The sequence below is a fragment of the Actinomadura litoris genome, assembly GCF_009733595.1.
In the GTDB taxonomy this organism is placed as follows: Bacteria; Actinomycetota; Actinomycetes; order Streptosporangiales; family Streptosporangiaceae; genus Spirillospora; species Spirillospora litoris.
Window position 1 is genome coordinate 513,353 of the sequence record NZ_WOFH01000006.1, and the last position, 57,671, is coordinate 571,023.

46 protein-coding genes, 2 tRNA genes and 1 pseudogene (2 of these 49 running past the window's edge) are annotated in these 57,671 nt (G+C 71.6%); 21 read left to right on the forward strand and 28 right to left on the reverse strand.

Features of this window, described 5'->3' with window-relative positions; translation table 11 throughout:
- From GNZ18_RS19995 to GNZ18_RS20015, 5 genes are all read left to right on the forward strand, one after another.
- Positions 1-100, forward strand: partial view of a TIGR03619 family F420-dependent LLM class oxidoreductase gene (locus GNZ18_RS19995; RefSeq protein ID WP_156217982.1) — the end only. It extends 791 nt beyond the left edge of the window; only the last 100 of its 891 coding nucleotides appear in the window; its start codon lies off the left edge, out of view; the stop codon is at positions 98-100.
- Between the two features lie 94 nt (positions 101-194).
- Positions 195-1,226, forward strand: coding sequence for a medium chain dehydrogenase/reductase family protein (locus tag GNZ18_RS20000; protein ID WP_156217983.1), 1,032 nt, complete (start codon positions 195-197; stop codon positions 1,224-1,226).
- A 49-nt stretch (positions 1,227-1,275) separates the two neighbouring features.
- Positions 1,276-1,938 carry an SRPBCC family protein gene (locus GNZ18_RS20005; protein ID WP_156217984.1) on the forward strand — a complete coding sequence of 221 codons (663 nt, stop codon included), beginning with the start codon at positions 1,276-1,278 and terminating at the stop codon, positions 1,936-1,938.
- Positions 1,939-2,398: 460 nt separating this feature from the next.
- Positions 2,399-3,052: a DUF4360 domain-containing protein gene (locus GNZ18_RS20010; RefSeq protein WP_156217985.1), complete on the forward strand. Its 654-nt coding sequence runs from the start codon at positions 2,399-2,401 to the stop codon at positions 3,050-3,052.
- Between the two features lie 13 nt (positions 3,053-3,065).
- Positions 3,066-3,722 carry a DUF4360 domain-containing protein gene (locus GNZ18_RS20015; protein WP_156217986.1) on the forward strand — a complete coding sequence of 219 codons (657 nt, stop codon included), beginning with the start codon at positions 3,066-3,068 and terminating at the stop codon, positions 3,720-3,722.
- A gap of 69 nt (positions 3,723-3,791) precedes the next feature.
- On the opposite strand, the gene GNZ18_RS20020 is transcribed toward GNZ18_RS20015, so the two are convergent.
- From GNZ18_RS20020 to GNZ18_RS20045, 6 genes are all read right to left on the reverse strand, one after another.
- The gene (locus GNZ18_RS20020; protein ID WP_156217987.1) at positions 3,792-4,742 is read right to left on the reverse strand and encodes an AraC-like ligand-binding domain-containing protein; all 951 of its coding nucleotides are present in this window, start codon (positions 4,740-4,742) and stop codon (positions 3,792-3,794) included.
- Positions 4,743-4,997: 255 nt separating this feature from the next.
- A complete protein-coding gene (locus tag GNZ18_RS20025; protein WP_156217988.1) occupies positions 4,998-5,483 on the reverse strand; it encodes a cupin domain-containing protein in 486 nt (161 codons plus the stop codon).
- 70 nt (positions 5,484-5,553) lie between these two features.
- The gene (locus tag GNZ18_RS20030) at positions 5,554-6,447 is read right to left on the reverse strand and encodes a helix-turn-helix domain-containing protein (protein WP_216651366.1); all 894 of its coding nucleotides are present in this window, start codon (positions 6,445-6,447) and stop codon (positions 5,554-5,556) included.
- Between the two features lie 19 nt (positions 6,448-6,466).
- Positions 6,467-7,363, reverse strand: a complete 897-nt coding sequence (locus tag GNZ18_RS20035; RefSeq protein ID WP_156217989.1) for a transporter substrate-binding domain-containing protein — start codon at positions 7,361-7,363, stop codon at positions 6,467-6,469.
- 21 nt (positions 7,364-7,384) lie between these two features.
- Positions 7,385-8,152 carry an amino acid ABC transporter ATP-binding protein gene (locus GNZ18_RS20040; protein WP_312874633.1) on the reverse strand — a complete coding sequence of 256 codons (768 nt, stop codon included), beginning with the start codon at positions 8,150-8,152 and terminating at the stop codon, positions 7,385-7,387.
- Positions 8,149-9,060, reverse strand: coding sequence for an amino acid ABC transporter permease (locus tag GNZ18_RS20045; protein WP_312874634.1), 912 nt, complete (start codon positions 9,058-9,060; stop codon positions 8,149-8,151). Before GNZ18_RS20045 ends, GNZ18_RS20040 begins: the two co-directional genes overlap by 4 nt.
- Before the next feature lie 397 nt (positions 9,061-9,457).
- Here GNZ18_RS20045 and GNZ18_RS20050 point away from each other — a divergent pair, with 397 nt between their 5' ends.
- Complete coding sequence (locus GNZ18_RS20050; protein ID WP_216651367.1) at positions 9,458-9,943, forward strand: NUDIX domain-containing protein; 486 nt, start codon at positions 9,458-9,460, stop codon at positions 9,941-9,943.
- Positions 9,944-9,945: 2 nt separating this feature from the next.
- Here the strand turns inward: GNZ18_RS20050 and GNZ18_RS20055 are convergent, their stop codons facing one another.
- Both GNZ18_RS20055 and GNZ18_RS20060 read right to left on the reverse strand, forming a co-directional pair.
- Positions 9,946-10,686 carry a VOC family protein gene (locus GNZ18_RS20055; protein WP_156217990.1) on the reverse strand — a complete coding sequence of 247 codons (741 nt, stop codon included), beginning with the start codon at positions 10,684-10,686 and terminating at the stop codon, positions 9,946-9,948.
- Positions 10,687-10,792: 106 nt separating this feature from the next.
- Positions 10,793-10,960, reverse strand: coding sequence for a hypothetical protein (locus tag GNZ18_RS20060; RefSeq protein ID WP_156217991.1), 168 nt, complete (start codon positions 10,958-10,960; stop codon positions 10,793-10,795).
- A gap of 220 nt (positions 10,961-11,180) precedes the next feature.
- On the opposite strand from GNZ18_RS20060, the gene GNZ18_RS20065 reads away from it, so the two are divergent.
- On the forward strand, positions 11,181-11,924 hold the full coding sequence (locus tag GNZ18_RS20065; RefSeq protein ID WP_156217992.1) for an SDR family NAD(P)-dependent oxidoreductase: 744 nt from the start codon (positions 11,181-11,183) through the stop codon (positions 11,922-11,924).
- A 6-nt stretch (positions 11,925-11,930) separates the two neighbouring features.
- Here GNZ18_RS20065 and GNZ18_RS20070 read toward each other — a convergent pair whose 3' ends face one another.
- The 4 genes from GNZ18_RS20070 to GNZ18_RS20085 all read right to left on the reverse strand — a co-directional run bounded on the left by GNZ18_RS20070 (position 11,931) and on the right by GNZ18_RS20085 (position 16,180).
- Entirely contained in the window at positions 11,931-13,088 is a 1,158-nt protein-coding gene (locus GNZ18_RS20070) for a phosphatidylserine decarboxylase (RefSeq protein WP_156217993.1), read from the reverse strand.
- Positions 13,089-13,372: 284 nt separating this feature from the next.
- Positions 13,373-14,647, reverse strand: coding sequence for a hydroxymethylglutaryl-CoA lyase-like TIM-barrel protein (locus GNZ18_RS20075; RefSeq protein WP_156217994.1), 1,275 nt, complete (start codon positions 14,645-14,647; stop codon positions 13,373-13,375).
- Between the two features lie 229 nt (positions 14,648-14,876).
- Positions 14,877-15,854, reverse strand: coding sequence for an LLM class flavin-dependent oxidoreductase (locus GNZ18_RS20080; protein WP_156217995.1), 978 nt, complete (start codon positions 15,852-15,854; stop codon positions 14,877-14,879).
- Positions 15,855-15,868: 14 nt separating this feature from the next.
- On the reverse strand, positions 15,869-16,180 hold the full coding sequence (locus tag GNZ18_RS20085; protein WP_173390832.1) for a RedY/HapK family protein: 312 nt from the start codon (positions 16,178-16,180) through the stop codon (positions 15,869-15,871).
- Positions 16,181-16,889: 709 nt separating this feature from the next.
- Between GNZ18_RS20085 and GNZ18_RS20090 the strand changes: the two genes are divergently transcribed.
- The 6 genes from GNZ18_RS20090 (at position 16,890) to GNZ18_RS20115 (ending at position 31,299) form a co-directional block, all read left to right on the forward strand.
- Positions 16,890-17,837 carry an NAD(P)-dependent alcohol dehydrogenase gene (locus GNZ18_RS20090; RefSeq protein WP_156217997.1) on the forward strand — a complete coding sequence of 316 codons (948 nt, stop codon included), beginning with the start codon at positions 16,890-16,892 and terminating at the stop codon, positions 17,835-17,837.
- Positions 17,838-17,949: 112 nt separating this feature from the next.
- On the forward strand, positions 17,950-18,165 hold the full coding sequence (locus GNZ18_RS20095) for a hypothetical protein (protein ID WP_156217998.1): 216 nt from the start codon (positions 17,950-17,952) through the stop codon (positions 18,163-18,165).
- A 313-nt stretch (positions 18,166-18,478) separates the two neighbouring features.
- Positions 18,479-19,738, forward strand: a complete 1,260-nt coding sequence (locus GNZ18_RS20100; RefSeq protein WP_156217999.1) for a hemopexin repeat-containing protein — start codon at positions 18,479-18,481, stop codon at positions 19,736-19,738.
- Positions 19,739-19,755: 17 nt separating this feature from the next.
- A complete protein-coding gene (locus GNZ18_RS20105; RefSeq protein ID WP_156218000.1) occupies positions 19,756-22,512 on the forward strand; it encodes a DUF6603 domain-containing protein in 2,757 nt (918 codons plus the stop codon).
- On the forward strand, positions 22,509-25,406 hold the full coding sequence (locus tag GNZ18_RS20110; RefSeq protein ID WP_156218001.1) for a hypothetical protein: 2,898 nt from the start codon (positions 22,509-22,511) through the stop codon (positions 25,404-25,406). The genes GNZ18_RS20105 and GNZ18_RS20110 overlap by 4 nt, the downstream gene beginning before the upstream one ends.
- Positions 25,399-31,299, forward strand: a complete 5,901-nt coding sequence (locus tag GNZ18_RS20115) for a hypothetical protein (RefSeq protein WP_156218002.1) — start codon at positions 25,399-25,401, stop codon at positions 31,297-31,299. Before GNZ18_RS20110 ends, GNZ18_RS20115 begins: the two co-directional genes overlap by 8 nt.
- Positions 31,300-31,315: 16 nt before the next feature.
- Here GNZ18_RS20115 and GNZ18_RS20120 read toward each other — a convergent pair whose 3' ends face one another.
- The 6 genes from GNZ18_RS20120 to GNZ18_RS20150 all read right to left on the reverse strand — a co-directional run bounded on the left by GNZ18_RS20120 (position 31,316) and on the right by GNZ18_RS20150 (position 36,852).
- Complete coding sequence (locus tag GNZ18_RS20120; RefSeq protein WP_156218003.1) at positions 31,316-32,428, reverse strand: hypothetical protein; 1,113 nt, start codon at positions 32,426-32,428, stop codon at positions 31,316-31,318.
- Positions 32,429-32,446: 18 nt separating this feature from the next.
- Positions 32,447-32,926 (reverse strand): peptidoglycan-binding domain-containing protein, encoded by a 480-nt coding sequence (locus GNZ18_RS20125; RefSeq protein WP_156218004.1) that lies wholly within the window; start codon positions 32,924-32,926, stop codon positions 32,447-32,449.
- A 205-nt stretch (positions 32,927-33,131) separates the two neighbouring features.
- Positions 33,132-34,067, reverse strand: coding sequence for a peptidase inhibitor family I36 protein (locus GNZ18_RS20130; RefSeq protein ID WP_156218005.1), 936 nt, complete (start codon positions 34,065-34,067; stop codon positions 33,132-33,134).
- Between the two features lie 33 nt (positions 34,068-34,100).
- Positions 34,101-35,267 carry a peptidase inhibitor family I36 protein gene (locus tag GNZ18_RS20135; RefSeq protein WP_216651368.1) on the reverse strand — a complete coding sequence of 389 codons (1,167 nt, stop codon included), beginning with the start codon at positions 35,265-35,267 and terminating at the stop codon, positions 34,101-34,103.
- Positions 35,268-35,440: 173 nt separating this feature from the next.
- Entirely contained in the window at positions 35,441-35,851 is a 411-nt protein-coding gene (locus GNZ18_RS20145) for a hypothetical protein (RefSeq protein WP_156218006.1), read from the reverse strand.
- Between the two features lie 122 nt (positions 35,852-35,973).
- Positions 35,974-36,852, reverse strand: coding sequence for an NBR1-Ig-like domain-containing protein (locus GNZ18_RS20150; protein ID WP_156218007.1), 879 nt, complete (start codon positions 36,850-36,852; stop codon positions 35,974-35,976).
- A 930-nt stretch (positions 36,853-37,782) separates the two neighbouring features.
- On the opposite strand from GNZ18_RS20150, the gene GNZ18_RS20155 reads away from it, so the two are divergent.
- Positions 37,783-39,258, forward strand: coding sequence for a glycosyltransferase family 39 protein (locus GNZ18_RS20155; protein WP_156218008.1), 1,476 nt, complete (start codon positions 37,783-37,785; stop codon positions 39,256-39,258).
- A 9-nt stretch (positions 39,259-39,267) separates the two neighbouring features.
- On the opposite strand, the gene GNZ18_RS20160 is transcribed toward GNZ18_RS20155, so the two are convergent.
- Both GNZ18_RS20160 and GNZ18_RS20165 read right to left on the reverse strand, forming a co-directional pair.
- Positions 39,268-40,128, reverse strand: a complete 861-nt coding sequence (locus tag GNZ18_RS20160; RefSeq protein WP_156218146.1) for a phosphotransferase family protein — start codon at positions 40,126-40,128, stop codon at positions 39,268-39,270.
- Between the two features lie 449 nt (positions 40,129-40,577).
- Positions 40,578-41,261: a LysR family substrate-binding domain-containing protein gene (locus GNZ18_RS20165; protein WP_312874635.1), complete on the reverse strand. Its 684-nt coding sequence runs from the start codon at positions 41,259-41,261 to the stop codon at positions 40,578-40,580.
- A gap of 55 nt (positions 41,262-41,316) precedes the next feature.
- On the opposite strand from GNZ18_RS20165, the gene GNZ18_RS20170 reads away from it, so the two are divergent.
- The 3 genes from GNZ18_RS20170 (at position 41,317) to GNZ18_RS20180 (ending at position 44,717) form a co-directional block, all read left to right on the forward strand.
- Positions 41,317-41,700: a DUF5997 family protein gene (locus GNZ18_RS20170; protein WP_156218009.1), complete on the forward strand. Its 384-nt coding sequence runs from the start codon at positions 41,317-41,319 to the stop codon at positions 41,698-41,700.
- Positions 41,701-43,359: 1,659 nt separating this feature from the next.
- Entirely contained in the window at positions 43,360-44,364 is a 1,005-nt protein-coding gene (locus GNZ18_RS20175) for a hypothetical protein (RefSeq protein ID WP_156218010.1), read from the forward strand.
- A complete protein-coding gene (locus tag GNZ18_RS20180) occupies positions 44,358-44,717 on the forward strand; it encodes a GntR family transcriptional regulator (protein WP_156218011.1) in 360 nt (119 codons plus the stop codon). Before GNZ18_RS20175 ends, GNZ18_RS20180 begins: the two co-directional genes overlap by 7 nt.
- Before the next feature lie 988 nt (positions 44,718-45,705).
- Here the strand turns inward: GNZ18_RS20180 and GNZ18_RS20185 are convergent.
- Entirely contained in the window at positions 45,706-45,876 is a 171-nt protein-coding gene (locus tag GNZ18_RS20185) for a hydrophobic protein (RefSeq protein WP_156218012.1), read from the reverse strand.
- Between the two features lie 253 nt (positions 45,877-46,129).
- Here GNZ18_RS20185 and GNZ18_RS40865 point away from each other — a divergent pair, with 253 nt between their 5' ends.
- The gene (locus GNZ18_RS40865; RefSeq protein WP_173390803.1) at positions 46,130-46,513 is read left to right on the forward strand and encodes a hypothetical protein; all 384 of its coding nucleotides are present in this window, start codon (positions 46,130-46,132) and stop codon (positions 46,511-46,513) included.
- 105 nt (positions 46,514-46,618) lie between these two features.
- Here the strand turns inward: GNZ18_RS40865 and GNZ18_RS20195 are convergent.
- Positions 46,619-46,771: pseudogene (locus GNZ18_RS20195) on the reverse strand (IS5/IS1182 family transposase); the annotation flags it as partial.
- Between the two features lie 32 nt (positions 46,772-46,803).
- On the opposite strand from GNZ18_RS20195, the gene GNZ18_RS20200 reads away from it, so the two are divergent.
- Positions 46,804-47,148, forward strand: a complete 345-nt coding sequence (locus tag GNZ18_RS20200; RefSeq protein WP_156218014.1) for a hypothetical protein — start codon at positions 46,804-46,806, stop codon at positions 47,146-47,148.
- Positions 47,149-47,567: 419 nt separating this feature from the next.
- Here the strand turns inward: GNZ18_RS20200 and GNZ18_RS42295 are convergent, their stop codons facing one another.
- From GNZ18_RS42295 to GNZ18_RS20220, 4 genes are read right to left on the reverse strand one after another with little or no spacing between them, the layout of a single operon-like run.
- Positions 47,568-49,073, reverse strand: a complete 1,506-nt coding sequence (locus tag GNZ18_RS42295) for a sensor histidine kinase (RefSeq protein ID WP_214620618.1) — start codon at positions 49,071-49,073, stop codon at positions 47,568-47,570.
- Positions 49,070-49,813 (reverse strand): response regulator transcription factor, encoded by a 744-nt coding sequence (locus tag GNZ18_RS20210; RefSeq protein ID WP_156218015.1) that lies wholly within the window; start codon positions 49,811-49,813, stop codon positions 49,070-49,072. The genes GNZ18_RS42295 and GNZ18_RS20210 overlap by 4 nt, the downstream gene beginning before the upstream one ends.
- A 23-nt stretch (positions 49,814-49,836) precedes the next feature.
- Positions 49,837-52,035 (reverse strand): ArnT family glycosyltransferase, encoded by a 2,199-nt coding sequence (locus tag GNZ18_RS20215; RefSeq protein ID WP_156218016.1) that lies wholly within the window; start codon positions 52,033-52,035, stop codon positions 49,837-49,839.
- Positions 52,032-53,345, reverse strand: a complete 1,314-nt coding sequence (locus GNZ18_RS20220) for a glycosyltransferase (protein ID WP_156218017.1) — start codon at positions 53,343-53,345, stop codon at positions 52,032-52,034. Before GNZ18_RS20220 ends, GNZ18_RS20215 begins: the two co-directional genes overlap by 4 nt.
- A 999-nt stretch (positions 53,346-54,344) precedes the next feature.
- On the opposite strand from GNZ18_RS20220, the gene GNZ18_RS44035 reads away from it, so the two are divergent.
- On the forward strand, positions 54,345-54,482 hold the full coding sequence (locus tag GNZ18_RS44035; RefSeq protein WP_376766275.1) for a helix-turn-helix domain-containing protein: 138 nt from the start codon (positions 54,345-54,347) through the stop codon (positions 54,480-54,482).
- Positions 54,483-54,930: 448 nt separating this feature from the next.
- On the opposite strand, the gene GNZ18_RS20225 is transcribed toward GNZ18_RS44035, so the two are convergent.
- Positions 54,931-55,001 (reverse strand) — tRNA-Gly (locus GNZ18_RS20225).
- A 125-nt stretch (positions 55,002-55,126) separates the two neighbouring features.
- Between GNZ18_RS20225 and GNZ18_RS20230 the strand changes: the two genes are divergently transcribed.
- Positions 55,127-55,200 (forward strand) — tRNA-Pro (locus GNZ18_RS20230).
- 41 nt (positions 55,201-55,241) lie between these two features.
- Here GNZ18_RS20230 and alaS read toward each other — a convergent pair.
- On the reverse strand, positions 55,242-57,671 hold the 3' portion of the coding sequence (gene alaS, locus GNZ18_RS20235) for an alanine--tRNA ligase (protein WP_156218018.1). 159 nt of this gene lie beyond the right edge of the window; 2,430 of the gene's 2,589 nt are visible here — the last part of the coding sequence; the start codon falls outside the window, past its right edge; it ends in the stop codon at positions 55,242-55,244.

Here is a 57,671-nt window from a genome sequence, read left to right on the forward strand (position 1 = left end):
CGGAGCCGACGAGATGCACGTCGTGACCACCCTCCTGGACGTCTCGCCCGAGCGCCAGGTCGAACTGCTGGAGGCGCTCGCGGCCCGGACCGGCCTCTAGTTAGAGGTTCTCGCGAACGTGATTGACACTCCCGGCGATGTTGCGTTATAACTTCTAACGAACGCAAGAAGGAGTCATCGCAAGGGAGGCCGGGATGCACACCGGAGAGCACGTCGAGATCGTCCTGCCGGGCAAGGTCGAGCCGGAGGGGCTGGAGATCCGGCACGCGGACGTCCCGACCCCCGGGCCGGGCCAGGCGCTCATCCGCATGGAGGCGACCGGCGTCTCCTACGCCGAGCAGCAGATGCGCCGGGGCCGCTACTTCGACCAGCCGGCGTTCCCGTTCGTGCCCGGCTACGACGTCGTCGGCACGGTGCTGGCCACCGGCGCGGGCGCCGGGCCCGGCCTGGTCGGGACGCGGGTCGCCGCGATGGTCAAGGTCGGCGGCTGGGCGAGCCACGTGCTCGTGGACGCCGCCGACCTCGTGCCGGTCCCCGCCGGGGTCGGCGCGGCGGAGGCGGAGACCCTCGTGCTCAACGGGCTCACCGCCTGGCAGATGCTGCACCGCAAGGCGCGCGTCCGCGCCGGCCAGACCGTCCTCGTGCACGGCGCCAGCGGCGGCGTCGGCTCGGTCCTCGTCCAACTCGCCCGCGTGGCCGGCGTCAACGTCATCGGGACCTCGTCGGCCCGCCACCACGACTCCCTGCGCGCCTTCGGTGTCACGCCCATCGACTACCGCACCGAGGACGTCGCCGCGCGGGTCCGCGAACTCGCCCCCGGCGGGGTGGACGCCGTCTTCGACCACGTCGGCGGGCGCGGCGTCGTCGACTCCTGGCGCCTGCTCGCGCCGGGCGGCACGCTCGTCTCCTACGGCACCGCCTCCACCCGCGACGACCGGGGCTCCAAGCAGTGGCCCGTCTTCAAGCTGCTCGGACGGGTCTGGACGTGGAACGCCCTGCCCAACGGCCGGCACGCCTACTTCTTCAACGCCTGGGCCGGGCGGGCCCTCTCCAAGAGCCGCTTCCGGGCCCGGCTGCACGCCGACCTCACCGAGGTCTTCGCCGCCCTCCAGCGCGGCGACATCACCCCGCGGATCGCCGCCCGGCTGCCCCTCACCCGCGTCGCCGACGCGATGCGGCTGGCCGAGTCCGGAACCGTCAGCGGCAAGGTCGTCCTGACCCCGTAGACCCGTTCGAACCCGTCCCGATCAGCACGCATAGAAGAAGAGGAACACCATGTTCAACGACACGTCGTCCCGCCGGCGGCCCCAGCCCCAGCCCCGCGCGCGGCGCGACCGCGTTCGCGTCACCGCGCTCACGCTCTCGTTCGCCACCGCCGGCGTCCTCGCGGGCACGGTCCCCGCCGCCCAGGCCGCCGAGAAGCCGGGCCACGGGCGGGCGTACCAGTGCCGTAGCGAGGGCCTCGATCCCGGCGCCCGTATCCGCTACCGCACGGACATCATGATCAAGGCGCCGCTGAGCACCGTGTTCAAGCTCCAGACCGACGTGGAGCGCTGGCCGGCCTGGCAGCCGCCCGTCCTGACCGCGAAGCGCCTCGACCACGGGCGCCTGCGGAAGGGTTCGCGGTTCCACTGGACGACCCCGGCGCCGCCCACGGTCCCGGACACCACCATGCACATCACCTCCACCGTCCGGCAGCTCCGGAACAACGCCTGCATCCTGTGGGCCGGACCCGCCGTCGGCAAGGGCGCCCGCATCGACGAGGGCGTTCACCTGTGGACGTTCACCAAGGTCAGGGGCGGCGTCCTCGTCCACACCGAGGAGACCTGGACCGGCCGCCAGGTCGAGGAGGACGTCCCCGGCTCGACCGCCATGCTCGGCCAGGGCCTCGAAGAGTGGCTGCGCAACCTGAAGGCCACCGCCGAGGCCCGCCACTGAGTCCGCTTCGGTTCACCCGCGTTCACCGCCGCCCCCTCGCATGCGAGGGGGCGGCGACGCGGATGGGTCCAATTCCACTGGACGAGACGAAAGCGAACCGTGAGACGAGCGCGGCGCGTCCGGCTCCGGCCATTCCCGGCACCGCGTAACACCTGTTCACCGCCCCGCCGGCGGTGCCGCCAATGCTTGGACAATGCAATGGAACGATCCTTGTCAAAAGGTCGCTATTGACGCTCGACAATCGATGAATCCGTTGAACGAGATGCTCTCTAGTGTCAATTAAACGTGGTTCGAAAAAGTTGAAAATTTCAAGATTGACAGTACTTTGCGAAAAAGTTACTCTCCATTCAGATCCTGGATCAAGATCCATTGAAGGCGCCGATTCATTCCGGATATCACGCCCCCCGCCCTCTTCGGCCGCCGAAAAATAGTACTCCCATCCCCAGCGAAGAGGAATCGCATGCGTAAAGGGACTGCAATTTCTGCCGCCGCCTTGGCGACGCTTGCCGCGACCGTGGCTCCGGCCAACGCGTGGGCGTCACCCAGTGGGCCCACCAAGGTGACCATCTCGGTCGCGAGCGTCAACGGCTCCGGCTGCCCGACCAAGACCGCCTCCGTCGTCGTCTCCCCCGACAACACGGCGTTCACCGTCGCCTACAGCCAGTACACGGCCCAGGCGGGCGGCAACTCCTCGCCCACCGACGGCCGCAAGAACTGCCAGATCAGTCTGATCGTGCACGTTCCGGGAGGCTTCACCTACGCCATCGCCGCGACGGACCACCGCGGCTACGCCTCCCTGCAATCGGGCGCGATCGCCTCCCAGAAGGCCAGCTACTACTTCCAGGGGCTCCCGACCACGACACCCATCGAACACCCCATTCCCGCTGCTCTCAAGGGAAACTGGCAGTTCGGCGACAAGATCCCGGTGCCGCAGCTCATCTACTTGCCGTGCGGCGCGGAACGGGCTTTCAACATCAACACGGAACTACGTGTCGAGGTGGGGGATTCGGACCCGTCGAAGGTCAGCTTCGTCTCCATGGACTCCACCGACGGCGACATTACGACGACGTATCACTTCGCCTGGGAAAAATGCCCGAAGCCCAAGCAAACCTGAAGGAGAAGAATCCATGCGTAAAGGAGTGACCGCCGCGGCGGCATCCCTCTCGGCCGTGGCGCTGGCCGCGGCGATGGCCCCCGCGGCGTCGGCGGCGACGAACGAGCCGCCGCCCGGAAGAATCACCATCGAGGTCCTGACCGTGAACGGCTCCGGCTGCCCCGCCGGAACCGCCGCCGTGACGCCCGCCAGCGACGACAGCGCCTTCACCGTCACCTACAGCGACTACCTCGCCCAGGCCGGCGGGAACTCGAAGCCCACCGACTTCCGCAAGAACTGCCAGCTCGCCCTGGGCATCCACATCCCGCAGGGCTTCACCTACGCGATCGCCAGCGCCGACTACCGCGGTTTCGCGAGCCTGGCCAACGGTGCCTCCGGGCTGGAGCGGGCGAACTACTACTACCAGGGCATGCAGCAGACGACGCCCATCAGCCACAGCATCAAGGGCAAGTACTCCGACACCTGGCAGTTCACCGACCGGACGCCGTGGGCCGAGCTCGTCTGGAAGCCGTGCGGTGAGGACCGCATCCTCAACGTCAACACCGAACTGCGCGTGGACAAGGGCACCTCCGCGCCCGGCGACACCAGCTTCATGTCGTTCGACTCCACCGACGGCAACGTGAAGACCGTGTACCACTTCGAGTGGAAGAAGTGCCCCGGACGACGCTGATCCGGACCGACCAGGCCGTGCCCCCCACCAGGACGGGCGCGGCCCGGTCGCGTTCGCGGGCCGCCCCGGTCACACGTGGCCCGCGCGGTACTCGCGCGGGCTGGTGCCGTAGGCCGCCTTGAACAGCTTGCTGAAGCGCGCGGCGTCGACGAAGCCCCGGCGCGCCGCGATCGCGGTGACCGAGCGTCCCACCTGGAGCGGATCGCGCAGGTCGCGGCGGCAGTGCTCCAGCCTCCGCCCCTTGATCCACATCGCGACCGTCGTGCCCTCCGCGTGGAACAGGTTGTACAGGTGGCGGATCGAGACGTAGTGCGCGGCGGCGATCGCGTCGGGGGTCAGGTCCGGGTCGTCCAGATGGCTCTCGATGTAGGCGCGGACCCGGACGAGCAGTGCCCTGCGGCGCGCCTCGGTGGTGCCGGCGGCCATGTCCATGCGCTCGGCGAGCAGCGTCACCAGCAGGTCGATGATGTTGTCCCCGAGGCGCTGGCCCGCCGGGTCGTCGAACTCGTCCAGGTGCTGGGCCAACTGGACGAGAAGCGCGGACAGCAGCGCGCCCAGCCCCCGGTGACCGGAGAAGCGGGTCGCGGTGACCGCCGCGACCGCGTCCTCGGGAAGGCAGAGCAGGCGGCGGGGGAACATCAGCACGAGCTGCCGGTAGGAGCCGTCGAAGGCGAGCGTGTACGGACGGGTCGTGTCGTAGATCGTCAGGTCGCCGGGGGAGAGCGGGGCCTCGCGCCCGTCCTGGGAGAGGACGCAGCACCCGGTGAGCTGGATTCCGAGCTTGTAGTGCCCCGGGTCGGACCGCGCGATCAGCGCCTCGGTGCGCCGCACGGTGTGGGGGGTCGCGGAGACCTCGGCCACCTTCAGGGAGCCGAGTTCGGAACCGCGCATGTATCCGTCGAAGCCGTCGGCGTCGGCGGGGTCCGTGCGCAGCGGCACGAACATCTCCGACACCGTGCTGGACCAGAAGTCGAATCGCTCGCGGACGGGAAGGTCTGACGTTCGGATCTGCGTCGACATGGACGTTCTCCCGAGGGATGCCCCGATGTTCGTACTGGTCACCGGCACCGGGCCGACCGTCGCCCCGCCGGGGCCGGTGACGCGGGAGCCGTGTTCTGCGTCCGATGCGGGAGGGGGTCGCGACCGGAGGGCCTGTGACCGGTCGCGGCCCCCGCCCTTCGCACGGGGCCGGGAGCGTGCTCCGCTTGATCCGTCCCGACCGCGCGTACGTGCCGTCCCGGAGACCACGTCACAGGCGGTGCGGCGTGCTCCGGGTCACTGCCGTCCGGACCCGGTGGGGGACTGGTAGGTGGGGTTCAGCGACAGCGCGATGAAGGAGAGCGGGCGGTCGACCCGCTGGTAGCCGAGCGGGCAGTGCCGCATGCCCCGGGGAATGTAGATCGCCGCCGAGGTGTCGATGACGTAGGTCTCGCCGTCGAGGTCGATCTCGGCGACCGCGCCGAGGTCGTCCAGATCCTCTGGATTGTTGCCCATGAAAAGGAGGACCTCGTCATAGTCGTGGACGTGCTCCAGCACATAGGGATTGGGGCTGGGCACCTCGTGAATCCAGCTGTAGGCGATGTGGACCTTGCTCAGGTCCACCTGCCATCCGCTCATCATGGCGAACGCGCCGCTGGTGCCCTTCTCCTCCTCGCCGTACCGGAGCACGCCCTCGTTCGGGAGCTCCTCCCGCACCATGTTCCGGACGATGAGGTTCTCGTGCTTCCCCGATTTCCGCTGGGCCGCCGTGGTGGTCGCCATTCCGTGTTTCCTCCGCTAGGGTGAGACGATCTTCTCCCTTACACCTATGGTGTCAAGGAGAGGGCCGGGGTCACAGGGACATTTCTCGGGCGTTCTGGTACTTTTCGCGGATCACCCGCCGGAAGCCCAGCGGGCTGACCCCGGTCTCGCGCTTGAAGAACCGGCCGAAGTAGGACGGGTCGGTGAACCCAAGCGCGCTGGCGACCTGGGCGGCGTTCAGCTCCGTCAGGGCCAGCATGCGCTTGGCCTCAAGGGCCAGCGCGCCGCGGATGACCTGACCCGGCGTCCGCCCGGTGGCCTGCTTCACCACCTCGGTCAGGTGACTCGCGGTGACGCCCAGCTTGTCGGCGTAGGCGCGCACCGACGGCTCGTCCGCGTCGTGCTCGGCGGCGAGCCGCACGAACCGCCGCGCCAGCGCCGACGACCGGTGCTCCGCCGTGGCCGGAGCGAACGCGCGCATGCGGTACGCCGTGACGAGAAGAATGTTCAGATAGGCCCGCGAAACGCACGTGTGACCGGCCTCGCGCCGATGGTACTCCTGCTCGATCGGCACCAGCAGATCGCTGATCGCGCGGTCGCCCGCCGCGTCCAGCCGCAGTTCCGCGTTCTCGCTCAGGACGTCGAAACAGGGCGGCTCGTCGCCCATACCGCGCTCGCTCGCGCGGCCGAGCATGAAATCCTCGGTGAAAACCAGGACCCGCCCCTGAAGGGGCGTCTCGCAATCCCAGAAATGCACCTGCCCCGGCGAAAGGAAATACATCACGGGCGGCTTGATCTGGTAGTGGACGAAATCGACGACATGCGTCCCCGACCCGCCGGTGATGTGCAGGACCTCGTAGAAGTCGTGCCGGTGCGCGAAGCCCGCCGTGGTGTAGCTGCCGATCTCCGGAAAGGACCCGATCGCGAGCGGCGCGGTCCCGCTGGGCGCGGGCACCTCGATGTGGTGCAGGGGGAGCGCGCTCACGAGGCCCCCGACCGCCGGCTCACGCGGCGCCGCCCTTCGCGGTCGCGAGGTTGATGCCCGGCGTGATCGGCTTGGAGCCGTAACCGCCGAGGATCGTGTCGAGCGTCCCGTCCTTCTTCAACGCGGTCAGGGCGCCGAGCAGCGCCTTCGCCAGCTCGGTCTGCTTGAGACCCACATACATCCCGACATAGGCGGGCATGTAGCCGCGCGCGACGATCGCGATCGGGGAGCCCTTGCGGATCGCGTACTCCGCGGTCTCGGCGACGTTGATCTCGAACTTCTCCCGTCCCGACCGCAGCGCGAGATCGGCGTCCTGCGCGGTCGGGTACTGCGTGACCCGCACCGGCGGCCTCCCCTTCGCCGCGCAGTCGGCGGAGATCTTCTTCGCGGTGTCCACGTCCGTGGTGCCGCGGATGGTCGCGATGCCGTTGCCGCACGCCGCGTCCTGCGACTTCGCGCCGCCGTTGGCCTTGGCCGTGACGAGCACACTGGAGCTCTGCGTGTAGTCGATGAAGATGCCGACCTTCTGCCGCTCCGCGGTGTCGGAGATCCCGTCGTCGGCCACCATGTACCGGCCTCCCGCGACGCCGGGCAGCAGCGCCTCCCAGGCCACGTTCCTGATCGAGTACTTGAGGCCGAGCTTGGCCGCCACGGCCCTGCCGACGTCCGGGGTGATGCCGCCGGTGATGGTGTTCGCGGAGTCGGTCAGCAGGTAGGGGACGTTCGGGAGCGTGGTCCCGACGTCGAGCGTCCCCGCCTGGCGGACGGCCTCGGGCAGCATCGCCCGCAGCGCGGGATCGGCCGCCGGGGCCTTGACCGGGGGCCGCGGCCTGTCGGCGGCGACGGGATCGCCGCCGCCGCAGCCCGCGGCGAGCAGTGCGGTGCAGGTCAGCAACGGCGTGAGTGCGCGTCTCATGGTGGGTGCTCCTTCGGGGATCTACAGGACGTGGGCGAGGAACTCCGCGGTGCGCGCGGAGGACGGGGAGCTCAGCACCCTCCTGGCCGGTCCGCTCTCGACGATCACTCCGCCGTCCATGAAGACCGCCGTGTCCGCGACCTCCTGGGCGAATCCGATCTCGTGCGTGACGACGACCATGGTCATTCCCTGGCCCGCGAGGTCGCGCATGACCGCGAGCACCTCGCCGACCAGCTCGGGGTCCAGCGCGCTCGTGGGCTCGTCGAACAGCAGCACAGAGGGGTCCATGGCGAGCGCCCGCGCGATCGCCACCCGCTGCTGCTGGCCGCCGGAGAGCCGGCCGGGCCGCTTGCCGGCGTGGTCCTTCAGCCCGACCCTGGCGAGCAGCGCGCGGGCGTCGCGCTCGGCGTCCGCCGCGTCCCGTCCGAGGACGCGGACCGGCCCGAGCATCACGTTGTCGAGCGCCGACAGATGCGTGAACAGGTTGAAGTGCTGGAAGACCATGCCCATGCGGCGCCGCAACCGGGCGGTGTCCTTCTCCGACGACTCGTGCAGCCGTCCGCCGCGCGGCTCGTACCCGACCAGGATCCCGTCGACGAGCACGAAACCCGCGTCCACCCGCTCAAGGTGGTTGACGCAGCGCAGCAGCGTGCTCTTCCCGCTGCCGGACGGCCCGAGCAGGCACACCACCTCGCCCGGCGCGACCTCCAGGTCGATCCCGCGCAGCACCTCGGTGCCCGCGAACGACTTCCGGATGCCCCGCAGGACGAGGCTGCCCCGGGCGCTCACCGCCGTCCCCCGAACGCGTTGCGGACGACCCGTCTCAGCAGCCCGCCCTCGGCCTGCCCCCGGACGACCCGCTCCAGGAAGTACTGCCCGACGCTGGAGATCGAGACGAGCACCAGGTACCAGATCGACGCCACCATCAGCAGCGCGATGACCTGGTAGTTCATCCCGTAGATCTGCTGGGAGCGGGTGAGCAGGTCACCGCCGCCGATCACCGACACCATCGACGTCCCCTTGAGGATCAGGATGAACTGGTTGCCCAGCGGCGGCAGGATCACCTGCACCGCCTGCGGGACGGCGATCCTCCGTACCGCCCGCCCCCGCGTCATCCCGATCGTCAGCGCCGCGTCGATCTGGCCCTGCGGCACGGCGAGGAACCCGCCGCGGATGATCTCGGCCATGTACGCGGCCTCGTGCAGCGCCAGCCCGCACAGCGCGGCGACGAACGGCGTGATCACATGGTTGGTCTCCGCCGTCCACCCGAGCCCGGTGCCGGGCAGCCCGACACCGAGCCGGGGGAACAGCAGCGCGAGGTTGAACCAGAAGACCAGCTGGACCAGCAGCGGCGTGCCCCTGAAGAACCACACGTACGCCGCGCCGACCGCGATCGCCACCGGGTTGCGCGACTGCCGCATCAGCGCCAGCACACCCCCGATGAGCAGCCCGGACACCATCGTCGCCGCCGTCAGGACGAGCGTCACCCCGACCCCGCGCAGGACCGGCTCGGCGAACAGGTAGTCCCCGACCACGCCCCAGTCCAGGTTCGGGCTCCGGGCCACCGTCACCACCAGCCACGCCGCGAGCCCGGCCAGCACCACCCCCGGCACCCACCGCGCCACGACCGCTCGCCGGGGGACGATCGTCAGCGTGTCCAACCTGTCCAGCAGGCTGTCGTGCCCGTCGGCTCCCACGTCCGGATGAGAAGCCACCACAGGGACACCCCCTCGCGAAGGGCCGCGCGACGTCCGGCGGGAGGCCGGGAAGACGCTCGGCGACCGGCGCCGGGCATCGCCCGGCGATTTCGCGAAACGCTAATCAGCGCCCGAACAGGGGTCTTGTCACCGGTGGCACGCAACTTGGCTCCGCTTGCACAAGTACCATCCGGCGCCGCTCGACCCCCCGGTCAGACGGGTGCCCGATCCCACGAGACGTGTTCTGTACCGCCTTTCACCCCCTCAGGCGCGAGGCGAGGACGGAAGCGGAAAATGATCGGATGGGTGAAACCGCCGGGATGCAGGCCCGACATACCCGTATCGACGGCTCACACCGAGAGTCCCGTATTCAGCACCGACGACGTTGGGAGTCCCCGTGAAATGGCTGCCGCCCGAGGAGTACGTGCGGACCCTCCCCAACGCCACCATGTACGCGGCCCTGTACTTCACCGACACCGGGGGCGACCCTTTCGCCCTCCGGTCGGCGCACGGCGTGGAGACCTGGCAGTTCCCCGGCGGCAACGTCGAGCACGGCGACACGACCCCGTTCGCCACGGCCGTGCGGGAGTGCCGGGAGGAAACGGGCATCGAGTTCGACGGGCCACCGACCCTGCTCCTCACGCACTTCATCCCGCCCCGCCCGGGTTGGCCGTGCGCGAAGATCGGGTTCGTCTTCGACGGAGGAGTGCTCACCTCCGCCGAGCTCGACCGGATCGTCCTGGACGCGTCCGAGCACACCGACTGGCTGGTGCAACCCCTCGGCACCTGGAAGACGATGATGAGCCCGCGCCTGTACACGCGAATCCACGCCCTGCATGAAGCGCGAAAAGGACGGTCCGCGGCGTTCCTCAGCGAACCGTAGGCTCAGGCCCCGCCGCCGAGGACGCAGAAGTCGTTGCCCTCGGGATCGGCCATGACCGTCCATGAGACCTCGCCCTGGCCGAGGTCGACATCGGTGGCGCCGAGCCCCCGCAGCCGGGCCACTTCCGCCGCCTGTTCGTCACGGGAGTACGGCAGCAGGTCGATGTGGACGCGGTTCCAGTAGGCCCTCTCGCCGGACTTGCGGAGGAGCTCCAGATACGGTCCGACACCCTGGGCCGAACGCAGCACCGCGTGCTCGTCGGTCACCTCGACCACGGCCCAGTCCGTCGCCTCGCCCCAGAACCGCGCCATGGCCCGCGGGTCGGCGCAGTCGACCACCACCGCGGCGATCGGCCCGGTGTCCTGGTAGACGGGCCGGGGCTCCAGGACGCAGAACACGTTGCCCTCGGGATCGGCCATGACCGTCCACGGAACGTCCCCCTGGCCCACATCGGCGGGCGTGGCCCCGAGCTCCGTCAGGCGCGCGACCAACTCCGCCTGGTGCGCCTCGGACTTGCTGGCGAGATCGAGGTGAACCCGGTACTTCACGTTCTCGGGATCCGGAACGCCGACGAAATCAACGCACACGGCCGCGGGGTCGGGCCAGTCGAACCCGATGGGCTCGACGTTGGTCACGCCGGGCGCCTCGTGGGACACGCCCCACCCCAGCGCGTCCGCCCAGAACCGGCCGAGCGCCGCGTCGTCCCCAGCCTTGAAGTTCACCTGAACAAGCTGCAATGCCATGGGTGCTGATCATAAGCCCAACCGGACGATGACCTGCGCCGAAGCCTGCCCCCGGGGGAGCGGGGGCGTGTCGCCGGGGGTCGCACGTGGTGAAGCCCCCGAGCACCTAGTACCGCCCCAGCCCAAGCGCGGTGCCGTCGCCCTGGGTGCTGACCGCAGCGTGCCCGGCCGACGCGAGTCCGGCGTGCTCGTGAACGGCGGCGAGGCCGTACTCGATCGCCGTGGCGAACGCCAGCCACCCGCCCAGCACCGCCCCCAGAGCGACGAGACGCACCCGACCACCCACCCGGCGACCGTCAGCCGACGTCCTGGTCGACATCCTCATCGAACCCCTCCCGCCTGAAGTGTGAACCGTCCACACCTGGATAGGCCCGGGGGTTACACCCCAGGCCCCCGCAGGGGACCGATGCCGCCGCAGGTGCGGGTCGGGTTCTTGTGTACCGCTCGGTATAGTACCGTCCCTTCTATATCGTTCGGTACACAACGGAGGTCTCATGCTGCTCGACGGTAGGGTCGCGCTGGTCACGGGGGGTTCGAGGGGGATCGGCGCGGCGACGGCGCGGGCGCTCGCCGAGCAGGGCGCGGACGTCGCGCTCACCTACGCCGCGTCCGCAGACCGGGCGAAGGAGGTCGTCCGCGACGTCGAGCGGGCCGGGCGCAAGGGCGCCGCCTACCGGGCCGACCAGGCGGATCCGGCGCAGATCGCAGATATGGTCGCCGCCGTCGTGGCGGACTTCGGACGCCTGGACGTGCTGGTCAACAACGCCGGTGTGAGCAGCCGGGAGGTCCTCGGGGAGGAGGGCGGTGATCCGGAGGCGCGTGACCGGTTGTACAAGGTGAACCTGAACGGCGTGGTGGCCGCGATCCGCGCCGCCGCCCCGGTGCTGGGGGAGGGCGGGCGGATCATCACCATCGGGTCCACGCTGTCGGGGCTCGCGCGGTGGCCGGGGATGGCCGACTACGCCGCGACCAAGGCCGCGATCATCGGATACAGCAAGGGTGCCGCGCGCGACCTGGGCCGGCGCGGGATCACCGTCAACGTCATCAGGTCGGGCGCGGTGGCCACCGAGATGAACCCTCCCGAGGGCGAGTTCGCCGACTCCCAGCGCGAGACCAACGCGATGGGGCGCTTCGGACGGCCTGAGGAGATCGCGGCCGGCGTGGTCTTCCTCGCCGGGCCGGGGGCCTCCTATGTCACCGGCGCCGTCCTCGACATCGACGGCGGATACCTGGCCTGAGCCCTTTCAGAGGTAGCCTTTGGCGATCGCGGTGCCCATCTTGTAGTGGGTGTGCTCCTTCGCCGTGATGTCGACATCGCTCTTGGCGAAGAGGACGACGATGTCCGAGCCGCCGAACTGGAAGTAGGCGATCTCCGCGCCCTTTTCCACCGTGTCGTTCGGAGCGACCGAGAGGTTCACCGACGAGACCTGCGCCATGCCGATCGGCAGGACCGCGACGAGCCCGATGGCCGTTTCGAGCACGACGAGACCGCGGGCCTGCGCGAACTGGTATCCCGGGCTGTCGGGGGCGTCCATGAAGTGCTCGTCGGGAGCCTCCATGACGCGGATCGCGCTGAGCCGCCTCTGCTGCCCGCCCATCTCCCGATCGAAGGACTTCTGGACGGTGACCTCAAGGTAGACGTCCCCGGGGATCACCTTCGCCTCAAGCACCTTCCCTCCGACGGGGGCGTGCAGGCGGTGGTAGTCGAGCGGGCTGAGGAACGCGTGCATGAATGTTCCGCCCATGAACCTGCTCGCGTGATCGCTGTCCGCCAGGAGTTCCTCCACCGTCCAGTGCAGGCCCTTGAGTGTGATCTTCGAATCGGCGCGGATCTCCCACTGCCCGCCGAACGTGCTGTCGGCGGGGCTGACGACCACGCTCTCGTCGGAGGGCGCGGCGATGGGCCGGGCACCCGGCTTGACGTGCCGTGCGAAGAACCTGTTGAACGTGGTCCACGCCCCGCCCGACTCGTCGTACTCGCTCAGGTTGTAGTTCGGGGAGTTCTTGAAGGACTTGAGCGTGTCCGGGGTCAGCGACTTCTCGGTGTCAAGGAATCTGCCCATTTCCTTGGCGTAGTCGACCATCCAGTCGGACAGCTTGCTCTCCGGCCTGGCGCCGTCCCTCGGCCGGATGGGGCGCTGCAACTCCCGCACCGTCGGCTGGTCGAGCAGGAAGTGGAACTTGCAGAGCCGGTTCATGACTTCGTCGCCCTGGGTGTTCTCCTGCGGAGCCCACTTGAGGAAGTCATCGATGAACGTGTAGTAGTCGTCGATGGAATCGATGTCCCAGTCTTTGATGTCGGCCGCCTTCGCCGAATCAACGGCCTTGTCGAACCTGTCTTTCCAGCCCGGTTCCGTATCGATGTAGTTCTTGAGCTTCTTGACGACGTCCGCGTAATCCAAGGCTCCCCCGAGTGGATGCGGCAGGTGATCATTCGTGATTTTGAACGTAGGTCGGCGGTCGTTCCGCTGTCAACCGGGGTACGCGGGTCGGGGTTCAGGTGTTATGCCCGAGCTTGACTCGGCCGGCGGTATTCCTTGGCCCGGTGTCGCTGTCCTGTTCCAGGGCTCGGGGCCATCGGTGCCCGCCCTGTGGGAATGGCCGCCAATTGCAGGCGGTCCCGCACGCAGATTTTCCAGGATCGGGGCATAGGTAAAATCGCCCGGCCTGCCCGTCCGCGCTTTCGTCAGGCCGTGAGGACCGATCGCGCGATCGCCCGGATCTCCTCGTCGGTGAGCAGCCGCCCCAGCGCGTCGAGTTCCGCGCGGCACCGCGCCATGATGGCCGGGACCAGCGCCGGGTCCGCGTCGATGCCGAGGCGGCGCAGGGTCGCCGCGGTCGTGCGCGGGCCGCTCTGCGGCGTCAGCGGCACCCGGCGCCGGTTGCCGAACAGGGCGGGTTCGACGCAGTTGTGGAGCAGCGGATCCACCTCGCGCTCCACGGTGACCCAGTCGCCGCCGCCCCAGCAGAACGCGTCCCGGCCGGTGATCGGCTGGTTCGGCGCCGGAATGTGGCCGGTCAGCTCCGCGCCCATCCGGGCCAACTCGGTCAGGACGTCGAGCCGGACGCCCGTCCGCACCCCGTACAGCGCCTCGAAGGCGGCGGCGGTCGCGGCGAGGTCGGCGTTCCCCGGTCCCCCGCAGTAGCCGTTCACCGACGACTCCACCACGGTCGCACCGGCCCGCGCCGCGGCCACGGCGCACGCGACCCCGAGCCCGAAGGTGTTGTGCGGGTGGATCCCGACCTCAAGGTCCGGCGCGGCCGACTTCGTCACGTGGACGAGCCGTCCGAACGCCTCCGGGCCGACCGCGCCGGGCCCGTCGAACAGGGTGGTCTCGTCGGCGCCCGCTCCGGCCAGGGCCGACACGGTCTCGGCGAGCCGCTCCTCGTTCAGGTAGGACACCATCGTGAGCGCGGCGGTGACCCGCAGCCCCTGGGCGCGCGCGTGCTTCACCACCGCGACCGCTCGCCTGACGACCTCCTCCCGGGACGCGGGGAGGAGCGGATCGTAGATTCCGGCCGCCGGACCGAACCCGGGCACGGAGATCTGCACGGCGTCGTATCCGACGTCCCGCGCCAGATCCACGCCCTCCAGGGTGGAAACGAACGGGCAGGACACCACGCAGCCCGGCTGCTCCTCCCTGATCACCGCCAGGTCGGACCGGAGCGCGTCGAGGTCGCGGCCCGGCCCCGAGGTCACGATCTCCGGCACCCCCGAGCGGGCCAGCAGCCGCAGGAACGCGGTCTTCGCCTCGCGGGCGACCACCACGCCGGGCATCGACTCGATCGCGCGGACGGAGGTGTCGCGCAGCCGGACGTGTTCGGGCAGCACCCCCGTCACCGCCGTGTCGCGGTTCCCCGGGGCCACCGACCACCGGCCCGGTTCGTACGCGCCGGACGTCCTCGACGCGTCGATGTCCGCGCGGAACCGTTCGATCTGCGCCTCGGTCAGGTCGTCCATCGGCTACCGTCCTCCCCGGCCGGTGAGTTCTGCGGTCACCTCGGCGAACAGGCGGAACCGCAGCGCGTCGCCCGCCGGCACGCGGATACAACTGAAACGCGGCCCCCCGAGGTCGGTCGTGAGAGCCGGCGCCGGCCAGGTGCGTCACCCGCCGTGGTGTGAACGGCGGATGGACGTACCCGAGCGGAGTGGGGGACGGCCCGGCCCACGGGCCGGGCCGTCCCCGCCGTCATGGGCGGCCCGCTCCGTCCAGCGCGGGGACCAGCTCCCCGAACGCCTCAAGCTGGGCCAGCCGGTCGTACATCGGGTAGAGGATCAGCTCGTCCACCCCGGCGTCGAACAGTTCGCCCAGCCGCTCGGCGCAGTGGTCCAGCGGGCCGAAGATGGCGACCCGCTCGGTCATGTCGGCCGCGTTGTAGACCGGGTTCCCCCCGTACGCCCGCTCGAACGACGGGATCAGGTGCCGCCGCGCGGTCTCCACGCTGTCCTCGACCGCGAGGTAGACGCTCTTGGAGACGGTGAAGGTCGCCGGGTCGCGTCCCTCGTCGGCCAGGGCCTGCTGGACGATCTTCAGCTGGTCCAGGAAGTCCTCGGTCGCGACGGGCCCGGCTCCGGTCCACCCGTCGGCGATCCGGACGGCGCGCCGCAGCGCGGGCTCGGCGCGGGCCCCGATCCAGATGGGCGGGCCGGGGCGCTGGACCGGTTCCGGCTGCGACCGGATGCCGGAGAACGAGTACAGCTCCCCGTCGTAGGCGGCCTCGGTCTGGCTCCACAGGGCCCGCATCACGTCGATCCCCTCGACCAGCCGGCGCACCGGCCGATCGGTCGGGATGCCCAGCGCGGCGAGGGTCGGCCGGTGGTAGTCGTTGCCGACGCCGAGCCCGACGGTGAGCCGGCCGCGCGAGAGCTGGTCGATGGTGGCCAGCTCGCGGGCCTGGACGGCCGGGTTCCGCCGTCCGGAGTACAGCACGCCGATGCCCAGCCGCAGCCGCTCGGTGACCGCCGCCAGGTACGACAGCACGTGCAGCCCGTCGAGCGAGAAGTTGCCGCTGTGCACCGTGTCCTGCGTCCAGATCCCGGCGAAGCCGAGACGCTCCGCGCTCTGGGCGAACGGCACCAGCAGGTCCGTGTCGGTCGGAGCCCCGACCGAGAGCCGGGACGCCGGCGGTACGACACCGTCCGCGGCGTTGTCAGGCACGGTTCCCATGTCCCACCACCCCGCTATTCGATCTCGCTGCCGAACACGGTGACCGCCGACTCCCGGTCGGCCATCTTGCGGAAACCGGCCACGACCTCGGCCATCTCCGGCGTGGTCAGGCACTGCTCCCAGGCCTCCCACGACTCGACCTCGATGTCCTCGACGACGTCCCACGGGGACGGGCCGCCGCGCGACCCGGCGAGCTGGAGCACACGGAACCGGTGCACGCAGGGCTGCTGCCGTGTGATCGCCTGGTCGACGGTCTTGGACCACTCGACGTACTCCTCGGCTGTCACCCCGGGCTTCAGCTTGTACAAGCAGTAGACCTTCTGCACGCGCGCTCTCCATTCGCTCGGCTGCCGGATGGCCCGCGGTGGGCTCAACGGCCTTTTCGGAGCGGGTTTGAGTATGTGATCCGTGTGTTGTGATTGTCAACAGTCAGTGAGGGGGCGTCGCCGGGAGGGCGTCGCGACCCGCCACGATGGTCGGCCCTCGGTCGTGTTTGTCGTGGTGGGGACGTTGATCTACTCGGCTCTGTCCGGTCTCCGGGGGATGGCGTCGGCCTTGTGGGCCCGCTCCGCAGCACGAGTGGGACAACCGGGTGCCGCGCGAAGATCGCCGCCCCTGTCCGGCTCGCCCCGCTCGCCGGTCGGGCTCGCCGGGTCGGTGCGCCGGAGGTGCGCGATGTCCCGGTATGCGTTCTGGGCGAAAACGTCGTCCAGCCTGTTGACCTGCATGTTCGGCAGGTCGTCGTGAGCTCCCTCCTGGACGCCGCCGTCCGGTCCGCCGGTCTGCCGATCGGCTCCCGATGACCTGGAGAGATCGTCGCACATCCCCGCCGTCCGCTGTGGCGGCCGACTCAACGACTGTCTCCCCGGCGAGACACTTTCGGAAATCCAGGTGTTGACGTCAACAACAGCCTGTTCGAGGTTTCCGGTGCTCGGCCGGGACCATCTTGGCCAGGGCCGGACGCCGAGGACGAGGCCGGGAGGCCGAACCGCGAAAGGGGCGGTGAACCCGCGTCCGCGAGCATAAAGTCGGGGCATGAAGGCTGCGGTGCATGCCAGGTACGGGCCGCCGGACGTGGTCCGGATCGCCGAGGTGGACGAGCCGGCGGTGGGGGACGGTGACGTCCTGGTCAGGGTGCACGCGACGACCGTCAACCGCACGGACTGCGCCTACAGGGCCGCACGGCCATTCGTCATGAGGCTTGCGAGCGGACTCCGGCGACCGCGGCGCACGGTGCTCGGGACCGAGTTCGCGGGCGTCGTGGAGGCGGTCGGGGAGCGCGTCGAGCGGTTCGGGGTGGGGGACCGGGTCTTCGGCTACAACGAGGGGCCCTTCGGGACGCACGCCGAGTACGTGGCGGTTCCGGAGAAGAGGATGATCGCGACCGTGCCGGAGGGGCTCTCGTTCGAGGAGGTCGCCCCGGGGACGGAGGGGTCGCACTACGCGCTGGGGTTCTTACGCTCGGCCAAGGTGGCCGAGGGGCAGCACGTTCTCGTCTACGGCGCCACCGGAGGCATCGGCTCGGCGGCCGTGCAGCTGCTCAAGGCGAAGGGCATCCAGGTGACGGCGGTCTGCGGGACCGGGCACATGGAACTCGTACGGGGGCTGGGGGCGGACCGGGTCGTCGACTACATGAAGGACGACTTCACCGCCGACGGGCCGATCCACGACGCGGTGTTCGACGCGGTGGGCAGGAGCTCGTTCGGCCGCTGCAAGGGACTGCTCAAACCGGGCGGGGTCTATCTGTCGTCCGAGCCGGGACGCGGCGGCCAGAACCTGCTGCTGGCGATGTCCAGCCGACGGGTGAGGTTCCCGTTCACGGTCGAGCGCGCGGAGGCGATGCGCGAGATCCGGGAGCTGATCGCCTCCGGCGGCTTCAGACCGCTCATCGACCGGCGGTACCCCCTCGACGAGATCGTCGACGCCTACCGGTACGTCGAGACGGGCCAGAAACTCGGCAACGTGGTCATCAGCGTCCGATGAGTTCCGCCGGCGGGGACGAGGCGAGCCCGACCAGCGCGGGTCCGCGGCCGCGCGACGAACCCGGGTCGCCGCGCCCGGACGCGTCCCCGACCCCCGGTCCAGGGAGGCCCCGGTGACCGACCCCGGCCCGGCCGAGGAGGCAGACGGCATGACCACCGAGAAGACCGTCAAGGCCGCCGCCGAAGACCGCAGGCACGGCATGACCCTCGACGAACTCGCGGCCTTCGTCCAGGAGGCGATGCGCGAGGAGATCCCCGGCGACGCCACCGTGACGGTCATCGCGACCTGGCGCTCGACCATCAAGAAGGTCGAGGTGACCGACAAGTAGCCGCGACCCGAGAGGCACGGGCCCCCTGTCAGAAGCGCGCTCACCGCCCAGCGGACGAGCCGTGTCCGGCGAGCGCGTCCTCGCGCGCCGCGCCACCTGGGCCACCGATCCCCGCGGCGGCCGCGTCCGCGGTGGCCTCCAAGACCGGATCGCGGTCTTCCTCGTGTCCTTCTTCGGAGGGATTTCCCGGCGCCATGGGTGTCACCGAATCAGGCTAAGGCGCACTAAAGATCGGTTAATGGGACGGGCTCAGCCTTCGTCGTGCAATCAATAATGGCGTTGGCGGTGTACCGGTCGAATGTGAGGGGGGACCATGTCCTCGACCGCCAGGATCGACGGCGCCCTCAGGACGCCTGCGCTCGGCCCCGACGCCACGATGGTCTTCTCCGGCGGCTGGTTCGCGGTCTATGACTGGTCGGCCGACCGGGCCGTGGACGGCCCGCGGCGGATCCCCTACCCGGCGCCGTTCGATCGGGACCTCGCCGGCGCGGTGCCGGGGCAAGGGGACTTCACCGCCTTCCATTACGTCTTCAAGGACGGGCAGTACCTGCGGCTGCGCGCTTCCGACGGCCTGCCGGACGGGGCGCCCGCCGACACGGCCTCGAACTGGGACCTGCCGGCGGGCTGGACCTCGGTCGACGCCGTGTTCGCCGGAGGCGGCGTCAAGAGCCAGTTCGCCTATTTCTTCCGCGGCGACCAGTACAGCCGCTTCGACTGGACGACGAACGCCCGCTCGCCGGGCTATCCGAAGCCGTTCGCGCCGAACTGGCACGCGACCGGTGCGTTCACCGCCGGCATCGACGGCGAGATCCCGGGGCTGCTCTCCTTCGACATGAAGGCGTATCTTTTCCGCACCGCGGCGTCCGCGGTCGACGACGACGGGCATCCGGTCGCCGCGGGTCTTGGGAAGAGCGTATCCGCGCCTATCTACGCGCGCTACGACTACAACTCCGAACAGTTCGAGTTCACGGTGACGGACCCGTTCGAGGTGGTGACCCGGTGGCCGGGTCTCCTGCCGCTCCTGGACGCCGGGGCCGCCACCGACGTCGCCCTCGGCTGGGTCGCACGGGCATCGGCGGCGCTCAACGGGCCGGTGACCCCTGCCATCACGACCGCTTTCGGGAACCATTTCGCGATGACGGGGACGATCGACACCACCGTGGTCAGGGCCCGGCTGGGGGAGATCCAGACGAGGCTGGCCGCCATTCCCACCGCGTTCCAGTGGACGCCGGGCCTGGGGTTCGCGGCGCAGACGAGCCAGGGACTCCTCACCGAGGTCGGCGACCGGTTCTCGACGTCCCACGGACCCAATGGCAGGGCCGCCGTGCTGATTCACGAGGCCGTCCACTTCACGTTCGGATCCGGACCCGACGTCCCCGAATGGTCCGGCGCCACGATCGCGGGCCGCACTTTCGGAATCGCGACCGATCCGGCAACCGGCGCGTCGCTGGGTGCCTACTCGGCGCTGACCACCGCCGCCGCGCTGACCAATCCGAGTTCGTATGCGGCGTTCGCGCAGGAGGTCGCGCTCGGCTCCGACACGCGGTTCGGCGACGCACGCCGGCAGGAGTGACCCGAGGGGGGACCGTCATGAATCCCAGGGAACTGCTGGACGCGGTGGCGGCGCTGCTGTGGCCGCTGGCGGAGCGCGCGGTCGCCGACGCGGCCGACCCGCTGGGGCTGTCGGGGCTGGGCGACGATCCCACCGCGCCGTCCGAGCTGCGAGGGCGCCTGCTGGAACCGGTCGGGGCCGTCCCCGGCGAACGCGGCGGGCTCATGGCGCTGCTGCGGTCGGTGATCGGCGACCTTGGGACCGGTTCGGCGTTGCGGCTGCACGGGTGGCGGCGGGCGGACGGTCGGCGCGGTCTCGCGCTGGTCGCCAGGGACGGGGACGCCTGCGCCGCCGTCGCGGTCGTCCCGGGCGGCCCGCAACTGGACGTCGTGGTCTCGGGGCGGCTCCACCTGACCCACGAGAGCGGCCCGTGGCGCCTGGAGGTGCTCGGGGACTCCGGCGCCTGGGACCTCACCGTCGTGCCGGGCGCCCCTCCGACCGTGCGGACCCCTGAGGCGTCCGGTTCGCTGACCGTCCGCCTGGCCCGTGCCGATCCCGTCCGCCTGGGGCCTCCCGGTGTGGCCGTGGACGAGATCGGCGCGGAGCTGGCCGTCGACGTCGCCACCGCGACGCCCCTGCTGAGGGTCGGGTTGCGCGGGTTCAGCGTGACGGTCGTCCCGGACGAGCTGTTCGGCCTGCTCGGTCCGCTGGTGTCCGCTCCGTCCGGGATGGAGATCCTCGCCGACCGCGCCGGCGGCCTGCGCTTCGCCGCCACCGGGACGACCGGTCTCCAACTCAGGCGCGTCGCCGGCGGCGCGCACGCTCGCGGCGGTGGCGGGGAGGCCGCCCGGGCGGCGCCGGGGGTGTCCGTCCTCCAGCAGGGGGTCGAGCTCCGGCTCGCGGGGCAGGATCTGGTCCTCGGCGTGCGCGTCTCCGTCGAGGTCCGGCCGCCGGGGCTGCCGCTGCGGGCGGGCGTGGCGCGGATCGGGCTCGACCTGCCGATCGCGCTGGCCGGGGACCGGGTCGGCCCGCTTCCGGACCGCGGCGCGCTCGCCGGTCCGGACGGCGTGGACGTCGACCTGGACGTGGGGCCGGTCAGCGGCGGCGGTTCCCTGCGGCGGATCGAGCCGGGGGTGTACGGCGGCGTCCTCGACCTGGACCTCGCGGCCCTGTCGGTCAAGGCGATCGGGCGGCTCCGCCCGCCGTCCGGGAACGCCCCCCTGTCGTTCCTGCTCCTGCTGAGCGCGTCGTTCCCCGCACCGGGAGTCCAGGTCGGCCTCGGCTTCGCCGTGGACGCGGTCGGCGGCATCGTCGGGATCGGACATCGCGCGGACGCCGACACGCTGCGCCGCATGGTCGCCGACGGCCACGCGGACCGGGTGCTGTTCCCCGACGACCCCGCCCGGCGGGCGGCGGAGATCCTCGACGCGCTGGGGGCCGCGTTCCCGGAGGCGCGCGGCCGTTTCGTGGTCGGCCCGATGCTGCGGATCACCTGGAGCGGCGGGATCGTGTCGCTCGCCGCCGCGGTGGTCCTCGATCTGCCGTCCCCGCCGCAGTTCCTGCTGCTGGGCCGGATGCTCGCCGCGCTGCCGCACGCGGAGGCGCCGATCGTCCACTTGCAGGCGGAACTCTACGGGCGGGTCGATCCGGGGGCGCCGTCGGTGGAGCTGCTGGTGTCGCTGACCGGTTCGTGGATCGCCGGCGTGCCGGTCTCCGGCGAGATCTACCTGCTGTTCCGGGGCGCGGGCGGGAGCGGCGGGGGCGACTTCGTGCTGTCGGCGGGCGGGTTCCATCCCCGCTACGTCCGGCCGCCGGGGGTACCGGAGTTGCGCCGGCTGAGGCTGGCGCTCGGCAGCGGGCTCGGGCTGCGTGCGGAGGCGTACCTCGCCGTCACCTCCAACGCGGTGATGTTCGGCGGGCAGGTGCGCCTGGAGGCCACGATCGCCGGCTGCGGGGTCGAGGGCTGGCTGGGGCTCGACGCGCTGTTCGTCTGGGACCCGGTGTTCTCGTTCTCCGTCCGCGTCGTCGCCGGGGTCGCGGTGAAGGCGTTCGGCCGGCGGCTGGCCGGGGTCGCCCTCGACTTCACACTTGAGGGTCCCGCTCCGTGGCACGCGTTCGGCACCGGCAGTGTCTCGGTGCTGTTCGACGACGTCTCGCTCGACTTCGACGTGTCCTGGGGCGCGGCGCCCGCGGTGACACCGGCGGTCGATCCCGAACTGCCCGCGATCAGGCTCGGCGAGGCGTTCGCCAGGCGCGAGGCGTGGTCGGCGCGCCCGCCCGCCCGCGACCGCACGGGCCTGTGGCTCGCTGCCGACGCGGAGGCCCAGGTGGCGGACGGCGCGCTCATCCACCCGGACTCGGTGCTGTGCGCCCGGCAGTCGGTGCTGCCGATGGACGTCACCTTCGACCGGTTCCAGCGCATGCCGGTCGCGCCGCAGCGGTGGCGGCCCACCTCCGCCACCCTGGGCCGGACGCCCGACGAGAACCTGGATCCCGTCAGGGACCGCTTCGTCCAGGCGGAGTTCTTCACCATGACCGAGGACGAGCGGCTCGGCGGCGAGGCGTTCCGGGAGTTCGTCAGCGGCCTGGAGGTCGCCGCCGACACGTCCGGGTCGGCGCTGGCCGAGCCGCGGCGGGCGGCCGACGGGTACGAGACCGGCTACCGGCCGGAACGCCCGGTGCACCTGAGCGAGAACCAGGCGTCGCTGCTGGCCGAGGCGTTCGCGCGCCGGTGGGACGCCGCCGAGCGGGTCGAGCGCTGGCGGCGCGCCGAGACCCTGGTGAGGTTCGCGTGACCGGCCGCTGGTTCGCCTCGTCGGTCCGGGTCGGCGCCATCGCGTCCGCCGCGCGGGGGCAGGACGGACGGGCGGAGGTGCGTCCCTCCATCACGCTGACCCGCACCCGGGAGGAGGCCGGTGACGACGACGTCGTCCTCCCACCGGCCGGAACCGACCTCAGGCTGCCGATGGTCGGCCCCGGCGACGTGGTCGGGTTCGACCGGAACCTCGTGGCGCGGCGGGAACCGCCGGACGGCTGCCTGAACGCCGACCCCGGCGAACTCGCGTGCGTGGAGTTCGCGCACGCCGACCTGCCGTGGCAGCTCTCTCCGCCGGACGCGCCGCCCTGGCTGGCGCTCGTGGTGCTGCGCGAGGACGAGGGCGTCCCCGCCGAGCGCCGCCCGCTGCCGGTGGTGACGATCCCGCCCCAGGCGCAGTTCGACCTGGTGGACGCGGCGATGTGGGCGCATGTGGAGGCGCGCCTGACCGACGAGGACGACCCGCGCGGGCAGATCATGTCGGGCGTGCGGCGCAGGTCCGGCGCCGTCGTCGCCCGGCTGGTCTGCCCTCGGCGGCTCCACGGGGGCACCGCGTACGTCGCGTGCGTGGTGCCCGCGACGGCGGCGGGCCGCGAGGCCGGAGTACGGGGAAGGCCGGCCGATCCCCGGCTGGCCGCGCAGCCGGCGTGGACGGCGGGCGCCGTCCCGGTCGAGGTGCCGGTGTACCACTGGTGGCGGTTCCGCACCGGCCCGGACGGCTCGTTCGAGGCGCTCGCGCGGCGGTTGAACGGGGTGGACCCGTCGACGATCGCCGGGTTCGGGGTCCGCTCGGTCGGTGTCCGGAACCCGTGGCCGCAGCGCGAGCCGCCGGAGGGGACCCCGGCGACCGTCACCGCGCAGATCCAGGGAGCGCTGCGGATTCCGGGATCCGAGGTGCCCGACGAGGTGTGGACGCCCGCGTCGCCCGCCCAGGAGGCGTTCGTGGACGAGCTGCTGGGCGAGCTGAACGCCCCCGGACGCCGGTTCGATCCCACCCGGCCGCCCCCGGAGGAGGCCGGGGCGGTGACGCCGCCGCTGTACGGCGGCCAGTTCACCGGGCTGCGGCGCGCGGACGCGGCCGGCTGGCAGACGACGCTGAACCTCCAGGTCAGACACCGGGTCGTGGCCTCGCTCGGGGCCCGCTACGTCCAGTTGGAGCAGGAGTTCCTGATGGCGCGGGCCTGGGAGCAGGCCGGGCCGATCCGCGAGGCCGCGCGGCTGGTCGCGGCGGCGGAGCTCGCGGCCGAGTGCGGACGGCGCGCCCAGGACAAGCATCTGGCGACGATGGACCAGGTCGCCCTCGCCGCGCTGTCCGCGCCGCTCGGCTCGACCCTGTCGATCGCCCTCGGCCTTGAGGACACGCGCGAGCCGCGGCCCCTCGGCGACGTGGTGGGCGAGACCGCCGTTCCCGGCGGCGCCTTCACGACGGCGTTCGCCCGGCTGACCCGTCCCGGCGGCGGGCTGGCCCGGCGCGGCGTCAGGGCCGCCGAGCGGCCCCCGCGGGAGGACGCGGCGCTGGCCGCGGGCTTGAACGGGGACAGGCTGCTGGGACCGCCCGCCTCCAGCACCGAGGCCACCGGCGACACGAGCACGCTGGGCACCCGGCAGACCGACCCGGCGGGCGCGGCCGCCGCCGGGACGCTGGCCGTGCTCATGGACGGCGAGCTGTCCCAGTGCGACGTCCGCGGGGACTACGCCGCGCACGCGCAGTTCGCGGGGTTCGCCGTCGGCGCCCCGGACACCTCGGCACTCGGGGACCTCACCCGGACGCTGGCCGCCGAGACCGGCACCTCCGAACGGACGGTCGTCTCCGGCGGCTGGCTGCGCGGGCTGCGCCGGACGGCCGACTTCGTGTCCACGGACACGCCGCAGGACATGGGCGGCGCCCTCGGCATGGGCGCCGCGACGCTCACCGCCGCCATCCGCGTGGGCATCGAGCCGGTGCCGTTGCAGTTGGCGCGCGTCCAGGACACCCTCTCGGCGCCGGGGCTCCAGGACGCCGCCGCCCCTGACCCCCGCCCGCTGCGGCCGATCATGACGCATCCCTCGTTCGACGTCCCGATGGCGGCGGAACTGTTCCACCGCTGGCCGGAGTGGGGGCTGCCCGGACTCGGCGGCCTGCCCGAGGACTCGGTCGTCCTCCTGGAGACCAACCCCGCCTTCGCGGAGGCGTTCCTGGTCGGGCTCAACGGCGAGTTCAACCGGGAGCTGCGCTGGCGGGAGTTCCCGACCGACGAGCGCGGGACGGCGTTCGCCCGCTTCTGGTCGTCGGCGGGCCCCTCCCGGGACCGGAGCGCGCCGCCCGACATCGACGAGATCGCGCGCTGGCCGCTCGGCACCGCCCTCGGCGGGCATGACCGGATGGGCGGCAGGTCGCTGCTGACCCTGCTCGTGCGGGGCGAGGTGCTGCGCCGCTTCCCGGGGACGGTCGTCCACGCCGTGCAGGCCGCCGAGGACGGGAGCGTCCCACCGGACGGCGCGGGCACCTGGTTCCCGCCCACGTTCACCGTCCCGGCGGACGAATCGACGAGCCTCTACGCGTTCGAGACGCCGACGCGCGAGCAGGCGGCCGCCGGCGGCTGGCTGTTCGTGATCCGCGAGCCCATGCACGGCACCCGGTTCGGGTTCGACGACGAGGCGTCCGGCCCCCGCCCGCCGCTCGCCCTCTGGTCCGATCTGACATGGGCGGACGTCCCCGTCGACGGGCGCGGCTTCCTCGTGCCCCGGTCCGTGGGAGGCAGGCCGCCCACGCCCGAACGGGAGAACGGGACCGATCCGGCCTGGGGCCGGGACGCGGCCGACATCGCGCGGATCGCGTTCCAGCGGCCGTTCCAGCTCGCCTACCGTGCCGAGGAGATGCTTCCCGGTGGCTGACGTCTTCGCGCTCCGGCGCGACGCCGACGACCTGCGCCTGCGCCGCGACACCGCGGTCGCCGCCGCCGACGACCACGAGCTGTGGGTGCGGCGGCTGGAGGAACGCCTGGTGGCGGGCATGGACATGTACTCCCATCAGCTGCCGACGCGGGTGAAGCTCGACGCCGAGCGCGAGGTGCAGGCCCAGCGCCGGGCGGAGGCCGCCGACCTGGAGAGCCGGTTGGACCTCGTGCGCGTGGAACTCGCGGCCGAACTCGGCTCGGGCGACCCGCTGTTCGGCTCCGGCGACGGCGGACCGGCCCCTGGTGGGGGGACGACCCCGCACACCCCCCGGAACGGACCCGTGGCGCTGCTTCCGGTCCGGCTGGAGACCCGGTTCACCTCCGGCGGTCGGCAGATCATGGTGCGGGTCTATCCCGACGACCTTCATGTCGAGGCGCACGACCCCCGGCTGACCGCGGCGGAGGCGGAGGCGGGCCGCGCGTACTGGGCGGACCCCGGAGACGGCGCCTGGCAGCGCCTGCTGACCACGCTGAGCCCCGCCCGCGCCGCCTGGACGGTGCGGGCGACCCGGCCGGGCGCCGCGGCACCGGAGATCCGTCCCGACGGGGATCGGCGTCCGCCCCGCGTCACGACCCTGCCCGACCGGTGGCGGTTCATCGGCCTGACCGGCGGGGCCAGGGTCGTCGACCGGACGGCGGACGAACCCGTGCCCGCCGTGCTCCCGCTCGGTCTGCTCGCCTCGGACGCCGAGCCCGCCGACTGGGCCGTGGACTTCGAGGCCGCCGTCCGGGCCGGGATGGCCGCGACGCTGACCCTGCCCGAGGGTGTCGAGCACCTCGACGAGCTCATCGCCGTGGGCGTCCGGCAGGAGGAGCCGGGCCCGGCCGCGGCCCGGCTGGCGGACCTGCTGCTCGGCCACGCCTACACCGACGGGCTCGCCTTCCTCCCCGCGGGCACGCCCACCAACAACACTCCGGAGACGCGATCGGCGTGGACGTCGCGGCCGCGCGTCCCGCCGCCGGTCGCCGAAGACCCGGAGCCGGAGCCGGGTACGGCGGCCGCGTCGCTGGCCGCCGCGCTCGGCCTGCCCGACGCGCGCTTCCTCGGCCTGTGCGACGGCGCGGACGACGCGACCGACCGCGCCATCGCCGGAATGTGCACGCTCGGATGGGGCGCGCTGGCCCAGGGGTTCGTCCAGGCGGCGACGGAACGGTACGACCTGGCCACCCTGGAACCGCACATGCCGGACACCGAGCCGAGCCCCGAACCGGACGCCGAGCCGGACGGCGGCGGCGAGGTCCCCGGCGGCGGGCCCTGGCCCGGGATCCGGGACCATCTGGCGGAGTTCGTCCGAAGCCGCGGGCCGCTTCCCACCATCCGCGTCGGACGCCAGCCCTACGGCGTCCTGCCGGTGGCCGGGCTGGACGAGTGGCGCCCGGCCGCCGGGACCGGGGACGCCGCTGTGGAGGAGCCGATCGTCGAGTGGGCGCTGCGGCTGCGGCACCATTGGCGGGCCGCGCTCGCCCCCGGCTGGATCCCCAGGGTCGGCGACGGGCGCCCCGCCGACCGGGCGGCCGTGGACGTCCTCTCCCGGCTTCCCGTCGCGACCGACCTGGTGATCCGGCGTGTCCACACCGCCCGGACGACGCTGGAGGCGGCCGACCGCATGGCGCCGGGGCCGGTGCTGTCGGTCGGCGGCGTCCCGCCCGAGTCCGGTCTCCGCTGGTGGGTGCCGAGCGAGGTGACCAGCGACCTGGCCCGCGACCCCGAGTCGGAGACGACCCGGCTCGACTTCGGCCGGTTCCAGCAGCAGATCGCCCCCAGCCCGGACACCTACCGGGAGCTCTTCGAGACCAGCCGGCAACGCGTCGCCGACGGCCTCGCCCTCTTCCACGAGGAGTTGTCGCTCGACGACTATCTGGACCGGTGGCCCATGCTGCCGGGCGGCGACATCTCCGAAGACCGTCCGGTCACCATCTTCGACATCCCCGAGTCGCCGGAGCTCATCCCCGCCCTGCTGGCCACCGCCAACTGGGACTTCCTCCCCGGCGGCTCCGGAGACGACCCCGTCCGGTTGGCGCTGTCCTTCCCCTTGTCCGTGGACTCGTGGGTGCAACTCCGGCTGCCGGACGCGCCCGGCACCCCCGACCTCGTCGAAGGGGCCCGCGAGACGGTCCGCGACACCGCCCGGGGCGCGCCGCGGATCATCGAGGGCCTGGACGCGCTCGCGCGGGCGCGGGCGGAGGATCTCGGCCCGCTCCTGTTGGAGGTCTTCGACGTCCTCTCCCACCGCCTGGACGCGTGGATCACCTCGCTCGCCGCCAGGCGGCTGGCCGCGTCGCCGCCCGGCGCGGGCGTCCGGATCGGCGGGTACGGCTGGGTCGAGGACCTGCGGCCGGGGGAGGAGCAGACCGTCACGGACGTGCCCGGCGTCGGGGAGGTGTCCGTCTCGCCCGCCGACGGCTACATCCACGCGCCGTCCCTGCACCACGCCGCCACCGCCGCCGTGCTGCGCTCCGGCTTCCTCGCCCACGAGGGCGACCGGACGCTGGCGGTCGACCTCACGTCCCGGAGGGCGCGGACGGCGCGGTGGCTCGTCCGCGGCGTCCGCAACGGCCAGAACCTCGGTACGCTCCTCGGCTACCGGTTCGAGCGCGCCCTGCACGACGCCGGCCTCGACGCGCTGGTCCCGGTGTTCCGCCGCGGGTTCCCCGCGCCCGCCGTGCCCGAGCCGCCACCCCTGGACGACAGCCCGTCCGACCTGTGGGCCAACAGCCACGAGGCCATCGCCGACCGCAACGTCGTGGACGGGCTGGCGCTGGCGCGGGCGGCGGCGTCGGGGGAGGTGGGCGAGCAGGGCGAGGCCGCACCGCACCTGGCCGACCTGGTCGACGCGCTCGACGCCGTCGGCGACGCCCTCCTCGCCGAGGGCGTCCACCACCTGATCGGCGGCAACGCCCTGCGCGCCGGAATGGCGGCCGACACCCTCGGCCGGGGCCAGGACGTCCCGGACCGGTTCGAGGTGCTGACCACCCCGCACCGCGGCAGGGCCGTCACCCAGCGGCTCGCCCTGGCGCTGCCGGACGCCCCCGCGCCGGCTCCGGGCTGGCCCGCCGATGCTCTCACGGCCCTGGAGCCCCGGCTCGACGCCTGGGTGTCCGGGCTCCTCGGACCCGCGTCCGAGCTGCGGCTCTCCGGAACGGTGACGGCGACCGGGGAGGAGTTCACGCAGACCGCCGACCGGCTCGGCATGGGCGCGCTGGCGCTGGTCCTGGACGCCTCCAGCGGTGACCGGCCCCGGCTGACCCGGAAGGGGACGAGGCGCCTGCACGGTGAGGGCTGGGACGGGCTGCGGGAGCTGGCGGTGCGCCTGCGCACCCTGCTGGCCTCCGCGCAGCCGCTGGTGCCCGCGCACCTGCTGCCGCCGGACGCCGCCCCCGTCCCGGTCGACCTCGCAGAGACGCGCGCCCGCGCCACCGCGTACAAGGACGCGGTCACCGCCGCGGGCACCGACCCCGACCGGCTCGCCGCGCTCGGGGTCACCGCCGCCGACCCGGCGGCCGCCGCCGCCCGGCTCGGCGCCGCGCTCGGCGGGACGCCCGGTGAGGACTGGCTCCGCCAGGTCACCGAGGCGCTCTCCGCCCTGCTCGGCGCGCGGCTCCCGCTGGCCCCGCGGCTGACCGGGGCGGCCCTCGGGCCCCGTCCGGCGGGGGCGACCGGCTCGGCCGTCGGGGCGTGGCTCCGCCGGTACGCGGCGGTCCGGCCCGCGGCGCGCGCCTGGTACGAGGCCCTGCTCCTCACCGGCGGCACGGGGGACCAGGTCGCGGCGCAGGAGCCGATGCGCACGCTCGCCGACCCGTGGATCGGCGGCACCTTCGACCCGGACGACCGTCCGCCGGCGCGATGGCATCTCGTCTGCCACCTGCCCCGGCCGATCGGCGCCGGCGAGCCGCTCGCGGGGATCGTCCTGGACGAGTGGACCGAGGCGCTGCCGGGGGCGGACGGCGCGGTCGCGGGCGAGGGGGAGGGGGAGGGCCCGCACGAGCTGACCGGGCTGGCGTTCCACTACGACCGCCCGGACGCCAAGGCACCGCAGGCCGTGCTCATCGCCGTCCCGCCCGACCCGGAACGCGGCTGGACGCCCGACGTCCTGGCCCTGGCCGTGCACGACACCCTGGAACTGGCCAAGCTCCGCGCCGTCGACCTGGGCGACCTGCCGCTGCTGGACAACCTGCTGCCCGGTGTCACGACGGTCCGGACCAGCACGGTCAGCGGGGTCCTGGCGACCTTCGAGGAGAACGCCGGCGTCCGGATCCTCGACCCGCTCACCGGAGAGCCGCGTTTCCCCCTGGACGACATGTACCGGCTGGAGCCGCTGCACCGCAGCACCGAGGTCGCGTCCGGCCTGGCGGCGCGGATCCACGACCCGGCCTGGATGCTGACGCGGCAGTGGCAGTTCGGGGAGTTCGCCGGGCAGGACGCCGGGTCGCCGATCGACGTCGAACTGATCGGCGAGAGCCGGCCCATCACGGCCTGGCGGCCGCCGGACGGGCCGTGGACGCCCTACGATCCGCGGCTCGGGCCGCTCGAACCGCGGGTGGAGTCCGAACCGCCGGTCGTCGACGACAGGGCGCGGGCCGAGGGCGGCGCCCAGTTCGTCGCGATGCTCGCGGAGTCCGGCCTGTCGGAGGCGCTGCCGGGCCTGCTGGCGGAGTTCGGGCTGCGCCCCGGGCCCGGCGGCCTGGTCGGGCTCCTCGACGGCCGCGTCCCGGACGCCGCCGCCCTCGCCGCCGCGATCGACGCAGGACGGCTGGCCGGCGACGGGCTCGCCGACGTCGCGCGCCGCTGGCGGGACTGGTGGGCCGAGGCCGTGCCCCGGCCCACCCCCGACACCTTCGACGGCCACCGGTTCGAGCACCGGTTGGCGCTCGCCGCGGGCGGCACGGTGCTGACCGCCGAGGAGTACCTCGGCGACGGCCTCGACTGGTACAGCCTGGACGCCGACCCGGACCTGCCCGGCCCGGCCGCCGACGGGTCCGGTCCACCGCGACCGCTGCACGCCAGGGCGTTCCCCTCGCCCGTCCGGTACGGCGGCATTCCCGCCGACCGGTTCTGGGAGGCGGAGGACGCCGCCGTCGACCTCGGCTCGGTCGAGGTCGACGCCCTGGACACCGGACGGCTGCTGCTGCTCGGGTTCGCCACGACCTACGGCAACGACTGGTTCACCCTGCCCGTCGAGGTGCCCGCGGGCTCCCTCACCACGCTGACGTCCCTGCTGGTCACCGACACCTTCGGGCGGCGGCACCTGATCGGGCGCGCGGGGCGGGACGACCCGTCCTGGAACATGTTCACCCTGCACGGCGCCCCGGACGGCCTGCTCATGATGCCCGCCGCCGCCGACATGCCGGGACCGCCGCTGGAGACCGTCTCCCTCACCCGGGACGAGCTGGCCAACCTCGGCTGGGCGATCGAGCACACCGTCACCGACGGCCGCGGCGAGCTCCTGGACCGCCGCGCGGCATGGACCGCCCCGACGACGCCCGTGCCCGAGGGCCCGTCCTACGCCGTGCAGACCATCGTGCCCGACTACTGGCTGCCGCTCGTCCCGGAGGCCGCCGGCGTCGGCGCGATCCGCTTCCGGCTCGTCGGGCTGACGCAGCCCGGCATCGCCTCGGGTCCGCGCGGCCGGCTGCTGACCGAGGGGACCTGGCTGCACGAGGAGGAGGTCCCCCGGGAAGGGTGCCGGGTCACCAGGCGCCCGGTGCTCTCCCGCTGGACGGACGGCTCCTGGCACGCGTGGATCCGCCGCGAGAAGACGACCGGCACGGGCGAGGGGTCCAGCGGCCTCGCCTTCGACGTCGTCCGCCCGTCGGAGTCCTGGCCGCTCTAGCGGGCGACCGCGGCCGTCAGCGCTTCGGCCTCGCGGGTTCGGGCGCGGGCTCGCGAGGGGGCGCGGCGGCCGGGCCGCGCACGCCGTCCAGGACGGCCTGGCCCTGCCTGTCGACGAACTTCGTGAACAGCTCCTGCGAGTACCCGAGGACGACCGCCCAGGCGATGATCTGCCCCGGCGAGTCGAGCGCGCTGAGCCCGGGGACGAACCCGCCGCGCATCAGCAGCAGCCCGAGCACCGCGGTCAGCGCCCCGGTCGGCAGCTTGAGCAGGGCCAGCGCGACGGGTATCCCGAACGCCGTGGACGTCCCGCGGATCTTGCGCAGCGCCGAGGTCGCCGCGATCCCGGCCGCGACCAGGCCGATGAGCATCACGACGATGTAGTCGCCCCATCCGGCGACCTCGCGCGTCCGCGTGTCGAGTTGGTCCGCGGGCACCGACGGCGCCGCGCCGGTGGGGCAGACCACGCTGAAGTCGCCCCGCGCGCCGGGGCTCGGCGCCGGGGTGAAGCACAGCGGGACCTCCGTCCGCCACAGCGCCGACAGCACCCCGATCACGATCACCGTGCAGAACAGGAACACGGCGATCCACCGGACGATCCGCACGAAGCTCTCCGCGCGGAGCTTCTCCCGCAGCGCGGCCTGGCGCGCGGCGTCCACCGCGTCCACCAGCGTCACGAGCCGTCCCTCGGTCAGGGGCGTGGGGCGGCCGGCCTCCTCGGCGTCCCGTACCTCCTTGGCCAGCCGCTCGACGAAGATCCGGTGCTCGTCGGTCACCGCGAGATGCTGCCTGACCAAGGCGGACATCGCGGGCAGGAACGATCGCAGCTCCTCCGGCGAGAGCGTCCGCATCCACAGCGAGCGCGCGTAGTTCAGGTGGAGCTGGGCGGTCGTGACATGCGACGCCGTCAGGTTCCTCCGGTGGGCGCCGGGATCGAGGACGTCCATCGCGCGATCGAGCGCCTGCCGCGCGCCGCGCAGCAACTCGGAGTGGTTCTCACCGTCCGACGGCTCGGCGAGGATCGCGCGGAGTTCGTGGACGCCCGCGCGCACCTCCTCGCACAGCACCCACGAGCCGCGCTCGCGCTCCCACTCGTCGAGCCTCCTGGCGCCGGGGATCCAGCCCGCCATCCGCCGAGGTCCCTTCGATCAGGCGGCCAGCGGCGCCTTCTCCAGCCAGGCGGCGTCCCAGGTCTCCTGGTCGACCTGGCCCGTCGCCGGAAGGCCGAGGGCGCGCTGCATCAGGATGCACGCGCTCGCGTCCTCGTCGTCGTAGTGGCCGTCGATGTTCTTGATCCGCCAGCCGCGCGCGTCGACCTGGCGCTCCCACGTCAGCACGTCCTCACCCTCGGAGCCGAACTGGAGGATCTCCTCGGGCGCCGGCGGCGGGAGCATGCCGCGCGCCTCCCAGGACGCCTGCCAGGTGATCGGCCCGACGATGCCGTCGGCCTTCAGCCCCTTCTCGGTCTGGAAGTTCGTGCAGGTCCGCTTGCTGAGCGGCCCGTACTTCCCGTCCGGCGTGATGTTCCAGCTGCGCCGCTTCATCTGCTGCTGCCACTCCCGGACGCCGGGGCTGCTCGTGATCGGGGGGTAGGTCATCAGCGGGGGCTTGAACGGTGGGGTCGACATGACGCCTCCTCTGGATCGACTCGCTTCCAAAGGATCCCGTCCTCTCCAGGCAAGCAGCGAACCGCCGGCGGGACCACCAAACAGAGGTATCAGAGCCCCCTTTTCTGCACATTCTCGGCGGGGCGGAGCTTACGCGCGGAGTGGGGTGTCCAGAGCGGCGGTCGCGGTGCGAACGCGCCTGCTCTGGACACCCCTCGGTCCGGCGTCAGTCCCGGAGAACGATGTTCCTGTAGTAGTGCTTCAGGATCCTGGAGTGGCTCCAGCCCGCATCGGCCTTGTCGCGGGAGCCGTGCTGCGACATCCAGTTCCCGTCCTGCCAGGCGGGGCACGCCGTCGTGTCCTTGCAGTACTGCGCCTGGAGGATCTTCCCGCTACGGGTCATCCGGGTCTTCCACGTCGCGTCCACCGCGGCGCTCGCCGCCGCCGTCGCGGAGCCGGGCCTGTACACCTGGCTGGACGTGTCGTCGTGGACGTCGAAGCAGTCACCCCACGGCGTCCTGCGCGTCGAGTGCAGAGCCCAGTACCAGCCGTAGCTCTTCACGGCCATCGCCCCGGCACGCAGCGACGCCTTCGGCCAGCGCGGCCCCCACTCGTTGGGCAGGACGTTCTTGACGTAGTACTTGAACTTCACCCTCTCCACGCGCCCCTGGGACGTCCGGTACACGAGGATCGTCGTGGGCGGCTTGGTGTTCGTGCCGTCCGTCCTGCATTCGGTCGGCCCGGAGCTCAGCGGCTTGTGCGAGGCGTTCTGGTTCTTCAGGCGGGGGTTCAGGTCGCCCTTGCCGCCCTTTTTGAAGTCCTGGTGCGCGCCGCTGTAGTCGCTGTTGTAGTACACCCGGACGGTCTGGCCGGTGCGGTTCCAGACGGAGGCGGCGGCGTTCTTGACGCACTTGCCCTTGCCGCTGCCCTGGCCCTTGAACTCGTAGCAGCCGGGCTGCTTGGCGCCGTAGTCGGCGACCGAACCCCCGAGGTCCGAGACCGAGCCCTTGTTCCCGCTGTTGAAGTAGTAGCAGAACTCGCCGCTGTCGCACTTGCCATTGCGCTCCGCCGCCGAGGCGGGCGCCTGCGTGGCGGCGAGCACCGTTCCGCCCAGTATCACCGCGGTGAGTCGAGAGATCAGCGATAAGGTCCGTTTCGACACGGTGGCCCTCCTTTCCGTTAGAGGACTCGGGCGTTACCGGACGTTGTAGCCCTGGGAGCGCCAGAACGAGTTCGGGTTCGGGTTCGCCAGGTGCTCGTCACCGCTCGGGGACGCGTGCGTCTGCCGTCCGGGGCGCATCTCCACGTGGGTGTGCGCGGACGAACTGGACGACACCCCGCGCCACGCCTCGTTGGCGATGACCTGGCCCTTGCGGATCGACTGGCCCGCGCGCAGGGAATTGCGCGGATCGGTGTGGAGGTAGATCACCGTCCTGCGCAGCGAGGCGTTGTAGACGGCGATCGTGGAGAGCCCCGCTCCGCCGTCGCGCCCTTCCACGACACGGGTGACCTTGCCGCTCACCAGGGCGTAGACGTTCGAGCCGCGGCTGCGGGCGAAGTCGATGCCCTCGTGCCGGCCGGACCTGTGCTGGTAGCCGTCGAAGGGGCAGGTGAGCCGTCCGCCGCGGGCCTGGTAGAGCGCGAACGACATGTTCACGCGATTGCGCGGCGAGAGCTCGTGCGAGGCGTTCTGGTTCTTCAGGCGGGGGTTCAGGTCGCCCTTCTCGCCCTTTTTGAAGTCCTGGTAGATGCCGCCGTGGTCGCTGTTGTAGTACACCCGGACGGTCTGGCCGGTGCGGTTCCAGACGGAGGCGGCGGCGTTCTTGACGCACTTGCCCTTGCCGCTGCCCTGGCCCTTGAACTCGTAGCAGCCGGGCTGCTTGGCGCCGTAGTCGGCGACCGAACCCCTGAAGTCCGAGACCGAGCCCTTGTTCCCGCTGTTGAAGTAGTAGCAGAACTCGCCGCTGTCGCACTTTCCGTCGCGGTCGGCCGCCGAGGCGGGCGGTGCGGCCGCGACCGCCGTTCCTCCGATCGCCGCCGCGGCGGCGGCCACGGAGAGGACCTTGTTGAGCGTCGTACCCATGGTGTTTCTCCCTTTTCTCTTCGCCGGGATGGTCCCGGCGTGCTTGTTGCGGGGTCCTGGTGGAGTCAGCGGCGCCGGTACTCGCTCGACGAGGAGCACGCTGGCCTTGGCGCCCGGGGTCGGCTTCTCGCTCGCCCGCCGCGGATCGATCTGGGCCGCCTTGACGAGCGCCTCCATGTCCACACCCGGTAGTGAGGCCGCCTGAGCCGGCGTGGTCGTGGTCAGCGAGGTGAGCAGGGCGGCCGCCGCGAGGGTGGCCGCGCATGCGGACGGCTTCATCGGTTCTCCTGGTCGCGGATGAGCCGGGCTGATGCCACGGCGGGGCCGGCCGCCGCGGATCGCGCACGCGTCGGCGGGAGGGAAAGGCGGTGTTCGCAGGCAGGGACGGGACCCCGTAGGGGATGGACCGCCGCCCTGTCGAGCCACCGGGACGGTGGACGGACGCAGACCCGTCAGCAGCGCTTGCTGGTCGAGGCCCTGGGCCCGTCCGGGATCCAGCCGGCCGCCTGGGTGCAGTGCGCCAGCGTGCGGGTCCCGAGCGACCAGATCTGCTTCGTCCGGGTCCGGCACCGGGTGCCGTTCAGAGAACGGTCGGAATTGTCGGCGACCGCCACGCACGCGTTCCACGTCCGGTGAGAACCGCGGTAACCGGCCCAGACGAAGAGATAGGCCCAGTTCTTACCGCACCCCGTGAACTGCTTCACCGACGCGAAGGTCTGCCCGCCGTGCCGAATATGGGCGGTCGAGCCGATCTGAACGATGCTCCTACAGCCGGGCGCGGACTCGGCCTGCGCGGTCACGGGAATCGCGCCGATCGCCGGTACGGCCAGAAACGCCGCCAGCGTGCCCGTGGAGAGTCTCATCATCGAAGCCCCCTTGTGCCGCCACCCCCCTTGAGTGGCGGGCAGTGACCACCTTGCCGAGGGCCGCGCGGTGTCAGGTACCCCCTGTGACAGGTTCTGACATGCTCTTACACGGTCGGGCGCTACCGGACGACGTTGACCACGAAGTACACGGGACGGGCACTGGGAAAGAGTTGCCTGCCCTCGCCGTCGACCATCTTCCAGGCCACCCAGCACGACCCAGGAGCGGCCGGTGCGGTGACGGGAACACTGATCCGAACGCGGGCCCCCGGCCCGGTATCGGGAATCGGCACCTTCGCCGGAGTCAAACAGGTGCCGTTGTCGGCGGGCAGCGCCGCGCGTTGCAGAAAGCGCCCGTGCCAGTGGACGGCGCCCGCGTTCTTGAGCTCCCAGGTCTTGATGAACCGCTGCCCGGTCCTCACCACCGTGCCATCGGGAATCGTCACGTCGCCGACGAAGGCGCTCGCGTCGCCGGAGAAAAGCGGGGCCGTCGACACCGTCGTCTTCCGGGCCTCGGCCCCGACCTTCGGCTCCGGCTGACCTCCGGAGGCGAGCAGTAAGGACACCCCGACGCCCGCGCCGCCCAGCGCCCCGCAGCCCGCGACGATCGCGATGACACGGCGGCGCCGCCTCCGCGCGGGGCCGGGCGTGGGCACCACCGCCGACTCGTCCCCGTCCTCTTCTGCTCCGGAACCGGGGACGGCCGCTGCGGGGGCGCCGGAGGCGACGGCGTCCGAGCCGAGCGCGGCGCACCAGTGCTCCCGCCACTCCTCGACGTCGCCTCCGCAGGCCTCGACGAAGGCCTGCGTCGTCGTCCAGCTCGGGAACCTCGTTCCCTTGGCCGCCTCGTGCAGGGTCGCATGGCTGACCGACCGCGACTTGGCCGCCATGACCCGGAACGAGGGATTCCCCGCCTCCGCGCGCAACCGCCGGAGCCGCTCGGCGAACCGGTCCCGCGCGTCCTGACCTCCGGTAGAGGGCAACGCACCAGAGTCGCTCATGGTCCACCTCGTCAGACCGGTCGTCGGTGTCAAAGGGATCGGTGCAACAGTGACATGAATCGATCCACTCGGTAAGCCATTTCCGTTCGGTTGTGTTGATCACCTGACCGGGAATGGCCACGGCGTCGCAACGCGCGGGAAGGTCGCCTGATCGGCGCCGCCACCGATGCGAGCTCGGCCGGGTCGGACCTTGCGCACGGGGCCCGCCGATATGTGAACGGTCCATTTTCACATGGGGCCGAACTTGATCGCGAACATCTGGCGAACCGTGCGTGGACCTCGCGCTCTCGGAGGCGGGGCGTCCCGGCATGGGGTGGGACGGAGGGCCCGGCAGTCGGCTTCGGGATCCTGGGCGAACGGCTGAAATACAGGGATTGTTCACCAATTCAGCGCCCGCTTTATTCATTTTGCCGCTGCACCTTCAGGAGACCACGCTGATGTGAGGGGATTGCGACCTGGATGTCCCGGTCGAAGGAACATGTCACCACCTTGATCGGAGGGCGCCGCCAAGACGCCGAAGCAGGCCGCGGAGCCGTCCGCCGGTGTGCGCCCTCTCGGCAGGGTGGCGGACTCCTCCCGCATCCGCCGCGGCCGACGGCGAGTTTCTGGAGGACGCCCAGATCGCGGACCGGTCGGCGTGCGGTGTCCATCCCGCCCGGGATCGTCCCGGAGTCGCGAACGCACCTGGCCGAATTCGCCGAGGACGGGCCCGCCCGCCGCGGGTCGCCGGCCTTCCCGATCTCCACTTCCACGACCTGCGCCGATTCACCGGCGAGCACAGATCAGCTGAACTATGTCCGGAAATCGTGACATTCCGAGCTTGTTGCTGATCTTCAGGCCACAATCTCGTTTGCGGATCAGGTCGTCCTCGGTCGCCGTTCAGCGCCTGGGGAGGACGAAACGCATCGAGTTCGGGGGAGCGCCAACGCGATGGTGGTCAAGAACGATGAGCTGGTCGATCCGGTCGTGGCGGCCGAGCGGGGCCCGGCGCCGACCCGCACGCCCTATTGGACATGGCTGATCCCCGGCGGGCTGGCGCTGGCGGTCCTGCTGACCGGGCTGGGCACGCCGTCCCTGTGGCGCGACGAGGCCGCGACCATCTCGGTCGCCCGGCGGCCCCTCCCGGACATCCTCCGTCTGCTGGGCAACATCGACGCCGTCCACGGCCTGTACTACCTGCTGATGCACCCGGTCATCGCCGTCTTCGGCACGAACGAGTGGGCGTTGAGACTCCCTTCGGCGCTGGCCGGGGCGGTGGCGGTGGGCGGTGTCGCCGCGATCGGCGCCCGGCTGTGCTCGGCACGCGCGGGCGTACTGGCCGGGTTGCTGTGCACGGTGGCGCCGATGTTCTCCCGGGTGGGGCAGGACGCCCGGTCGTACGCGCTGGTCATGGCGCTCGCGGTGCTGGCGAGCCTGCTGCTGGTGCAGGCGACGCAGACCGGGTCCGCGCGATGGTTCGTCGCGTACTCCGCGATGATGGCCCTGTTGGGCGCGGCGCATCTGGTCGCGGCGCTGCTGCTGGCGGCGCATGGTGCGACCCTGCTCGTCCATGCCCGCCGGGCGGTGTTGGCCCGCTGGCTCGCGTCCGCCGGCGCGGCCGGGGCCGCGACCGCCCCGCTGGCCGCCCTGGCGAGCACACAGCAGTCCGCGATCGGCTGGATGAGCTCTCCCGGCTTAGCCGAACTCGGTGAGGTCGTCTCCGCGCTGACGGGGTCGTTCACGTTGATCGTCCCGATCGTGCTGCTGGTCCGCTCCAGGGGCACCGCGCCGCTGGTGGCGCTGGCGCTTCCGTGGCTGCTCCTGCCGCCCGTGGTCCTGCTGACCGTCTCGCTGGCCCACCCGCTCTACAACGTCCGGTATCTGCTGTTCTGCCTGCCCGCCGCGGCCCTGCTCGCCGGGGCCGGCCTTGCCCGGTTGCACCTCCCGCTCCAGGCCGTCGCGCTGGTGGCCGTCGTGGCGGTCGTCGTGCCGCCCCAACTGGCTGTTCGGAATCCCAGGGGACATCTGGACGACCTGCGCACCACGGAGAGAGTTCTGAGCGCGCTGTCCAGGCCCGGTGATGCCGTGGTGTTCCTTGAGGGCTTCGGACGGAGCATGTCCACCCCCTACCCGACCGGCTTCGCACGGCTCCGTGATGTCGGCCTGGCGCGTTCCCCCAGCGCCTCGGCCACCATCGACGGGGTGTCGGTTCCCGACTCCGAGCTCAGACACCGGCTGAGGACCGCTCCCCGCGTATGGCTGCTGACCGGCCTGGGGCACAAGGGCCCCGCGAGCCCCGAGGACGAGCGGAAGGTGGCAGCGCGGGCCGAGGCGCTCCGTCCCGATGGCAGCACGTATGCCCTTGTGGAGCGCCGCCAGGTCCGCCGTCTCCTGCTCAGCCTCTACGAACGACGTCCCGGCCGTTAGCGGCGGTTTCTACGGACCACCCAGTCGCCTGGTGACCGTGTCGAGTGTGGGCCAAGGAGGGCCGTCGCGCAGCGAGCGCAGGAGTTCCTCTCCGAATCGCCTTCCGCCGGGGAGTCGGTCGCCGAGTTCCCAGCGCCAGGCGGCGACCATCGCGAGGACGAGTTGCCGGCACTCGTCCAGCAGTCCTCGGTCGAGGTTCGGGTAGTGCTCGCAGACCGCCTCGGTGACGTGGGCGAGATCGAACTCGACGGGTCCGCGGCAGCACGTCTCAAGGTCGATGAACAACGGGCCGTGCTCCGTGTTGAGCAGATTGCCCGGATGCGGCTCACCGTGGAGTAGTTGCTCCACGGCGCCGCGGTCCTCGACCGTCCGCCGCAGGCTTGCGAGTCTGCTGCTGAGGAACACGCGGTCGGTGCCGTCGAGCTCTGGCGAGAGCTCCGGGTCGGCGACGACGTCTTGCGCCTGCGCGATGCGATCGGTGAACCGGGGGCTCGGCACGTCGACCTTGCGCATGCCTGCGTGGAGCCGCTCCAACGCTTTGGCGTAGTCGAGGGGTGCGGTGTGAGGTGCCACGGGTTCGTAGTAGGACCACAGCGTCACTGTGAAGCCATCGCGGGAGTACACACGTGGGTCCACCCGAGGTTCCAGGAGTCCCGTCGGGCATCCGACCTGGGCGAGCCGTTGAGCGAGCTCAACTTCTAGGTGTGCGTCCTCTTGCCCGACAGGGGCGACCCGGGCAAGGACGTCGCACGGCGTCAGCCGCAGCGCCAGCCTGTTGGAGCTGTGGAGGACGAGCGCGTCGTCGGCCGGCAGATCCAGCGATGCGGCGACCGAAGTCGCGGCCGCGATCGCGCGCGTGATGTCGGTCATCTCCACCGTCGGATCTTGGCACACCCGATCCACGATTCTCGGGGGCCGGCCACCAACACAGCGCGTGGACGGACGGGGTGTGCGAGCTGTGTGGGAGGCGGTGGGTGCCCAGCCCGCCGCCTCTTACCGCCTTCCGGCGGGGCAGAACCGGCCCAACAGTGCAAGGTGCAGCCGGAAAGGGGGCTACTGGAGCAAAACGTCATCGACGGGTGACGCGGGCTGGGCTGTACGCCCGACAGCAATGGCCAACGCCTTTCGGGACTTCAGGAGGGAACGTGCGCGTGCTCTTGTTCCCGTCAGGTGCGTGACCATCCGGCCTTGAGGGCTCGGGCCACATGCCGTGCGGGGGCAGTGCATGTTAGACGTCGAAGCGGATGCGACGACCGGGCCTCTGACGGCATCGAGATGCGGATGAGTGCTCGCGCGTATGTCGCCATGTATGGCCCACTTCACGTCCGGCGGCGCGTTTGGCGGCGGCGCTTGGGGGCGGCGCGCTTCAGCGGTGCCTTCTTACCGGTGGGCTGCTGTTGCGGTTTGCGGCCACGGGAGCTGTTGGGAGTGCGACCGCGGACGATGCCGATGAGTTCCTCCATGAGGTCGGTCGTCACAGCTTCAAGCCAGGCCAGACCGATCTGGGACTGAGGAGCGTCGGTCACGGTGCGGTAGGTGAGGTCTTTGCGGTGGTGGAGGCGGGCCAAGGACTGCGGGAGCAGCAGGACGCCGGCCCCCGACGCCACCAACCCGATCGCGTCAGCGGTGTTCTCAGGACGGGTGAAGGCGGGCTGCCCGGGACGGTCATCCCAGGTCAGGACGTCGTCGAGCGGTTCGAACACGTCCTCGTCGGCGAGATCGGCAAGCTCCACCTCCTCGACCGCGGCCACGGCGTGATCCTTCGGCACCACCACCACGGTCGTCTCCAGGTACAGCGGGATCACATGAAGGGCGGCGCGGTCGACGGGCAGGCGTACGAACGCCGCGTCCACACCACCGTCCCGCAGCAGGGGCACGACCTCGGCGGCAGGCATCTGCATCAGCCGAAGCGGCACCTCCCGCACCCGTTCGGCCCACACCCCCGCCCACTTCCCGGGCGTCACCCCTGGCACGTAGGCCAGCCGGAACTCAGCATCGGTCACTTCATCAGCCTAGCCACGACCGGGCGGCTCCCTCCCGCTGACTACCCTTGTGGTCATGAGCACGTCCAAGGCGAAGACGCCGCAGACCATGAAACCCGCGACCGCGGCCAAGAAGCTGGGAATCCTGCTGTCAGCAGCGCCCGCCGAGTTTCAGGAGGGCCCCGTCTCCCGAAACGAATTGAACGCGCTCCAAGCCGACCCGCCCTCCTGGCTCGCCGACCTGCGCCGCGAGGGCCCTCACCCCCGCCAGGTCGTCGCCGCCAAGCTCCGCGTCTCCGCCTCGGGCCTGGCCCGTGCCGGCATCACGGGCCCGCTCACCACTGCCGAGATCGAGAACCTGAAGGCCGAGAACCCCGACTGGCTGGAACGGGAGCGGGCCATCCAAGCCGAAGTCCGCAAAGAGAATCTCCGCCTCAAGCAGCAGCGCGCCAAGACCTGACTCACGCGAGGTTGGCAGAACCACGATGGTTCGCGCGCTGCGAGTGACGGTCCCCTGCTCGGTGACATAGGCGATAGCCGGTTCTCCGGTCACACCGCCAGTGGATGGCGCGCCCAGATCGTTCTCGGCAAACCGGCTCCTTTGCCGCCCGAACCCAAGGCGACTGTCTTCGCGCTTCCACCCGCGACCACGAAGTCTGATCGTGAGCGGCCCCGGGCTGCCTCATGGCAGAGTCCCTTCTGCGGCAGCCGACGTCAGCGAACCCGACCGGTGGCTGCCCTGAATGGCACCCGGCGGAAGGCTTACTCGATCAACCCGCTCGCGGTCGCCCGCCCCGCGGGCGGTTCGCGACGCCATTAGACGAGCGATGCGCGCGCATGTAGGCGTCTCGAAAAACCCTCCCGAGCGCGACGGCCGAGAGGGAGCGCCGGCGACGTCCCCGAGGCGGCCGGAGACTTGGGCCCGACGGGTACCGGGGGCGGGCCTGAAAACTCGTGCGTTCCCTGAGGCCATTGGTGACCGTGGCACCGTCGTGAATCAATGGGAACTGCGGGACGAAAGTACTTCGTCGTCGTCCCGGTCCCGGTCGGGGACGTCGACGAGCTTCGGGTCAAGGGAGTTCTTTGGTCCGAAACCTGTAACCCTTTGGCCGCCTTCTGGTCGCGTCGGGGCCCCGTCCCATCCCCCTCCCTGGCGATCAAATGGGCCAAAAATGATCGGCTCTCGCCCACGTGGTGCACTGATAGGGAGGTCAGGAGGGGCCCAGAGCAGGGAAAATGAGGCCGCCGCGATTAATCATGAAATGGCGGGTAGAGGGCAACCGACATTCCTTCCGAGGTCAAAAGAGGAAATCATGAGCGTTCCGGTGTGCGGAAACTGTGGCCGCGTCCGGTGCATCTGCTCTCCCACGCCCCATCCTGGCCCCCATCACCTCGATCACCCCTAGTCGGCACCAGCACCACACGGCCCCTCGACCCACGAGTCGAGGGGCCGCTGCGCGGCCGCGCCCGGAAGCCGCCGAAGATGTCTCGCCGCCATGTGTCGGTGGTTCCTCCCGAACGCGTCCCCAGGGCCGGAGCGGGGGACTCTGCGCAGGTCACGGCGCGTACACGCCGCTCGTCCGCCGGACGGATTCCGGCCCGGACACGCGGACAGGACGCGGGCCGGATAACCACGCGGCGCCGCCTCGGGCACGGCGGGGCCGCCGAAGGCGGAGTCTGGCGCGTGAAGGCCATCAAACGCAGCCGCTACGGCCGCCGAACTCGACCTCCTCCGAAAGATCATCCTCTGCGCGGACCGAACCGATCTCCACCATGAGTGACCACTTCGCCGGAACCCACAGGCTCCAAGAGTCACAGCCTGGAACGACGTCACGGACGGGACAGGGGCCGTAGCGCGCTCATCGCGCAGGTTCGCCGCGAGTGTTCAGCGGCCGCCGCGTCCTATCGTTCGTTTCGGGAGGTGGCGCGTGCGGCGCCGGCCCCGAGCACCAGGCCCACGCCCACCAGCCACCACTGCCCGGTGACGGCGGAGGCCACGACTCCGAGAAGCAGACCGGTTCCCGCGCCCAGCGTGAATCTCCCCTTGCCCACCGGTCCTCCTGATTGAGTGTAAAGTTATAGAGCCATGCAAACAATAGCAGGGGAGGGGATCGGCGCCGTGCCCCAGACGAGGCGGCAGTTCACCCGGCGGTTCGGGCGACGCCGCGCGGTGATCCTCGCGCCACTGGTGATCGCCATGTTGGTCCTGCCCGCGCTGACCCTGGCGCTGCGCTCGCGGCTCCCGGCCCAAGCGGCCCTCTCCGCTGACCCGGACGACAGGCTGTCGTGGCCGATTCTCAACGCGGTGACGGCGGCATGGCTGCTGGTGGGGACGGTGGCCTTGGCGGCATGGCTCCACCGTCACCGGCTCTCCCCGGTGGGAGTCCGCTGGCCCGCACCGTTCACCTGGGCCGCCGGGGCCGCGGCGTGCGTGCGGTCGCTGTCGCTGGTGACCGGCAACCTCGACGACGCCCGGCCCCAGGCGTTTCACCCGGCCTGGTGGGCGCACCCGGCGGCGATCGCGGTGATCGCCGCCGTCTCCGGCGCCGTCGGGTGGGTCCTGGCCGGAGGCGACCCCGACCTGCCCACGGCGACCGTCCGCCCGGGCCCGGAGGCGCCCCGGATCACGTTGGCGCCCCATCAGCGAACGGCCTGGTGCCGGTCGGTGGTGTCCCACCGCACGTTCGCCGTCGCGGGGGTGCTCGCCGGGCTGGGGCTTCTCGGAGTCTTCACCATGCCCGGGATCGCCGGCGTGCTGACGGTGATCCTCGCGGCCCTGCTCGCCTCGCACGCCACCGTCACCGTGCGGGTCGACCAGCGGGGCGTCACCCTCGCCCAGTCGATCCCGCGACGCGCCCTCATCATGGTGCCCTTCCACCACATCGAGCACGCGACGGCGGCGCCCTCACCCGCAGGGCTGCCCCGCGGCGCCTACGGGGTCGTCGCCGACGGTACGGTCTTCGGCTACCGCTCACGAGCATCCGGCCCGGCGCTGCGGCTCACCCTCTCCGGCGGACGCGAATGCGTGTTCACCGTCGAGGATCCCGAGACGGCGGCGGCGTTGATCAACACACGGCTGGACGACCTGCCGGTCCCCGGCTCCACCCGGGGGGCCTCATGCTGATCACCATCGACGAGACCTTGAACATCCCCCTGGCCGACCAGATCGCCGCCGCCGTGCGAGGCGCCGTGATCCGGGGCGATTTCGCCCCCGGCGACCGGCTGCCCCCCGCCCGGGAAGTGGCCACCGCGCTCGGCGTCAACCTCCACACCGTCCTGCGCGGATACCAGCAACTGCGCGAGGAGGGCCTGGTCGACATGCGCCGCGGCCGAGCCACGACGATCGCCGCGTCCGCCGACGCCGCCGGCCTGGCGATCACCGAGCACATCCGCTCGCTGGTGGACCTCGCCCGCCGCTCGGGACTCGACGAACACGACCTCCACACCGCGATCTCCCGCGCCTTCGGCACCACCTGACGGTCACCGGCGGCTGGACGGCTCGATCCTGGTCTCGATGGACGCTCAGGACCCCAGCACGACGAGCCTGCCCGCCCACCAACCGGAGCAGCTCACCTACCGGAGGCAACGCGCCGCCAGCACGCCTGCAATCGCCCCACGGTTCCGGGATGTCGGTGGCCGACCAGTCTCATCCCACGTAAAGGCCCTTCGGCATGTCCTGGGGACCAAGCCGGGGCGAGCGGTCAGCTAGCGAGCCGTATGACGCCAGGCCCCTGGAAGGTGGCGATGTCGACGCTGACCTCCACCACCCGGGTGGGACGCACACGCGTGCAGGGGGGCCGGCGCGGCCGTACCGGGCAGGCCACCGGCCCCAGCCGTGGGGGAGTACGCGGGCCAGGGCTGCCCGGGCCCGCCGGAGCGCAACAGCGCCCCGACCTGCTCGCGCGCCGCCCTCGGCAACGGGGAGGTCCGCCCGACCACCCGCAGCCGAGGAGACTCACGGTCGTAGCGGCCCAGCACGAGAATGCGGCGGCCCCGTGAGGGCGCCCAGGATGGCCAGAGTCTCATCGCGGTGCTTGATCTTCAGCCACCGGCACGCGTCAGGGGCGTGGGCTCGTCCGCGCGTTTGACGAACAACCCTTCGAAGCCGTGGACGGCGAGGAGCTCCAGCCAGAACCGGGCCTCACCGGCTTCGGCGGACTGTACTGACACGATCACCGGTGCGGAGCCCAAGACATGCCGGAGCAGCTGGCAGCGCTCGCGCAGGGAGCGGCGCCCGACGTCTTCACCTGCGGCCGCCGCTGGGGTATGCGAGGCGGCGTGCTGGGAGATCCTTGGATGCCTGGTTCCGGAACATTAAGGATTTAGGGCACGCCGCCTCGCTGATCTCCCTCCCCACAGGAAGGGCCACTAATCGTCAGGGAACAAAGGCAAGGGGCACACCATCAGCGGTGCGCCCCTTGCACAGGGGTTCAAGCTCCCGTATCTACGGGGGCGTATCAGGTGGTCACCAGCGGTACCAGCGGCCACGTCGGCCACCGGTACCGGCGGGCCGGACGACAAAGCCGATCAGCCAGATCAGCAGGACCGCGATCGCGATCCACCAAAGGATTTTCAGTGCGAACCCTGCGCCGACCAGGATGAGGAAGAGCAGCAGGACCAGTAGCAGCGGAACCATTGTGTTACCTCCCGGCGCCGGTATGCCCCCCACTTACCGATGTATTCCAAGAACCTTGCCGACCCACGTCCGCGGCGGCTGGAACACACAGACCACCAGGTCGCCGTGCCTGTGCGCGCTGGTGCGCGTCGCCCTCGTCCCCGGCTCCCACGCCGCCGCGCGCGCCGACTTCACCTGGCACGGAGATAGCGTTGCCGACCTGCCAGAGCTTCAAGGTCCAGCTCTAACGGCGCGGCCGACCCCTGGGTCGGCGATGTCACAGATCGATGCGCGCGCCGACTCCGGTGAGCGGGACGGCGAGTCGGTGTTCGGATGTTCCAGCGCTACTGGTCACCGGATCATAGGCGCGCAATTGGATCCTGGCGTCGCCGAACAGGCCCTTACCGCTCGTACTGCCGCACGGCCACGCGCGTTCACCTTCGGCGTCCTGGCCATCCGTCACGCGCAGACGCTGGAAGCCGAGGCCGCGTGCGCGGCAGGCCATCAGCTCCTTGACCTGGCGGCCCAGATCTCATCGCGGCGGGTGTGCATCCGGCTCGGCGAGGTTCTCGATGCGCTCTCGCCCTACGAGAGCAATCGAGCCGTCGCGGAGCTGCGGGAGGAGGCCGAGCCGGTGTTGCGAGGTTGCGGGCTCTGACAGCGGGGAGCTGTTGCCCATGTTCGCAATGCCGGCCGAGGCCGAGGAAGTCCTCGCCGAAGTGGGTGCCCGCTGCCGGGTTCGTGTCGACGACGCTCGATTGGTGCCGGTGGTGGCCACGAAGATGATCGCGGCCAGGGCCTCTCGGTCCCTATACCGCCGCCGCCCGCCGCCCTGGGGCGGCCTCGGAGCGGGCGGCACTACCCGCTGGAACAACCCCCACAACTCCCCAGGCACCAACCGCTCGACCATCTCCACGCACGACAGGCGAACGCTGACCTACCAACGAGATGCCGTCCAAGAGTCTCGACGAGCCGGGCAAGCGGCGCGAGGTCGTCGAGGTGCTGCGGGCGCAGCGCCGGGGTCGGCTGCGCGTCGGCGGGATGTCCAAGGGGATCGCCACCGCGATTCTGGCGGTCTTCCTGGTGGTCGTCACGGCGTTGTCGTCGGGGGCTGTCGAGGAGTTGCGGGATCTGCTGTGCTCGTCGGTCTGCGGGACCGGCATGCGGGACGCGGGGGCGGTTCCGATGACTTCGGGAATCGTCCGAGGCCGGGTCTGGTGCCGTCCCCGGCGGCAGGTAGCGCGCGGCCACGCACTGGGGTGCCCTCCGGCCCGTCGGGAGCCGAGGAAGTGAACGAGCCGCTGACGGGGCGCTGGTGGATCAGATGCCGAGCACGCGTGTCTCGCTGGAGCCAGCGCCGCCGGGCTCGGGCGGCACACCCGCCCCGGACGAGCCGACGAGCGCCCCCTGCAACGAGCCGCCGCCGGAGGTCCCTGCCGATGAACCGTCCCCGACGGTGTCACCGTCTCCGTGAGGCGAGCACAAGCAGCCGGTGATGCCGCAAGGGCGCTAAGACCGCTCCCAGAGAGAGGGGCGGCTTCCTGTTTTTTGCCGGTGGTCCTTGTTCGCGCGCAGCCTGCCCGGCTCGGGCTGTCCATCGTCGCCGAGACCGGCGGCGGCGTCGACCTGGAACCGGTGCCCGGCGGTGCCTTCGCGCGCGTCCGCTTCCTCGGCACATCCGAATACGCCCACCGACCGTGCCGGACCGAAGGTCAGGTGTGCGGGAGGACGAGGCGGAAGGTGGAGCCGCGTCCGGGGGCGGTGTCGAGTTCGAGGCGTCCGTTGTGGTTCTCGGCGATGGCGGCGGCGATGGCCAGTCCGAGCCCGCTGCCGCCATGGTCACGGGAACGGGACCGGTCGACGCGGTAGAAGCGCTCGAAGAGGTGGGCGGCCCTGTCGGGGGTGAGACCGGGCCCCTCGTCCGCGACCTCGATGACGCAGACCGGCGTCCCGTCCTTCAACGCAGGGGAAGGGCTGAAGCGGCCGTCTCGGTCGGTGCCGCAGGACGGGCCGGCGCGAGCGCTGCCGACGCGGACGTGGATGGGTGTGCCGGACGGAGTGTGCACCAGGGCGTTGGAGATCAGGTTGGTCAGCACCTGCCGGAGCCGGTGGGAGTCTCCCGTGGTTTCCACGAGTTCCAACTCTCCGGCGCCGTCGTCGAGGGGTTTCAGGGCGATGGGGCGGCCGGGGTGGCGGACGGCGGTGGCCCTGATCGCGTCCGCGGCGAGGGCGAGCAGGTCGACCGGCTCGGTGCGGTAGGCGGGTTCCTGGTCCAGCTTGGCCAGCAGGAGCAGGTCGTTGACCAGCACACTCATGCGTTCGGCGTTCTGGCGGATCAGCCGGTCGGCGGTGTGCCGCTCGGACGCGGGGAGATCCTGGTGGCGCAGCGACAGCTCGGCGAACCCCTGGATGGAGGTCAGCGGGGTGCGCAGCTCGTGCCCCGCGTCGGCGACGAAGCGGCGCAGCCGGGCCTCGGACGCCTCGTGTTCGCGCAACGCCCCCTGCAACCGCTCCAGCATGGTGTTCAGCACGCTCCCGAGGCGGCCGATCTCGGTGCGGGGATCGGTGTCGGTGACGCGTTCGTCCAGCCGTCCCGCGGTGATCTCTTCGGCGGTGCGCTCCATGCGGGTCAGCGGCAGCAGCCCGAGCCGCACCACCCATCGTCCAGCGATCACCAGGGCCGCCAGGGTGATCACCAGGACGACCGCGTTGAGCCACAGCAGTTTGGACATCGCGCCGTCGACGGTGTCGAGGGGGAGCGCGACGACGAAGACCTGCCCGTCGGGCGCGATCCCGCGCCGGACCCGCCAGCGCCCGTCGCCTCCGGTCGCGGGAAGGGTCGCGAGCCCGTCGTGGGGCATGGGCAGGCCGGCGGTGGTCCGCGGGAGGCGGGGCGCCGACTTGGGACCGCGTCCGAGGGATCGCGAGGAGAGCCGGCCGGCGTGGTCGTAGAAGAAGAGGCGGAACTCGGACGGAAGGTCGCCGTCGGACGGCGGTGGCGGGAGGGGCGCGCCGCGGCGCTCGGCGGAGTCGTCGAACCGGCTCGGCGTCGGCGGGAAATCGCGGAGCTGCTCGTCGACCCGACCGTGCAGCCACGACCGCAGAACCAGGTACCCGATCGCCTGCGAGGCCAGGACCGCTGCGGCCGCCAGGGCGGTGGCGCCCAGCACCAGCCGGCGGCGCAGCGAGCCGGGACCGCCGGGCAGCGGCCTGATCACGGCCCCGCCGACTCGGTGTGCTCGCGGGGCAACCGCAGGCAGTACCCCACTCCCCGGACGGTGTGGATGAGCGGCGGGTCGAATCGGTCGATCTTGCGGCGCAGGTACTTGACGTAGGTCTCCACGATGCGGCCGTCGCCGTTGAAGTCGTACCGCCAGACGTGGTCGAGGATCTGGTTCTTGCTCAGGACCCTGCGCGGGTTGGCCATCAGGTAGGCCAGCAGGCTGAATTCGGTGGGGGAGAGCGGGACGTACTCGCCGGCGCGGTGCACTTCGTGCGCACCGGCGTCCAGGACCAGGTCGGCGTAGCGCAGCACGTCCTCCCCGGCAGTGTCACCGACGTCGGCCGCGCAGGACCGGCGCAGGATCGCCTGGACGCGCAGCAGCACCTCCTCCAGGCTGAACGGCTTGGTGACGTAGTCGTCGGCCCCGGCCGCCAGCCCGGCGATACGGTCCTGGACGTCGCCGAGCGCCGTCAGGAACAGGATCGGGGTGTCGACGCCCACGGCCCGCAGGCCTCCGGTGACGGCGAGGCCGTCCAGGTCGGGGAGCATCACGTCGAGGAGGATCAGGTCCGGGTGGAACCGCTCGACGGCGAGCAGGGCGCCCTGGCCGGTGTCGCAGCTGTCCACCTCGTAGCCCGCCAGCCGGAGGGTGGACTCCAGCAGGACGCGGATGCCGTCCTCGTCCTCCACGACCAGCACGCGCCGCGGGGGCTGCTCCGCGTCCTGCTCAGCCATGATCGATCACCTCACCCCCGGTCTCAGCGAGCCGCGCAGTCGTAGAGGGTAGCGGCCCCTCCCCTCCCAGCGGCGCCGCCGGGGCCGCCGGGGCCGCCTCCGGTGGGCGTGCCGGAGCCGCCGTAGACCGACGGCGCCACGGCCCGGCAGTGGCCGGTGACCCACGCGGTCCGCCGCGCGGCCGCGCTGTCTCGGCTTGGGAACGGGCCACCGCCGCCCGGCGTCGCGGAGGCGAGGACGAAACGGAGCTCGCCGCTGTGCGTCCACCGCTCAAGCCGCCGGACGGACGGTGCGTCGTCGGCCGAGGTGAAGCCACCCATGCCGATGACGTGCGAGTCGCTGTGCAGGATGAACGCCGACGCCGCCATCGCGCCGCCCTCGACGGCCAGCGTGATCCGCGCGGAGCCGGAGTTGCGGCGCGCGTAGTCGAGGATCTTGCGCTGGTCGGCGGTGAGCGCGGCCGCGTCCCCTGGCCCGCCTCCGGGCGGGAAGGGCCCCGGCGGAACGGGCCCGCCGCGCGACATGCCCTCCGGCACGGCACCGGGCGTCGCCGGGCCTGACGGGAGGCCGCGCGGCCCGTCCTGGCCGGGCCGGGTCCGTCCGTCCCGGCCGGAGGAGGGCATCCTCATCGGTCCCGCCGCCGGGATGACGGCGCTCATCGACGTGGGCCCGTCCGCCGGGACGAACGCGGCCCACGCGCCCGGCGCGACCAGCACCGCCGCCGCTGCGACCGCGAGCGCGATGGGCAGTAGCCGGGCCGTTGCCCTGTGGGGGGACGACCCCCCACGCCTCCCGGAACGGCCCGGGGACCAGAACGCGGCGCACAGCAGCACGACCGCCGCCGTCCCGGTCACGGCCACCGGCCACACCAGCCACCCGTGCCATTCCGGCGCCCGCCGGATGACGACGACGGCCCACGCCGCCGTGACCGCGACCGTGACCGCCGCGACCGGAGCGGGCCACCGTTCGCCTGCCCGTTGCGCGCGGACCAGCACGGCCGCCAGGCCCCCGCACAGGGCACCGATCGCCGGGGCGAGCTGCGTCGTGTAGTACTCGTGGAAGATCCCTTCCTGCATGGAGAACACCCCGGCGCACACCACCAGCCACAGGCTCCACAGGACCCATCCCGAGACGGGAAGGGCCGTAGCCTCCGGCAGGCGGCCGCGGCGGCGCAGCACCGCCACCGCCACCGCGGTCACGACGGCCACCGCGCACACCGGCAGCAGCCAGCTGATCTGGCCGCCGACCGCGTCGCCGAACATCCGCAGCGGGCCGGTGCCCCCGCCGAACGGCGCGCCCGGCCCGCGCGGCGCCCCCGAACCGCCGGGAGGGGCGCCTCCCGGACCGGGACCGCCGGGGCCGGGGCCCTGCCCGAAGACGCGGCCGAGGCCGTTGTAGCCGACGACCAGGTCCCAGGCCGAGCCGTCCTCACTGCCGCCGATGTACGGCTTGTCGCCAGGCCACACCGCTACCATCGCCACCCACCACAGCGACGAGACGGCCAGGACCGCGCCCGCCGCCGCCAGCCGCCAGATCCTCGCGATCCAGGGGCCGCCCGCCCCGACGAGCCAGGCGGCGGTGAAGGCGGGCAGCACCATCCACGCCGCGAGCATCTTGGTGACGAACCCGCAGCCGATCAGGAACGCGGCCCCGCACAGCCACCACGTCGCCGCCCGCGCCGCGGGTTCCCGCACGGCCCGGGTCAGCGCATACGCCGCGCCTACCAGCAGCAGGAGCAGCGGGGCGTCGAGATTGTTGCTGCGGGTGATCGCGACGGTGACCGGGGTCAGTGTCAGGACGAGCGCGGCGACCAGCCCGGCGACCTCACCCGCCCAGCGGCGCACCGTCCGGTGCAGCACCAGTACGGCCAGGACGCCCTCGACCACCTGGGGCAGCAGCAGCGACCAGCCGTGCAGCCCGAAGACCTTGCTACTGATCACCTGTGGCCACAGCCCGGCCGGGGGCTTGTCCACGGTGACCACGCCCGCCGGATCGTACGAGCCGAACATGAAGTTGGTGAAGCCACCCCCCATCGACTTCACCGCCGCCGAATAGTACGTGTTCCCCCACCCCAGCGAGTTGAGCGACCACCCGTACAGGACGCAGGCGGTGGAGAGGATCGCGCCGAGCGCGACAGCGGGCGCCCAGCCGGGCAGGGAGCGCGGCCCGGCCGCGGGCGGCTGCGGAGGGGAGTCGGCCGAGGCGACGACGTCGGAGCTCATGAGGTTTCGCTTTCATTGAGGGTTTCGCCGAGGGACGGTGAGCGGCGGCGGAACACCGCCGTCCGCAGCACCACGAACCGGATCGCGGTGACCAGCACCGAGGCGACCGCCAGAACCAGCGTCTCGGCGGCATGCGACGCGCCCGGATCGGCCTGCTGGAACAGCAGCACGCCCGCGGACGTCACCGAGTACCCCACGGTGAACAGGGCCCCGGCGCCCAGATGCGCGCGGCCGGCGCCGACCGCGGACCCGCGGAAGGTCAGCCGCCGGTTCGCCTCGGTGTTGAGCACCGTCAGCACCACCAGCGACACCAGGTTGGCCAGCGCCGCGGGCCACCACGACCGCAGCAGCCAGTACAGCAGCGCCTGCCCTGCCGTGGAGACGACGCCGATCGCCACGAAGCAGACCAGCTCCCAGGTGAGCGCCGTCCGCCTGCGGGCGGGCGCGAGCACCGCGTCGGGGTGCTCGGCGGACGGCGCGGCCCGTCGCGGCACCGCGACGTCGGCGGCCCCGGACGCCTTCAGCCTCGCCATACGCCACATCCCCTTCAGATCGTCCAGCGCCGTCCGGACCACGCGGACGCGGGTGTCGACGTCCTCCACCCAGTCGACCGGCACCTCGTGAACGCGCAGCCCGTTGTGCTCGGCGAGCACCAGCAGTTCGGTGTCGAAGAACCACGCGTCGTCCTCGGTGACCGCGAGCAGCGGCCGGACGACCCGCGTCCGCGCGGCCTTGAAGCCGCACTGCGCGTCACTGAACCGGGTGCCGAGCCCGTGCCGGAGCAGCGCGTTGTAGCAGCGCGAGATCAGCTCCCGCCGCGGCCCGCGCACGGTGCGGGCGCCGGGCGCGAGCCGGCTGCCGATCGCCAGGTCCGAATGCCCGCTGGCCAGGGGCGCGAGCAGCGGCAGCAGCCCGTCCAGCCCGGTCGACAGGTCCACGTCCATATAGGCGACGATGTCGGCCTCGCTCATCGCCCACGCCGTTCGCAGGGCCAGACCGCGCCCCTTGCGGCTCAGGTGCAGCACGCTCACCCCGGGCAGCTCGGACGCGAGCCCACGCGCGACCAACAGCGTCCGGTCGGTACTGGCATTGTCGACAACGGTGACCCGCCACGCGAACGGCAGGTGCTCCAGCAGATAGGCGTGCAAAGTGTGCACGCAGCCGGGAAGCGCCCGCTCCTCGTTGTGGACGGGCAGGACGATCTCCACGGTCGGCATCGCGGACGGTTCCGCGGCCGGGACGGCAGGGGGCTGGAAGGGCTCGGCGGCATTGTCCGCGGCCGAGCCGACCTCACTGGACGCAGGCGTCATGGGATCCTCGAAAGGCAGGGGGCGGGAAGTGCGACCGCGCCAGGCACACGGGGACGCCTGCCGCGTCCCGGAGCGGGGGCCCATGACACTCCCGGAACACCCGGAAGATCAACGGGGAAAAAGCAGGGAATTCGCCGAGAGTCTTCTCGCGCCGCAAAGACCGCCAGGTGGGAGCGCCTCACGAGCCCAGGCGCCGGGAAGGGCGGCGATCCCTTCCTCACCGCGAAGGACGCCACTGCCGACCGGATCGCCGGGCTGACCGCGAGCGGGGACAACTATGTCGCCGAGACGTTCAGCCTGGACGAGGTCATCCTGCGGGTCCGCGCGATCCCGCGCCGGACCAGACGCTCGGACGCCGATGCCGAAGACGGGGTGCCGCGCTCCGCGGATCTCGAACTGGACCGGATTCCGGCCTACGACCTCGGTGGCGGCAGCCAATGGTGGAGTCCAACGGACGATCATCACGCTTCGCGAGATGGGCTCGGCGCTATCGCGGCCGATGCCTGCCGTCGGGTCGCCGCCCAGGTGCTTCGACGTGTACAGGTCATGGAGTGACCGCCGAGTCACCAAATGAGATGGCTTCTAAAGCTGTTTCCTCACAGCTCCAGCAAAGCCCCGACCTACCCGGCTACCGCGACGATGAGAGGGCATAGCTCACGACGGTGAGATGTTCGTGGAGGCGGACCATGGCCGAGACGGAGCCCCCAGCCGATGGCGTGCAGAATACCCACTCCGGAACGTCTGATGTCGTCCTGCAGGCCCGCGAGATTCAAGGCGGAGTTCATTTCCACCAGGTACCTACGGAACGGATGCCGCCGACACCACATCAACTCCCGGCTGACGTGTGGGGATTCACCGGGCGTCACCCGGACCTAGAGCAACTCGACGCCCTGCTGGCCACTCGGCCTGCGCAGCAACCTTGAGCGACGGCGTTGGCTGTCCACTGGGCCCACCGCGTTCTCGATCACTTCCCAGATGGGCAGCTGTATCTGAATCTGCCTGTCCCGCACTTACGCCTACCAACTCGCTAAGAGCAACGAGCTTCCATGCAGGGTGTTTCGGGTCGGCAACTGCTATCGGGTGCCAACGGCAGACCTTCTCGCCCTCCTCGGCGCGGATGGAAGGGCGACTGTCTGAGCAGGCTTCAGTGATGCATAGATGCCGGTGTGCACGACCCTGCCTCGCACAGGGCCTTATCGATGGCGCGGTTGATGGTTGCCTGGAGTGGATCGGCGCCAGGACCAGACTCGTCTCTCGCATCGGTGAGCAATCCTGGCGGTGCTGGAGAGCCAGCCGCCCTACCCTCCCAGGGCGATTGCCGACCGCTGGACCCGAACTCAAGCCGCGTGCTACGGCATTGTGAGCTTCTCGCCAACGGGCGCTCACAGTGCGGCAGGGAGCTGCCACCCCACCGCGTGGGATGAAGATCTTGCTCCAGGGTGGCTGCGCGGTTGTCCGATCGACCCGCCGTGGGGGCCCGGACCTGACGCCGGGGTCCGTCATGATCACGCCGGAGCCCGGTGACAGAAGATCTCGGGGTTCGTTCTCGATCTTGCTTGCAGCGCTCTGACCTGGGGAACTTGGGAGCGGGCGACGGGAATCGAACCCGCGTAGCCAGTTTGGAAGACTGGGGCTCTACCATTGAGCTACGCCCGCCGGCGGGGCGAGGGGGTGGTCCCTCAGGCGCCATCCCGTAGCGTACAGGGTTCCGGGAGTGGACGGGTTATCCGGGCGCGCGCGGGGTCCGGTCGGCATTAGACTTCACGGGTCGCGTGGTGCGGCGGGCTGTAGCGCAGTTTGGTAGCGCACCGGCTTTGGGTGCCGGGGGTCGTGGGTTCAAATCCCGCCAGCCCGACCCTGAGACGGGGCGGCCTGGGGCCGCCCCGTCGTTGTTTTTTATGGGGTCAGCAGGCGGCGGGCCTCGGTCGCCGCGAGGATCAGGGCTGATTCCAGGCGGTCCGGGCGGCGGCCGCCCGCGCTTGCCACCGGGCCTTTTCCGCCCGCCCCGCCGCCCAGTTCGGACGCCGCGTCGCCCAGTAGGTGGCGGGCCTGGACGGTGTCGGACGAGACCGCCGCGACCAGGGTCGCCTTGGTGGCGGAGCGGGTGCCGAGTATCACCGCGCCGGGGCGGCGGGTGAGGACGCGGGTCGCCAGCGGGCGCAGGTCGGGGGTGTCCACGATCTGCGCCACGAGCCAGCCGCCGGGGAGGCGCTCCGCGGTTTCCGCCAGGCGGTGGGCCTGGGTCGTCAGTTCTGTTTCGCGGAGGGTCTCCAGGGTGCGTTGGGTTTCCGCGAGGGTCTCCAGACGTTGGCGGAGGCGGGTCGGTGCCTCGTTCGGGGGGACGTTCAGGAGGTTCGCGAGTTCGGTCAGCAGGGCGCGCTGGTGGTCGTGGTGGCGGAGCGCGTCCGCGCCGGTGAGGGCCTCGATCCGGCGGAGGCCGGTGCCGATGGACGATTCGCCGACGATGTGCACCGGGCCCGCCTGGGATCCGTGGCCGACGTGGGTGCCGCCGCAGAGTTCGCGGGACGCGTCGCCGATGTCGACGATGCGCACGTGGTTTCCGTACTTCTCGCCGAACAGCGCGGTCGCGCCCGCCTTCTCCGCTTCGGCGCGGCTTGTTTCCCAGACGTGGACGTCCGGGTCGTCCAGGAGGTAGTCGTTCACCAGGGTCTGGATCGTGTCGATGTCGATCGGGGTGAAGTGCGCGAAGTCGAACCGGAGGCGGCCGGGTTCGACGCGGGAGCCGCGCTGGGCCGCGTGGTCGCCGAGGACGCGCCGGAGCATCGCGTGCAGGACGTGGGTCGCGCTGTGGGAGCGCGCCGTCGCCGCGCGGCGGGAGGCGTCGACGAGTGCCTCTGCTTCCTGGCCCGGACGCACTTCGCCTTGCAGGACCTCGACCTTGTGGATGTGCAGTCCGTCCAGGCCGGGGCGTGTGTCCAGGACGCGGAGGACGCCGTCGGTGGTGCGGAGGGTTCCGGTGTCGCCGACCTGGCCGCCCGCCTCCGCGTAGAAGGGGCTCCGGGAGAGGATCACTTCGACGGTGTCGCCCTCGCGCGCGCTTGGCAGCACCTCCGTTTCGGAGAGGAGTGCCAGCAGGCGTGTCTCGGACGAGGTCGTCTCATATCCGACGAAGTCGGTGAGGCCGTGTTCGGTGACGATTCGCCGGTACAGGTCTTGGCGCGCCACCGCGTCGCCCTTGCGTCCTTGCCCTGCTCGGTGGGCCTGGCGGCGTTGGTCTTCCAGGAGTTCGCCGAACGCGTCCATGTCCACGGTGAGGCCCGCCGAGCGCGCCGCGTCCAGGGTGAGGTCGATGGGGAAGCCGTAGGTGTCGTGCAACTCGAACGCGGTCCGCCCGGAGAGGGTGGTCTTCGCGGTGCTGATCGCGGTGTCGAGGAGGCGCGAGCCCTGGCGCAGGGTTCGCTCGAAGCCCTCTTCCTCGGCGGTGACGACCTGCCGGATCAATTCCCGGTGGGGTTCCAGTTCAGGGTGGGTCACGCTCGCGGTCAGCGGCGCCAGCGCCGGCTCGTCGATGCCGAGGCGGCGGACGTGGCGGATCGCGCGGCGCATGAGGCGGCGCAGCACGTAGCCGCGGCCGTCGCGGGAGGGCAGGACGCCCTCCGCGATGAGGAAGGCGATCGAGCGCGCGTGTTCGGTGACGACGCGGAACGAGGTCGAGGTCTCGCTTCCGTCGCGTCCCGGATATTCGCGGCCCGCCATTTCCCCGACGCGTCGCAGGGTCGGGGAGAGGAGGTCGGTCTCGCAGACGGTGTCGACGCCCTGGAGGATCGCGGCGAGGCGGTCGAGGCCGAGGCCGGTGTCGATGTTCTTGGACGGAAGTTCACCCAGGATCGGATATCCGTCCTTCGCTGGGCCCTCGCCCCGGAGGTTCTGCATGAAGACGAGGTTCCACAGTTCCTGGTAGCGCTCGCCGTCCACCGCGGGGCCGCCCTCGCGGCCGAATGCCGGGCCCCGGTCGTAGTGCAGTTCGGACGAGGGACCGCACGGGCCGGGCGTGCCCATCGACCAGAAGTTGTCCTCCATGCCGAGCCGCTGGATCCGTTCCTGGGGGACGCCCATCCGGCGCCAGAGCCGTTCGGCCTCGTCATCGTCCTTGTAGACGGTGACCCAGAGGCGTTCGGAGTCGAGGCCGTAGTGGCGGGTGAGCAGCTCCCACGCCCAGGAGATCGCCTCCGGCTTGAAGTAGTCGCCGAAGGAGAAGTTGCCGAGCATCTCGAAGAACGTCGAGTGCCGGGTCGTCCGGCCGACGTTCTCGATGTCGCCCATGCGCGCGCATTTCTGCACGGACATGAGCCGGGGATGGTCCGG

What these genes read in the sequence shown, in the direction of transcription:
- GNZ18_RS20010 (WP_156217985.1), top strand. Translation starts at nt 2,399, where the DNA reads ATGCGTAAAGGGACTGCAATTTCTGCCGCCGCCTTGGCGACGCTTGCC.
- GNZ18_RS20145 (WP_156218006.1), bottom strand. Translation starts at nt 35,851, where the DNA reads ATGAGACTCTCCACGGGCACGCTGGCGGCGTTTCTGGCCGTACCGGCG.
- GNZ18_RS20120 (WP_156218003.1), bottom strand. Translation starts at nt 32,428, where the DNA reads ATGGCGGGCTGGATCCCCGGCGCCAGGAGGCTCGACGAGTGGGAGCGC.
- GNZ18_RS20020 (WP_156217987.1), bottom strand. Translation starts at nt 4,742, where the DNA reads ATGTCGACGCAGATCCGAACGTCAGACCTTCCCGTCCGCGAGCGATTC.
- GNZ18_RS20210 (WP_156218015.1), bottom strand. Translation starts at nt 49,813, where the DNA reads ATGGCTGAGCAGGACGCGGAGCAGCCCCCGCGGCGCGTGCTGGTCGTG.
- GNZ18_RS20155 (WP_156218008.1), top strand. Translation starts at nt 37,783, where the DNA reads ATGGTGGTCAAGAACGATGAGCTGGTCGATCCGGTCGTGGCGGCCGAG.
- GNZ18_RS20135 (WP_216651368.1), bottom strand. Translation starts at nt 35,267, where the DNA reads ATGAAGCCGTCCGCATGCGCGGCCACCCTCGCGGCGGCCGCCCTGCTC.
- GNZ18_RS20025 (WP_156217988.1), bottom strand. Translation starts at nt 5,483, where the DNA reads ATGGCGACCACCACGGCGGCCCAGCGGAAATCGGGGAAGCACGAGAAC.
- GNZ18_RS20220 (WP_156218017.1), bottom strand. Translation starts at nt 53,345, where the DNA reads ATGACGCCTGCGTCCAGTGAGGTCGGCTCGGCCGCGGACAATGCCGCC.
- GNZ18_RS20005 (WP_156217984.1), top strand. Translation starts at nt 1,276, where the DNA reads ATGTTCAACGACACGTCGTCCCGCCGGCGGCCCCAGCCCCAGCCCCGC.
- GNZ18_RS20055 (WP_156217990.1), bottom strand. Translation starts at nt 10,686, where the DNA reads ATGGCATTGCAGCTTGTTCAGGTGAACTTCAAGGCTGGGGACGACGCG.
- GNZ18_RS20100 (WP_156217999.1), top strand. Translation starts at nt 18,479, where the DNA reads ATGTCCTCGACCGCCAGGATCGACGGCGCCCTCAGGACGCCTGCGCTC.
- GNZ18_RS20080 (WP_156217995.1), bottom strand. Translation starts at nt 15,854, where the DNA reads ATGGGAACCGTGCCTGACAACGCCGCGGACGGTGTCGTACCGCCGGCG.
- GNZ18_RS20180 (WP_156218011.1), top strand. Translation starts at nt 44,358, where the DNA reads ATGCTGATCACCATCGACGAGACCTTGAACATCCCCCTGGCCGACCAG.
- GNZ18_RS20170 (WP_156218009.1), top strand. Translation starts at nt 41,317, where the DNA reads ATGAGCACGTCCAAGGCGAAGACGCCGCAGACCATGAAACCCGCGACC.
- GNZ18_RS20090 (WP_156217997.1), top strand. Translation starts at nt 16,890, where the DNA reads ATGAAGGCTGCGGTGCATGCCAGGTACGGGCCGCCGGACGTGGTCCGG.
- GNZ18_RS40865 (WP_173390803.1), top strand. Translation starts at nt 46,130, where the DNA reads ATGTCACAGATCGATGCGCGCGCCGACTCCGGTGAGCGGGACGGCGAG.
- GNZ18_RS20215 (WP_156218016.1), bottom strand. Translation starts at nt 52,035, where the DNA reads ATGAGCTCCGACGTCGTCGCCTCGGCCGACTCCCCTCCGCAGCCGCCC.
- GNZ18_RS20105 (WP_156218000.1), top strand. Translation starts at nt 19,756, where the DNA reads ATGAATCCCAGGGAACTGCTGGACGCGGTGGCGGCGCTGCTGTGGCCG.
- GNZ18_RS20125 (WP_156218004.1), bottom strand. Translation starts at nt 32,926, where the DNA reads ATGTCGACCCCACCGTTCAAGCCCCCGCTGATGACCTACCCCCCGATC.
- GNZ18_RS20185 (WP_156218012.1), bottom strand. Translation starts at nt 45,876, where the DNA reads ATGGTTCCGCTGCTACTGGTCCTGCTGCTCTTCCTCATCCTGGTCGGC.
- GNZ18_RS20000 (WP_156217983.1), top strand. Translation starts at nt 195, where the DNA reads ATGCACACCGGAGAGCACGTCGAGATCGTCCTGCCGGGCAAGGTCGAG.
- GNZ18_RS20200 (WP_156218014.1), top strand. Translation starts at nt 46,804, where the DNA reads ATGCCGTCCAAGAGTCTCGACGAGCCGGGCAAGCGGCGCGAGGTCGTC.
- GNZ18_RS20065 (WP_156217992.1), top strand. Translation starts at nt 11,181, where the DNA reads ATGCTGCTCGACGGTAGGGTCGCGCTGGTCACGGGGGGTTCGAGGGGG.
- GNZ18_RS20160 (WP_156218146.1), bottom strand. Translation starts at nt 40,128, where the DNA reads ATGACCGACATCACGCGCGCGATCGCGGCCGCGACTTCGGTCGCCGCA.
- GNZ18_RS20075 (WP_156217994.1), bottom strand. Translation starts at nt 14,647, where the DNA reads ATGGACGACCTGACCGAGGCGCAGATCGAACGGTTCCGCGCGGACATC.
- GNZ18_RS20035 (WP_156217989.1), bottom strand. Translation starts at nt 7,363, where the DNA reads ATGAGACGCGCACTCACGCCGTTGCTGACCTGCACCGCACTGCTCGCC.
- GNZ18_RS20150 (WP_156218007.1), bottom strand. Translation starts at nt 36,852, where the DNA reads ATGAGCGACTCTGGTGCGTTGCCCTCTACCGGAGGTCAGGACGCGCGG.
- GNZ18_RS20015 (WP_156217986.1), top strand. Translation starts at nt 3,066, where the DNA reads ATGCGTAAAGGAGTGACCGCCGCGGCGGCATCCCTCTCGGCCGTGGCG.